General features: G+C 58.6%; 31 protein-coding genes (2 of these 31 running past the window's edge). 16 read left to right on the top strand and 15 right to left on the bottom strand.

The window, feature by feature from the left end; genetic code table 11:
- Positions 1-1,115, top strand: the 3' portion of a protein-coding gene (locus N3J91_04785; GenBank protein ID MCX8155755.1) for an O-antigen ligase family protein. Its footprint begins 757 nt before the window's first position; the window shows 1,115 of its 1,872 coding nt (coding positions 758-1,872); its start codon lies beyond the left edge, outside the window; it ends in the stop codon at positions 1,113-1,115.
- Between the two features lie 47 nt (positions 1,116-1,162).
- The gene (gene hrpB, locus N3J91_04790; protein ID MCX8155756.1) at positions 1,163-3,697 is read left to right on the top strand and encodes an ATP-dependent helicase HrpB; all 2,535 of its coding nucleotides are present in this window, start codon (positions 1,163-1,165) and stop codon (positions 3,695-3,697) included.
- A 4-nt stretch (positions 3,698-3,701) separates the two neighbouring features.
- Here the strand turns inward: hrpB and N3J91_04795 are convergent, their stop codons facing one another.
- Positions 3,702-4,667: an AEC family transporter gene (locus N3J91_04795; GenBank protein MCX8155757.1), complete on the bottom strand. Its 966-nt coding sequence runs from the start codon at positions 4,665-4,667 to the stop codon at positions 3,702-3,704.
- Positions 4,668-4,912: 245 nt separating this feature from the next.
- Between N3J91_04795 and N3J91_04800 the strand changes: the two genes are divergently transcribed.
- From N3J91_04800 to N3J91_04825, 6 genes are all read left to right on the top strand, one after another.
- Positions 4,913-5,758, top strand: a complete 846-nt coding sequence (locus N3J91_04800) for a mechanosensitive ion channel family protein (GenBank protein ID MCX8155758.1) — start codon at positions 4,913-4,915, stop codon at positions 5,756-5,758.
- Between the two features lie 78 nt (positions 5,759-5,836).
- Positions 5,837-6,448, top strand: a complete 612-nt coding sequence (locus N3J91_04805) for a sigma-70 family RNA polymerase sigma factor (GenBank protein MCX8155759.1) — start codon at positions 5,837-5,839, stop codon at positions 6,446-6,448.
- Between the two features lie 68 nt (positions 6,449-6,516).
- Complete coding sequence (locus N3J91_04810; GenBank protein MCX8155760.1) at positions 6,517-7,038, top strand: hypothetical protein; 522 nt, start codon at positions 6,517-6,519, stop codon at positions 7,036-7,038.
- Between the two features lie 3 nt (positions 7,039-7,041).
- The gene (locus tag N3J91_04815; GenBank protein MCX8155761.1) at positions 7,042-7,983 is read left to right on the top strand and encodes a DUF3106 domain-containing protein; all 942 of its coding nucleotides are present in this window, start codon (positions 7,042-7,044) and stop codon (positions 7,981-7,983) included.
- 211 nt (positions 7,984-8,194) lie between these two features.
- On the top strand, positions 8,195-9,139 hold the full coding sequence (locus N3J91_04820; GenBank protein MCX8155762.1) for a hypothetical protein: 945 nt from the start codon (positions 8,195-8,197) through the stop codon (positions 9,137-9,139).
- Between the two features lie 387 nt (positions 9,140-9,526).
- On the top strand, positions 9,527-17,158 hold the full coding sequence (locus N3J91_04825) for an FG-GAP-like repeat-containing protein (GenBank protein MCX8155763.1): 7,632 nt from the start codon (positions 9,527-9,529) through the stop codon (positions 17,156-17,158).
- 56 nt (positions 17,159-17,214) lie between these two features.
- On the opposite strand, the gene N3J91_04830 is transcribed toward N3J91_04825, so the two are convergent.
- The 10 genes from N3J91_04830 to N3J91_04875 form a co-directional block, all read right to left on the bottom strand.
- A complete protein-coding gene (locus N3J91_04830; protein ID MCX8155764.1) occupies positions 17,215-18,129 on the bottom strand; it encodes an FAD:protein FMN transferase in 915 nt (304 codons plus the stop codon).
- Positions 18,130-18,269: 140 nt separating this feature from the next.
- Positions 18,270-19,289 (bottom strand): PfkB family carbohydrate kinase, encoded by a 1,020-nt coding sequence (locus tag N3J91_04835; protein MCX8155765.1) that lies wholly within the window; start codon positions 19,287-19,289, stop codon positions 18,270-18,272.
- A gap of 151 nt (positions 19,290-19,440) precedes the next feature.
- Positions 19,441-20,562: a hypothetical protein gene (locus N3J91_04840; GenBank protein ID MCX8155766.1), complete on the bottom strand. Its 1,122-nt coding sequence runs from the start codon at positions 20,560-20,562 to the stop codon at positions 19,441-19,443.
- Positions 20,563-20,577: 15 nt separating this feature from the next.
- On the bottom strand, positions 20,578-21,432 hold the full coding sequence (locus N3J91_04845; protein ID MCX8155767.1) for a haloacid dehalogenase-like hydrolase: 855 nt from the start codon (positions 21,430-21,432) through the stop codon (positions 20,578-20,580).
- Entirely contained in the window at positions 21,432-22,712 is a 1,281-nt protein-coding gene (gene tyrS / locus N3J91_04850) for a tyrosine--tRNA ligase (GenBank protein MCX8155768.1), read from the bottom strand. The genes N3J91_04845 and tyrS overlap by 1 nt, the downstream gene beginning before the upstream one ends.
- Before the next feature lie 72 nt (positions 22,713-22,784).
- Positions 22,785-25,115: a PAS domain-containing protein gene (locus N3J91_04855; protein ID MCX8155769.1), complete on the bottom strand. Its 2,331-nt coding sequence runs from the start codon at positions 25,113-25,115 to the stop codon at positions 22,785-22,787.
- Complete coding sequence (locus tag N3J91_04860; protein MCX8155770.1) at positions 25,112-27,028, bottom strand: PAS domain S-box protein; 1,917 nt, start codon at positions 27,026-27,028, stop codon at positions 25,112-25,114. Before N3J91_04860 ends, N3J91_04855 begins: the two co-directional genes overlap by 4 nt.
- Positions 27,029-27,033: 5 nt before the next feature.
- Positions 27,034-28,296 (bottom strand): response regulator, encoded by a 1,263-nt coding sequence (locus N3J91_04865; GenBank protein ID MCX8155771.1) that lies wholly within the window; start codon positions 28,294-28,296, stop codon positions 27,034-27,036.
- Positions 28,293-30,260: an ATP-binding protein gene (locus N3J91_04870; protein MCX8155772.1), complete on the bottom strand. Its 1,968-nt coding sequence runs from the start codon at positions 30,258-30,260 to the stop codon at positions 28,293-28,295. The genes N3J91_04865 and N3J91_04870 overlap by 4 nt, the downstream gene beginning before the upstream one ends.
- 321 nt (positions 30,261-30,581) lie before the next feature.
- Positions 30,582-31,808, bottom strand: coding sequence for a response regulator (locus tag N3J91_04875; protein ID MCX8155773.1), 1,227 nt, complete (start codon positions 31,806-31,808; stop codon positions 30,582-30,584).
- 960 nt (positions 31,809-32,768) lie between these two features.
- Here N3J91_04875 and N3J91_04880 point away from each other — a divergent pair.
- Both N3J91_04880 and N3J91_04885 read left to right on the top strand, forming a co-directional pair.
- Positions 32,769-43,706: a lamin tail domain-containing protein gene (locus N3J91_04880; GenBank protein ID MCX8155774.1), complete on the top strand. Its 10,938-nt coding sequence runs from the start codon at positions 32,769-32,771 to the stop codon at positions 43,704-43,706.
- A 170-nt stretch (positions 43,707-43,876) separates the two neighbouring features.
- On the top strand, positions 43,877-46,174 hold the full coding sequence (locus tag N3J91_04885) for a hypothetical protein (GenBank protein MCX8155775.1): 2,298 nt from the start codon (positions 43,877-43,879) through the stop codon (positions 46,172-46,174).
- Between the two features lie 7 nt (positions 46,175-46,181).
- Here N3J91_04885 and N3J91_04890 read toward each other — a convergent pair whose 3' ends face one another.
- Both N3J91_04890 and N3J91_04895 read right to left on the bottom strand, forming a co-directional pair.
- A complete protein-coding gene (locus N3J91_04890; GenBank protein MCX8155776.1) occupies positions 46,182-47,315 on the bottom strand; it encodes an alpha/beta hydrolase-fold protein in 1,134 nt (377 codons plus the stop codon).
- 147 nt (positions 47,316-47,462) lie between these two features.
- A complete protein-coding gene (locus N3J91_04895; GenBank protein MCX8155777.1) occupies positions 47,463-49,001 on the bottom strand; it encodes a PQQ-binding-like beta-propeller repeat protein in 1,539 nt (512 codons plus the stop codon).
- Between the two features lie 110 nt (positions 49,002-49,111).
- Here N3J91_04895 and N3J91_04900 point away from each other — a divergent pair, with 110 nt between their 5' ends.
- From N3J91_04900 to N3J91_04920, 5 genes are read left to right on the top strand one after another with little or no spacing between them, the layout of a single operon-like run.
- A complete protein-coding gene (locus tag N3J91_04900) occupies positions 49,112-49,426 on the top strand; it encodes a DsrE family protein (GenBank protein MCX8155778.1) in 315 nt (104 codons plus the stop codon).
- Between the two features lie 4 nt (positions 49,427-49,430).
- Positions 49,431-49,781 carry a DsrE family protein gene (locus N3J91_04905; protein ID MCX8155779.1) on the top strand — a complete coding sequence of 117 codons (351 nt, stop codon included), beginning with the start codon at positions 49,431-49,433 and terminating at the stop codon, positions 49,779-49,781.
- A gap of 5 nt (positions 49,782-49,786) precedes the next feature.
- Positions 49,787-49,966, top strand: coding sequence for a hypothetical protein (locus N3J91_04910; protein ID MCX8155780.1), 180 nt, complete (start codon positions 49,787-49,789; stop codon positions 49,964-49,966).
- Positions 49,967-49,989: 23 nt separating this feature from the next.
- Positions 49,990-51,774 (top strand): hypothetical protein, encoded by a 1,785-nt coding sequence (locus tag N3J91_04915; protein ID MCX8155781.1) that lies wholly within the window; start codon positions 49,990-49,992, stop codon positions 51,772-51,774.
- A 2-nt stretch (positions 51,775-51,776) separates the two neighbouring features.
- Positions 51,777-52,586 carry an SDR family oxidoreductase gene (locus tag N3J91_04920; protein MCX8155782.1) on the top strand — a complete coding sequence of 270 codons (810 nt, stop codon included), beginning with the start codon at positions 51,777-51,779 and terminating at the stop codon, positions 52,584-52,586.
- On the opposite strand, the gene metH is transcribed toward N3J91_04920, so the two are convergent.
- Both metH and N3J91_04930 read right to left on the bottom strand, forming a co-directional pair.
- The gene (metH, locus tag N3J91_04925; GenBank protein MCX8155783.1) at positions 52,583-56,368 is read right to left on the bottom strand and encodes a methionine synthase; all 3,786 of its coding nucleotides are present in this window, start codon (positions 56,366-56,368) and stop codon (positions 52,583-52,585) included. The genes N3J91_04920 and metH overlap by 4 nt on opposite strands.
- A 144-nt stretch (positions 56,369-56,512) precedes the next feature.
- On the bottom strand, positions 56,513-56,911 hold the full coding sequence (locus N3J91_04930; protein ID MCX8155784.1) for a hypothetical protein: 399 nt from the start codon (positions 56,909-56,911) through the stop codon (positions 56,513-56,515).
- Positions 56,912-57,109: 198 nt separating this feature from the next.
- Between N3J91_04930 and N3J91_04935 the strand changes: the two genes are divergently transcribed.
- On the top strand, positions 57,110-57,671 hold the 5' portion of the coding sequence (locus N3J91_04935) for an aspartate-semialdehyde dehydrogenase (GenBank protein MCX8155785.1). Its footprint extends 446 nt past the window's final position; 562 of the gene's 1,008 nt are visible here — the first part of the coding sequence; its start codon is at positions 57,110-57,112; its stop codon lies off the right edge, out of view.

Consider the following 57,671-nt stretch of genomic DNA (forward strand, 5'->3'; position numbering starts at 1 on the left):
TTGTGGCCGGAATCTGGTTTTACGGTCAGGCCCAGGAAAAAATTAAGAAGCGGGTGGCTGCGGCGTTTGTTCGTGGTCATGACCGTGACCCAAGATGGCGCCTCTGGGAAGCCGGATTCCAGTTGTGGCAGGACAGCCCCTACTGGGGCCATGGCCCGGCCCATTTTGACCTGGTCTATCCCAAATACCGTCAACCGGTGAACCATACCCAGCTCCGGCCCAATTTTGCCCTCAACGAATATGTTAACACGCTGGTGGACTACGGGGCGGTTGGTTATGGCATTCTCACTCTGGCCGTGGCCTTTGGGCTGGGAGGGGGCTGGCGCGCGTGGCGCGCCTTGAGTCATTCCACCCACCAGGAAGAATTGCGGGGGGGCAAACGAGCCTTTCTCATGGGAGCTGGTATTGGCTGGATTGGATTATTGCTCGCCTGTGTTACTGATTTTCACTTTCACCTGCCGGCCATTGCTCTCACGGCTTTTGCCCTGTTGGCGCTTATGTGCGGACATTTGCGCTTCGCCACCGAACGCTATTGGATCACCTTAAGCCGGCCCACACTCGTGCTTTTCAGTCTGTTCGTCGTCATGGCGGGAGGTTTTCTCGGTGTTCGCGCCTGGCGCAGTGCCGAGCATGCCTATTGGCAACGGCGGGCAGACCAGGCGGAAACCGGCACAGAACAACTGGCTGCCTTGCATCGCGCCTGGGAAAGCCAGCCATCGAGCCATTGGGTGGCTCACCAAATTGGCGAATATCATCGCCGCAAGAGCTGGAAGCAGGAGGGCGACTACGTGAAGCAGGCGCGCATCGCGATGGAATGGTTTCAGCGAACCATAGAATTAAACCCGCTGGATTCCTATGCCTTGATTCGTTTGGGCATGTGCCATGATTGGCTGGGTGAACATGAAAAAGCCGAACCTTATTTTCTGCGAGCGGTGGAGCTGGATCCGAATAATTATTACACCCTGGCCAACATGGGATGGCACTATTTTCAACGCCGTCAATATCGCCGATCCAAGGTCTGGTTTGCGGCTTCCATCCGCCTGAACTGGTGGGACAACCCGACAGCTTATACCTACTATCGCGCGGCGGAGCGATACTGGGATGAGAAACCTTGATCGAGCGAATGTAAGGATCACCACGGCTGGCAGCGGTGTTTCTGCGCATGGCTGAACGTTTGCCCATCTACGACCTCGAGGCGGAGATTCTCCGCCGCCTGCGGGAGCATCACCGACTGATTGTGCAGGCCCCCACCGGCTCCGGCAAATCCACCCAGGTTCCCCAAATGTTGCTCCAACAAGGCTTGTTGGGCGATGGGCAAGCCGTCGTTTTGCAGCCCCGCCGGCTGGCGGCTCGATTGCTGGCGGCACGAGTGGCCGCTGAAATGGGGGTCCCCCTGGGCCGTGAGGTGGGGTACAGCATTCGTTTTGAAAATGTCACCTCGGCGGCCACCCGCATTCGTTACGTTACGGAAGGCATCCTTTTGCGGCAGATGGTGGAAGACCCTGAACTCAGAGGGATTAATGCCATTCTTTTTGATGAATTTCATGAACGCCATCTCTACGGCGACATCACTCTGGCCCGGGCACTCACCTTGCAGGAACAACTGCGGCCTGACTTGAAACTCCTGGTCATGTCGGCCACGTTGGACACACGCTTGTTGTACGACTACCTGCAGCCCTGTGCCGTGGTGACTTCGGCCGGAAGAATGTTTCCCGTAGATATCGAGTATTTGCCTGCCAGAAGCGGGGGCGGGCAAGCCGTATGGGATCTGGCGGCAGAAGCGCTGGCCAGAGCTTTGCGGCAGGGGGGGGAAGGGGACGTGCTGGTTTTCATGCCGGGCGCCTTCGAGATTCAACAAACCTTGGAAACTGTGCGCCAACTGCCGGAGGCGCGCGGCATGGTTTTGTTGCCGCTTCACGGAGAATTACCCCCCCACGCGCAGGACGCCGCTGTAGCCCGTTATGCGCAGCGCAAGATTGTCGTCGCCACCAATGTGGCGGAGACCTCGCTGACGATTGACGGGGTACGCCTGGTCATTGACAGCGGACTGGCGCGTATACCGCGCTACGATCCGAATCGCGGAATTAACACGCTCTTCATCGAGAAAATCAGCCGGGCTTCTGCCGAACAACGCGCAGGCCGGGCCGGGCGCACGGCCCCAGGCCGGTGCCTGCGCTTGTGGAGTGCCCAGGAACATTGGGAACGACCCGCCCAAGAAACCCCGGAAGTCAAGCGCCTGGAACTTTCCGAGGTGGTGCTTACCCTGAAAGCCGCCGGAGTGGAGGATTTGCAGTCCTTCAAATGGCTTGAGCCCCCTCCTGCTGAAGCGCTCGCACATGCAGTAGAACTGCTCACTGACCTGGGCGCGTTGGATACGACAGGCCGTTTGACAACGCTGGGGCGCAAAATGTTAGCCTTCCCTGTCCATCCCCGATACGCACGGCTGCTCCTGGCGGCGGCGGACTATCACTGCGTCCCCCAAGCTGCTTTAATGGCCGCACTCACCCAGGGTCGGGACTTGCTGGCCCGGCGGCTGGACCGCGTTTCCAGCCAGAATCGCGACGATCTGCTGGGTGAAAAGGCCGAGTCCGACTTTTTCCTGCTCATGCGGGCATGGAACTACGCCGTGCGAAACGACTTTCGCCCCGAGGCCTGTCATCGCGTCGGTGTAAACCCGCAGGCGGCCAGACAGGTGGGGCCGCTGCAGGAGCAGTTTCTGCGCATCGCCGCACGGGAGGGTTTGCCCGTGCAAGCGGAAAGGGTTTCCGACGAAGCCTTGTGCAAATGTTTGCTGGCAGCTTTTGCCGACCGCGTGGCCCGGCGGGTGGACATGGGCACGCTGCGGTGTGAACTGGTGCATGGGCGCAAGGGCATTCTGGCCCGGGATAGCGTGGTGCATCACAGCCCATTGTTGGTGGCGGCGGAAATCAGGGAGGTGGAGGCGGCGGACAAAACCATACAAACGCTGCTTTCCCTGGCCACGGCGATCAAACCAGAATGGCTCCAGGAACTTTTTCCCGGCGATATACAAGAAAAGCAGCGACTTTACTACGATCCTGCCGATCGGCGGGTGTATGCTGAAGCTTGTGTCATGTTTCGTGATTTACCGCTTGCAACCCGCAAAGTGGAACCTCCGCCGCCGGAGGCTGCGGCACCGCTTCTGGCGGCCGAGGTTGCCGCGGGGCGCCTGACATTAAAACAATGGGATCACGAGGTGGAACAGTGGATTCTCCGCCTCAACTTTCTCGCCCGCGTTTGTCCCGAACTGGGACTACCGCCGCTCGAGGAACAAGACCGACTCCACCTGATCGAACAGGTTTGTCACGGGGCTTTTACCTATAAAGACATCAAAGACCGGCCAGTAAAGCCTGTGGTGCAATCCTGGCTCTCGCCGGCGCAACAGGACCTTTTGAATCGTCACGCGCCCGAACGGGTGGACCTGGGCAACGGGCGACGTCCCAAAGTCGTATATGCCGAAAACCAGCCCCCCTACATCGCGGCCCGTATTCAAGAACTTTTTGGCTTGGACAAAACACCGCGCATTGCCCTGGGCAAAGTCACACTGACCGTACACATCCTCGCCCCCAACATGCGCCCCGTACAAATAACCCAGGATTTGGCCGGCTTTTGGCGGGAGCATTACCCGCGCATCAAACAGGAACTGCAACGCAAGTACCCCAAACACGAGTGGCGCTGAACGATCAGCTAAAAATCCAGAAGACCAGGGGCAGCACCAGAACCAGGTAGAGGACGGTGTTGGCCACAAATAACGCAGAGGCTTCTTCTGGTTTCAAGCGAAACATGTTGGCCACGGCCACTGAAGTAATGGCCGTCGGCACGAATCCCTGGACCACGTAAACCTTCCAGCGCAATCCCTCCAACGGCCACGGCAAAGCGTGGGTGGCCCACGCCAGCCCCATGGCTGTGAGCGCCCCCAACCCGAATCGCACCAGTGCCGTTCCCACAATCATCCGGCGCAACGGCGCCAGGCGGGACAACCGCAGCCGCAAACCGATGCCAAAAAATGCCAGTGGCGTGATGGTGTACACCAGGGCGTCCACAACATGCCAGCGCGAGATGAAGGCAGGCCGTTCCACCCCCCAAGAAGACAACGCAATGGCCAGCAACACGACCGGCAGTCCAAGGGAACGCCAGTCAAACAGGCTTTTGCGAAACAACTCCGTCAGCGAGCCTTGCGGATATTCTTCCGCATGATGGCGTGCCAGCGGATAGAGCACCAATACCGCCATGGCCATGAAAAGAAGAATATAGATATTGGACAGCCCCATGGCTTCTTCCCCGTAAAGCAGATACAACACAAACGCGCCACCCGTGAAGCCATTGTTGCCCACCCCGGCAATCAACGCAAACAGACCCCGCTCCGCCCGGTTTGCAGTAAACCACCGCGCAATTCCGAGACTGAGAAATGTCATTATCAGCATGTGCAAAACCGCCCACACTGGCAAAATGGCGTCCGCCGGCTTTAAGGTGGTACCCCAGACCGTCAGAAAACCCACACTGGAATATCCGAAAACCGCCACCCAGGTCATGATGCGTTCACTGGCGGTCTCGGCCAGCCAGCCGCGCCGGCGAATGAGATAACCCGCCACCGTGGACAACACGATGACACCCGCAGAAATGATGAATTTCTGAACCACCGGCGACATGCCCAAGTCCCTAATAACGGGCGCCCACACTAAAAGTTGTCGGTATCTGTGGCAAGCTGGAAGACCGGCCACTTGCTGCATAAAGTTGCTTAGAGGCGGCTTTTTGACAGGCCCCGCTACTCACCTTTACCCCCTTCCCAGATGACTGCCCTCCTGCCGCGGGCAATTTGTCATTGCCGAAGAGGCTGTCCCAAGGAATGCTGGTGTCGTAACCATGCGTTTAATCCCGCAAAATTAACCATCTTATGCCTGACAACACTCTTCATCAAACGGCCAGCGCTCTCATTACGGCGCAGGAAACCCTGGTTAAATTCTTCGTTGAATACGGATTCAAGCTGTTGGGGGCGCTGCTAATCCTCATTGCCGGCGTGGTGCTCGCGCGGTACATCGGCAAGTTTGTGCAGGAGCGGCTGGCCAAAATTGACATTGAGCCCCCTATTAAACTGCTGCTGGTGCGGGTGGCGCGTTTGCTGGTCATTGGCTTCACCCTGTTGATTGCCGTGCAGAATCTTGGAGTCAACATTATGCCGCTCATCGCCGGTATGGGGGTGGTGGGCGTAGGCATCGGGCTGGCCATGCAGGGCGTGCTCTCCAACGCCATGGCCGGTCTGACCATCATCTTCACCAAACCCTATCGCGTTGGCGACTACATCGCCATCCACGATGTCGAGGGCGAAGTGGTTGCCATCGAGTTGTTCACCACCACCCTGGCGCATCCCGACCTTTCCCGCATCCGTGTGCCCAACCGCAAAATCGTGGGCGAAATTCTGCACAATTTCGGCGCCCTGCGACAGTTGGACATGAATGTGGGCGTGGCCTACTCGACGGATTTGGACAAGGCCCTGACCATCATCCGCGAGGTGCTGGCCGCCGACCCCGTCGTGCTTAAAGAGCCGCAGCCCATCATTGGCGTGAACACCCTGGCTGATTCCTCGATTGTCATTGCCATCAAGCCCTGGACCAGTGTCAAAGCCTGGCCGGTAGCCCACGCCCGGATTTATCAAGAAATTGTGGACCGATTTCGTGCCCGAGGTGTAAGCATACCGTTCCCTCAACGCGAAGTCCGCATCCTCCATCCCACGGCAGCGTGACGGACAAATTCGGCGAAGCCGGGCAGGCCACGAGCAAAACTTGTCGGGCCGGCCTCGGTTTGGTTAGTCTGGACGGGCATGGCGGCCAATTCGGATCCCGATTCACTGCTGATGCTGCGCGTCCGCAAGGGCGACCGGCAGGCCTTTGCCGAATTGGTGGAAAAGTACAAACAACCGCTAGTCAACTATATTGCGAGGACCATCCAGGACCCCGTCGAGGCAGAGGACCTGGCCCAGACGGTTTTTGTGCAGGTGTACAAGGCCGCGCACCGATTCCGCGCCCAGGCACGCTTCGCGCCCTGGCTTTTCAGCATCGCGCGCAACGCCTGTCTGAATGAATTACGCCGTCGTTCGCGACACCCAACGGCTTCGTTGGAAGAGGTGCACGCCCCGGACGAAGAAGCGGCGCCTCGGCCCCTGCCAGATCAGCAAACACCCCCCCCGTCCCAGCAAGTCTTGCGCGCGGAACTGGAGACCAAAGTGGCGGAGGCCCTGCGGGATTTGCCGGAAAATCAGCGCACCGCCATTTTGTTGTACCAGCAGCAACAGATGTCCTACGAGGAAATCGCTCAGGTGATGGGGTGTTCCTTAGTGGCGGTCAAATCGTTGATTTTCCGGGGGCGGGAAGTGCTAAAGGCGCGGCTGAAGGCCTATCTGGCCTCCGGGGCGTGGGAACCCCGCGGGCGTTAGCAGAACACCTGTGTGGGCCGCACAACTTTTGGCCTCGGACGGTGTAATAACCCATGGGACGTGGAGCCATGAACGACGCTGAATTTGAACGTTGGCAGGAAGCGGCGCGCCGCGGTCAACTGACCGGGGACGAAATCGCGGCACTTGCCCGGCAGCACGGATGGACTCCGGAGCAATGTGCCGAACTGCTCCTTGAAGTGCAGTTGAGCCGGGCGCTGGCTGAGCTGCCTGCGCCAATGGTTTCCAGCAATTTTACCCATCGAGTTTTGGAGGCTGTGGAAGCCAAACCGGCCTCGTCCCACTTCATGTGGCGCGAATGGCTGGCCCGGTATTGGCCCCGGCTGGCCGTGCCGGCGACGGCGACGGCTCTGGCCATTTACCTGGGCATGGCGCACCATCAAAACACCGTTCGCCGGGCGCAAGTGGCCGCCTCAGTGCATGCCGTGGCCACGCTGGTTTCGGCTCCCGCCTCGGCCGCTGAACGCCTGGATTTGGACGTGTGGGATAATTTTGACGTTATTTTGCGCATGGGCACTGTGGCCGCAGACACTGAACTGTTGCGGTTGCTCGATCAGTCGCAATCCCGTTGAACCATGAAGCGCGTTGCCTGGTTAATGCTGGCGTTGACCGCGGTGGTCTGGGCGGCGGGCCCCCCCATGGCTCCCGAGGGAACGCAGCCCCCCTTGCCGCCGCTCGGGGCGCCTCCCATGCAAGTCTTCCGCGATTTGTTGAACACCAATGCCACCGGGCGGGAAGCCTTCTTAAGCCATCGCTCGGCGGAACAACGGCGCTTAATCGAACAAAAGCTCGCGGAGTATGAAGGGATGCCTCCCACCCAGCGGGAACTGCGGCTGACCCTCACAGATTTGCGGCATTATCTGATGATTTTTCTGCACCTGCCCGAACAGTGGCGTGGCTTTTATCTGGCCCAGTTACCCGAGGGTTATCGGCCACTGGTGATGGAACGGCTTAGAACTTGGGACCGTCTGGATGAAACTACCCGGCGCGAGTTGCTGCAAAACGAAGACTTGCTGGCCTACCTGGTCCGATTGGAAAGCGTGCCTCCCGTGCCGGAGGGGTTGTTCCTTCATCAACTGCCGGCCGAACGCCGACAAGCCATCGAGGCGGCCATGCAAATCTGGCGGCAAACCACGCCCCAACACCAACAGGCCATGCTTCAGCGCTTCAAACAATTCTTTCATCTTTCCGAGGCGGAGCAGCGCCAAGTCCTGAGCACTTTGCCGGCCGAGCAACGGCATACGCCGGAAAAATTGTTAGCCGCCTTATCCCGCCTGCCACCTGAGCAGCGTGAGAAATACACAGCGGCCTTAAACCGCTTTCTTAGCCTTGGGCCAGTGGAGCGGGAGCAGTTCTTGCGAAATGCCCTGACCTGGCAGAGCTTAAGCCCCGAGCAGCGCCAAATGGTTCGCGAAATGGTCAGCAAAGTGCCCCCGCTTCCACCTTTGCCCCCCGGACTCCTGCAAAGCACCGGGCCGAGCCTTGGGGGAAACCCGGCATCAGCGCCCCAGCGTTAACGTTAACAGCCCTTGATTGATTCCGGCGTTTGCCGTGTTCAGTTGCTGGAGGGGGTGGGTTTTTCGGGAAAAACAAGGCTCTAGCGGGTTGGGTCGCAATAAATAGCCCTTAAATGCCCCCAAAATGGCACAAAAAAATCAATAAAAAGCCATTGACTTTCAAGCACTTGTAGGCTATGTATAGGCTCAAATTGTGGCAGCACATACTCTTATGAACAAGTGGCCTAAGCTCTTCTTGGTGGGAGTTGGTGGCGCGGTGTTGTCGGTGGTGGGCTTTAATCTTCTCCCCGTACGCAACGATCATCTGCCATCGGGCACTCCATTGGCTGAGATCAGCCGTGTGGCAGCGACCGAAATACCGGCAGTGGCAGCAAGTTTGGTGCGCCAGGCGCCGGCAGAAAGCCGTACTGTGGTGGCCCGCCAAGTACTCGAAGCAGTGCAGGCTTTGGAGCGCCCCTGTGCGCTTCCCTATGTGGTGGCAGAGATGACCAAAGCTGAGCCTGCGGTGGCCCCGCAAGCCGTGGCCACCGCCGCCGAGTTGCAGCCAGCCGAATCACTGGCTGCCGTGCAGGCCGCTGTGGCTGCCGCGCCCCAATTAACGGGCGATATTCTGTTTGAATTTTCCCAAAAAATGCCGGGATTGTCTTTTGCCGCGGCCCAGGCTGCAGCCACCGTGGCGGCTGATCAGGCTCTGGTTGCGGTGCGGGCGGTGGGTCGAGCCCTGCCCGGCTTTGCCCCTCACGTGGAAAGGGCGGTGCAAAACCAGGCGTCCGCCGGCAAAATTGATGTCACCACGGTTTTGAAGCAGGCCCAGGAAATGGCTGCCGTGGCAGCCCAGGAAGAAAAACGAAAAGAGGCAGAACGTGCGGTAACCACGGCCATGGCCCAGCAACCTGTGGCCAGCCCGGTACGCACGTTACCCGATGGCAAAGTCGAACTGCAAAACCTGGGCAACTATGCTGCGAGTGAACTGGCGCGCGCAAATCAGTCCACCGCCAAACCCGCCCAGCCCTCGCTCGCCGTGGCCTCGGCCTCGGCAGCTTTCAAGGCGCCGGCCAAGGCGGTTTCTCCGGCAAGTTTGAAAGTGCCCAGTCCGGAGCAGGTGAAATCGCAGGTGGACGATTTGGTCAGGCCCAACAACTATAATCGGCCTTGAACAGGCTATGGTGGGCGATGGCCATCTCTCACCTGAAACAAGTTCATGGCGGGGCCGGCGCCGGTTTCCGTTTTTTTCCTGTTCTGGCCTCTGCCAAGCTGCGCTGCACGGGTACTGAGCATTTGCAACGGAGGGGCGCCGCGGACGGAAAACGATGCCGCAGCGGTCAGTGGCCGGGAAGCGCCCCTGGGAAGTGCGAAAGGCATCGTGCGCACCATGCAACGCCAAACACGCATACAGGTTATGAAATCGGCAGGCCGGCAAAGTGCCCACGGTTTTTCAACCGTTTTTCACCGTTTTGAGTCATTCAGGCTTATGAACCAATATGCTCGTTTGTGGGGGATGGGACTGGCTCTTGTCCTGGGAATTTTCCCAACCTCCGCCGTCGTGCCTGGGCCCGCACAAACAACGGTTAACAACACCACGCTGGTCATATCCGCCAACAGTCACGCCAGCGACACGGTCAGCGTCATCAACAACGGCCTGCTCAAAGGCAACGGCACTGTTGCCAATCTTTCTGTCAGCGCTACCGGACGGATCAATCCCGGCGCCAGTCCGGGGACGATTACGGTGGTGGGTGACGCCACTTGGGGGCCGGCTGGCATATACGAGTGGGAAATCAATGATGCGCTCGGCACGGCGGGGGCAGACCCCGGTTGGGATTTGCTGCAGGTGGGCAACAATCTTAACATCACTGCAACACCAGCCAACCGCTTTGTGGTCAAAATTATTACCCTGAATGGTGGCTCCCCTGGCGCCATGGCCAACTTCAACAAACTGCAACCCTACACTTGGAAGATTGCCAGCGCCACCAACATTGTGGGATTCGCGCTCAACAAATTCATCTTGGACGTCTCCGGTGTGGTCAATGATTTCTCGGGAGGCGAATTTGCGCTGGTCCAGTCCGGCAATGACATCCTGGTTTGCTATTTTCCGAACCCTGTCATTACCGTGGGGCCGGGGGGCGATTATGCCTCCATTCAAGCCGCGGTGAATGACGCCCTTCCCCAGTCGGTAATTCTCGTTTATGCCGACACCTACATAGAAAACGTAGCCATCAACAAGCCACTCACCCTGCTCGGCCCCAATTTTGGGAAGGCCGGCAGCAACCCGGGGCGGGGACCGGAAGCGGTGGTGATGTCCGCTGTAAATGACCCCGAGGATGCGGTCATCTTTGCCATTCTCGCCTCCAACGTGGTGGTGGACGGGTTTTACTTTGATGGGGACAATCCGATGTTGACCGGCGGTTACACCGTCGGGACGGCCGATGTCAATGCCGCCGTGGGCATTCAAAACAGCACAAGCATCCTCAATCCATTCACCCAGGTGGAGCATGTCACAGTGCAAAACAATGTGTTTAAGAACTTCAGCTATGGCGGCATTTACCTGGAGGTAAATTATCTCTCCAGCCGCTCCTGGAATTACATCCGACACAATTATTTTGAGCAGCAATGGGAGGGGCTGCAGCTCTATGCCATCCACGCGGTAATTGACAGCAACGTCATGACCAATGTGGGGCGGGGGTTGAGCGTGCATGCGGTGGCAGCGGCGGCGGCGACGGGATTTAATCCGGCCATCAACAACAACACCATCACCCTGGGAGGGGGCGGGGTGTGGAATCCCCTGGCCACCCGCAACGCGGGAATTTGGGTTAATTTCTTCCGGGGCGGGGCGCCGGCCTATGGGTTGACCAACAACGTCGTCCAGGCGCCGGTGGCGGTGTCCAATCCTTTATTTGGTTTCCTGGTGCAGGCGGTATTTGAGGGGCGGACGGTGACGCTAGCCAACAACCAGGTCCATGGTTTTGGTCATTTGGAGGCTGGCATGCACTTTTTGCACTGTGCCACGGACACGACCATTACGGTGCAAGGAGGAGAAATCAATAACGTTCAGATTGCGGGCATCCGGGGGGTGACCTACGATCCTGGTTCCAGCACGACTACCACCACCAATCCGGTGAAAGTAGCCGTTGCTGGGACGGTCATTCGCCATGTGCCCGGCGGGGCCGGCGTGTTATTCAGCAATCCCACCTTAGATACCAGCAAGGCCGCAGCCCTGACCTTGCAGAGCGGAGTGGTCATTACCAACGCTGGGACAGGCATTGCCTTGCGGGGGCAGGGGGCCTCGCTCAGTTTGCCCGGAGCACTGCCGGTGCGTTTGGATGCAGTGGGAACCTACATTGATTTGCAAAGCAATGGAGGGACGGTACCGGTTTCCAACGTGGATGCGACGCAGGTATTATTTGACGGGGTATTGGGGGTTGGGATGAGTGAGGCGCAGGGATTTGCGGTGGAGGACAAGGTGGGGCACAAGCTGGACGAGGCGGGGCGGGGATTGGTGGTATGGCGGGCGGGGCATTATTATGTGACGACCAACAGTGGGAGCATTGCGCGGGCGGTGGGGCCGGCGGTGGGAGGGGATGTGGTGCATGTGGCGGCGGGGGTGTATGCGGAGGCGGTGTACATCAATGAGGCGCTGGCGTTGGTGGGGCCGGGGGTGGTGAGCGGGGCGGTATTTACGTATGAGGGGCAGGCGTTGGTGGTGAGCAACAATTTCTTTGGGGGGAGTGTGTTGGTGGTGACCAATGGGGCGGTGGTGAGCGGGGTGGGGACGGTGGGGGGGTTGCGGGTCAAGCGTGGGGGCGAGGTGCGGCCGGGGGCGAGTCCTGGGGTGCTGACGGTGGCGGGGGATGTGGAGTGGGCGGAGGACGGGGTGTATGAGTGGGAGATAGCCGATGCGACGGGGGGTGAGGGGGTGGGATGGGATTTGTTGCAGGTGGGGAACGATTTGCAGGTGACGGCGACGTTGGCCGATCCGCTGGTGTTGAAGGTGGTGGGGACGCCGGTGAATTTCAATCCGGCCAATGCGTACACCTGGCGGGTGGCGCAGGTGGGGGGGAGTTTGATTGGGTTTAGCGGGGGGAAGGTGGTTTTGGATTTGAGTGGTTTTGGGCATGCGTACACGGGGACGTTTGTGGTGGTGTCGGTGGGGAACGATGTGGTGGTGAAGTATTTGCCGACGACGGGGGTGTTGACGGTGGATGCTGGGGGGGGCGGGGATTATTTTACGATTCAGGCGGCGGTGAATGCGGCGGCGCCGGGGAACACGATTATTGTGTATCCTGGGGTGTATGTGGAGAATGTGACGAACATCAACAAGGCGAATTTGAAGTTGGTGGGGCCCAATGACGGGGTGGAGGGTTTTGGGGTGCGTGGGCCGGAGGCGGAGGTGCGGCCGGCGGTGAACGATCCGGTGTTTAGCGGGTTGTTTGAGGTGATGGCCAGCGGGGTGGAGGTGCGGGGGTTCAAGTTTGAGGGGGACAATCCGTTGTTGAGCGGGGGTGAGGCGGTGGGCAGTGCGGATGCCAATGTGGCGGCGGGGGTGTACAACAGTGCCAATGTGGATCATGTGGTGGTGCGGGACAATGTGTTTCGGAATCTGGCGATGGCGGGGGTGTATTGGTACATTGACGACGGGTCGAATCGTTCGTGGAACTACATTGATCGGAACAAGTTTGAGCAGATGCGGGAGGGGGTGCAGGTGTATGGGATGCATGTGGGGGTGCGGCGGAATGTGATGGTGAATGTGGGGATGGGGGTGAGTGTGCATGGGGTGGCGGTGGCGTCGGACATGGGTTTTGTGTCGGAGGTGTCGCACAACGAGGTGGAGTTGGGGGCGGAGGATGTGTGGTATGTGGGGAACACGCGGACGGTGGGTTTGTGGGTGAACTATCGGCGGGGGGGTGCGCCGGAGCTGGTGGTGAGCAACAACGTGGTGCGGATGCCGGTGGGGGCGGTGGGTGAGTTGCAGGGGATTCAGTTGCAGACGGTGTTGGAGGGGCGGGTGGTGACGGTGGTGAGCAATGTGGTGGAGGGGATGGGTCATGGGGCTGTGGGGGTGTATGGGTTGAATTTGGCGCCGGGCACTGGGGTGGTGGTGCGTGGGGGGGTGGTGAGCGGGGTGAATGGGGCTGGGGTGCGGGTGGCGACGCATGATGGGGTGTGGGGGGATGCGGAGGTGCGGTTGGGGGTGGAGGGTTTGGCGGTGCGGGATGTGGTTGGGGGGCGTGGTTTGGAGGTTTTATCGTCGAATGTGGATCCGACCAAGGCGGCGAAGCTGGTGGTGCAGGGGGGTGTGGTGGTGAGCAATGCGGCGGTGGGGGTGTGGGTGAGCGGGGCGGGGGCGGAGGTGAGTTTTGCGGGGAGCAGTGCGGCCAATCTCCAGGCGGTGGGCAACTACATTGAACTGGCAAGCAACGGCTTCACCGTGCCCACGAATGATGTTCTCGCGGTGGAAGTCTTCTTTGATGGTGTTAAAGGGGATGCCATGACGCCGGCCCAGTTGTTCGCCACGGAAGACAAGATAACTCACAAGGTGGACGACGTGAATCGCGGGCTGGTGATTTGGAAGGATTTGCATACTTTTGTTACGCCGGCTGTCGGGAACATCCAGAATGGCGTGGACGCGGCGCCTTCGGAGCAGACACTGAACATCGCCGGGGGCACGTACAGTGGGAATGTGAATGTGGCGGATATTTTGGATGTTTCCATCGGCACGACCAATGCCACAGCCCAGGTAGTTCAGAACGGCGATCTGGCGTTAAATTCGTTCGCGCGATGGATGATTGAAATCAATGGCACCACCCCGGGTACTGATTTTGATCAGATCGTGGTTAATGGCGCCGTGGATTTGGGGGGGGCCGCTTTGTCGGCCAGGGTGACGGTTGCCATTCCTCCCGCCACGGAATTAATCATCATTGCTAATGACGGCACGGACGCGGTCACCGGTACCTTCTCCGGCCTACCCAACTTGGCGCCCATCACAATTGACGGGCAGGACTTTATTGTGCGCTACAATGGTGGTGACGGCAATGATGTGGTATTGCGGCGCGTTTTTCCCAATGTTGCCCCCACGTTGATTGACAAGGTTGTCGTGTTGAATCCGCAGGCGGAAGACAGCCCGATGCCGGTGGGCGCAGTGGGGACCCCCATAACGACGTTGGTTAGTTTTGTGGGTTCGGGTGGCATTGAAAACGTGACCGATCCTGATAGCGGGGCGGTCACCGGCATTGCGGTGATCGGAGCGGACACCATGCACGGCACATGGTATTTCACCATTGATGGAGGTGCCACATGGAATGCCCTGGGAGCTGTCAGTGGCACTTCAGCGCGCTTGTTGGCGGCCAATGCGGCAACCCGCCTGTATTTTGTGGGCAATCCGGATTGGAACGGCACACTCAGCAGCGCGTTGACTTTCCGCGCGTGGGATCAAACCTATGGGGTCAACGGGCAGGGGGGCGTGGACACATCCTACAACGGATTGGATTCGGCCTTTTCCAGCCAGACCGACACTGCCGCCCTGGTGGTGTGGGAGGTCAATGATCCACCGGTGGCGGGCACCGATACCGCCGGCCCGGTGCTTGAGGACACGCCGCTGGTGTTTCCGGCTGCGCCGTTAATCTCCAATGATCTGCCTGCTCCACCCAGCGTAACGAATGAAAGCGGGCAGAGCTTGACGGTGGTGGGCGTGTTGGCCACCACCCTTTACGGCGGAACAGCCAGTTATTTCAGCGGAAACATTACCTATAACCCGCCGCCTAACTTCAACGGGACGGATGTGCTCTACTACCAGGTGCAGGACAATGGCACGAGCAATGGCTCACCCGATCCTAAGACGGCCATTGGGATGGTGTTAATCACGGTGACTCCAGATCCGGTGGATGATTTGCGGCCGTATTTCTTCTACGCCGCCACGAACTTCCCGGCAGGGCTGGGCCCCCACAGCATCGCCGTGGGTGATTTTGATGGTGACTTCATTCTGGATCTGGCGGTGGCCAATTACAAGACCAACACCGTATCCATATTGCAGGGCAATGGAGCCGGCCATTTCAGTTTATTGAGCGTGGCCAGCGTGGGCACCAACCCCGCTGCGGTGGTGACGGCTGATTTCAACAACGATACCTTGCCCGATTTGGCGGTGGCCAATGATACCTCCAATAGCGTGACCGTTCTATTGAACCTGGGAGCGGCCAATTTTGCCGCAACGCATTATCCGGTGGGCTCCAATGCGTTTCATCTGGCTGTGGGCCTGTTCAACGGCGATGCATCACCAGACCTGGCGGTGGTGAGCTACCTGGAAAACAAGGTGCAAATTATGCTGAATAATGGGGATGGGACTTTCGCTGCGCCCACAAGTTATGCCGTGCAAGGCGGGCCGGTATATGTGGCGGCGGGTCTGCTGAACGGGGATACCTATGTGGATTTGGCGGTGGTCAATTATTTGAGCAATTCCGTTAGCATACTCACCGGCAACGGCATGGGGGGCTTCAGCTTGAGCACCAACATCACCGTGGGCACGAGTCCAACGGCTTTGGCCCTGGCAGACATTGATAATGATGGTGATTTAGACTTGGTGGTGGTCAACGAGGGGGATGATACCGTACGGACGTTGTTCAACAACGGTAGCGGTCATTTTGTAACGGGGGCAAATTATTTGGTGGGCGACATGCCTTCGGCCGTGGTGGTGGCAGACATGAACGCGGACAGCAAACGGGACGTTGTCGTCGCCAATGCCGGGAGCAATTCGGTTTGGGTGCTGGTGGGTAACGGGATGGGTGGCTTTACCAATTACTACATCGAGGCGGCCACGGCGTTTGGAGTGGGCGATGAACCAGTGGCCCTGGCGTTGGGATTGTTCAATAATGACATTGATCCCGATATTGCAGTTGCCAACTTCAGCAGTGACAATGTCAGCATCCTGCTCAATTCCACCCGGTTGAAAGCGTTCCCGCAGTCAGTAACGGTGCCGGAGGACCATCCGGGATACCCCATCACGCTCACGGGCTGGGGCAATCCCATCTCTTATGTGATTGTAGTGCCGCCGGTCAACGGCACGGTGGGCGGAGGGCCGCTGCCCAACCTGACTTACACGCCATTCCCGGCCTACAGCGGGCCGGATCAAATAGGTTTTGTGGTGACGGATGGTTATGGGCATACGTCAACAGTGGCGTACGTGACCATCAATGTGGCAGACGTGAATGACCCGCCAACCTTTGACATCACCACCAATTTGATTGTGGTGGCGGAAGACTCGCCGTTGCTCACCTTCTATGGTTTTGCGTACAATATCTCGGTGGGGCCACCGAATGAAGCCGGCCAGATTTATCGGTTCATCACCAGCAACAACAACAGTGGTTTGTTCATCAGCCAGCCCACCGTGCGTTCCAGCGGCAATCTTGATTTCCGGCCGGCGCCCAATGCACACGGCTCGGCACTGGTGACCGTCTGGATGCAAGACAATGGCGGCACCAACAATGGCGGGTGGGACATTTCTGTGCCCAAGCAATTCACCATCCAGGTCACCAATGTTAACGATCCGCCAGTGGTCTTCCCGGCTTCGGTGGTCAGCCAGCGGGTGCCAGAGGATACGATCGCGGTCTTCACTTTGGGCTTGTTTGATCTGGAGTCACCAGCCAACACGCTTACTTTGACCGTGACGTCCACGAATCACGCCCTGTTGCCACCGGTGCCGCCGCACGTGACCTATACCTTTGATCATACCGGCACCAACATGCTGATTTCGTGCCTGCCGGTGACCAACATGCACGGCAAGACGGTGCTGACCTTTACGATCAGCGATGGCACCAACAGCACCTCCCGCACCACCACCCTCCAGGTGGATCCGGTAAATGACCCGCCGAGCTTTACCATTATCAGTAATGTGATTAATTGGACGGGCACCGCCGGCACCTTCACCAGTACAAACTTTATCACTTCGTGGAGCGTGGGACCGCCCAATGAAAGCACGCAGACGCCGTATTGGTGGATTGTCAATACCAACACTGCGTTGTTCACATCGCAGCCGTTCATCAACAACACCACCAAGGCCTTCAGCTTCAAGCCGAAGACGGGAGTAACAGGAAGCGTCACGCTGGATCTGTATATGCGTGACAATGGCGGTGGCGCGGTGACCAATTATCAGTTTGGTCCGCTGCAATTGACCATCAATATCACGCCGTAATTGCGCCTGGGAGCTTTGCTCAACCGCCACCGGACAAAAGGTTCGGGTGGCGGTTTTTATTGTAAGAGGAAACGGCCGAAGCGACGTGAAACAATTTCGTCGAGCCGGTCGGCCAATTTTCGTTGATACAGCAAGGCAGCCCCTTGAGATTCCGCCAATTCCAGTCCCCTGAGCGGCCCCAAAACACTGATGGCCGTGGCGAGTGCATCAGCCACCATGCCTTGTGGATGAATGACGGTGACCTGGCTTTGATCGGTCAGCCCCAGGCCGGTGAACGGGTTGACAATGTGGGAATACCTGCGGCCCTCCAAGACCACCGCCTGTTGCGCATCCCCGGAAGTCGCGACGGAGTGATGTCTGAGCAACAGCCTCCTAGGGGAAGTGGTGGGAGGAGCGTCAGGGTGAAGCCCGATTTCCACCTGCCAGCCTTTTTGCGCGGGCGGAGCGTCTGCTACAGAGGTGTCACCGCTGGCTGCCACCAGTGCACGAGTAATGCCGTATCGTCGAAAAACCTTCAGTGCTTCATCGGCCGCAAACCCTTTGGCCAACCCGCCCAAGTCCAGTTTCATACGAGGGACCAGAAGCGTCGCGGTGCGTTTTGGGGGATCCAATCGTAATTTTTGATAACCCACCGCCTTTTGTGCTTCGGCCAGTTTTTCTGGTTCGGGCAGCCGATGAATTCGCCGGGCGCGCCGCCACAAACTAATGTAGGGGCCGGCGGTGATATCGAAAGCGCCGGCGCTGAGGCGGGCCATGCGCTGGGCCTCCCGGAGCACCTGCCATAATTCCGGACTTACTTTAACGGGGCGCCCAGAGCCGGCGGTGCGATTTAGCTGGGTCAGTTCGCTGTCCTCCTCGTAATCGCTGAGGAGTGTATTGAGATGGGCAATTCGCGCCATGACGGCTTGAGCGGCCTCCTCTCCATGGGCCTGGCTAGATGCATAGCAAAGGATCCGGAAAGGCACCCCCATTTGCGGCCTTTCAAACTCATAACGATGGAGGGCCCCAGCGGGGGAGCGGTGGGCGCAACCGCCGATGGCGAAGGGCAGACCCGCCAACAGAGAACTGCCGCAGATTAAAAAACAGCGGCGGTTGATGGCGCGCTCTGGATTCATTCTGATTTCAGCAAGGGCAGAATTTCCTGGGGGGTAGCAGTGCCAGTGACTCCCAGTTTATGAATGACGACGGAAGCCGCTGCGGCGGCAATTTCCAGAGCTTCGCGGAGGGTGGCCCCGGCAGCCATGGCACAGAGCAAATTGGCAGTCACCGCATCCCCGGCACCCACGATGTCTATGGGGCCGCGCGTGGGCAAGGCCGGTTGATGGCAAACCTGGCCGTCCGGCGTTGCGCCCAGTAGGCCGGCTTCGGCCAGCGTAACGAAAACGGGCTGGCTGGTTTCACGGGCGAAAGCCCGGGCCATCTCCGTGCACTCATCCAGAGAAATGGTCTTTGGCGCACCCACCAAGGCTAGGAATTCCTGGCGGTTCATTTTGAAAAAAACCTTGGGGTAGCCGCGCAGGCCTCGGCGGCTGTCGGCCATGATGGGCAATTCTGGATGCTGCCGCTGGAGCCGGGCAACGGCCTCCAACACGCGCGGCCCGATCACCCCGGTCTCGGCCTGATCCGTTTGTTCCAGGAGCACCATGCCCTCTACCTGCGGGCCGATTTCCAGGACGGCTGCCGCCAGTTTTTGTTGCAGCTCTTGCGGTGTGGCTGTCCAGTTTTTACTGTCCAACCGGTTCAGTTCGCGAGGCGGTTTGCCCGGTTCAATGACCAACGGCTTGCAATAGGTAAAAGTGCGCCGTAAGGGGGTCTCCATCAAATAATTCAAACGCACATGGGGAAGCTGGCTCAAGGCCCGGCGCAGTTCAAAGCCCTCGCCGTCCAGGCCGTGGAAACCGATGGGATAAACCTCTGCTCCCAGAGCACATAGGTTGTTTAGCACCGTGCCCGCACCGCCTGGTTCAGCGCGCACACGGGTGACATTGTACACAGACAGGCCGGTTTCGAGGGAGGTTTCCTGAAGAGAGGGATCTATTTCCAGGTAGCGATCCAAACAGAAATCCCCCACCACGGCGAAGCGAAGCTGCCGGTAGCGGGCCACCAAAGCCTGGAAGCGATCAGCATTCACAAACGAACGCCCTGCATAGTAGGGCTGTCACAAGCCCTTGCCAAGTCAAGGGATGCTGGCACGGTGGGAATCAGCCATGTCACGCGTTTTGTCTGCGCAGCCAGCGGCCATGAAGCATTGCCGGGGGCATTTGCGTTCCGCGGGCGTTCCCTCATTCATCCGCACCGCTTTCCTGATTTAGTGTCCAGAGCAGGTTGTGCAGGAAAAGAATATTGTCACATTGCACATACTGCATGGTGCCCCCCATGCGGGAGAAACTCTTCATAAAACGGAGGTAATAGGCCGGATGATCTTTGGGCGGTTCGCCCATGGACCAGTCCCAGCCGCCATTGTCCTGCAAATCCACGACAAAAATCCGGTGATCGCGAATGATGGGCAGGCCCTCCTGAAGCCGCAGGTTGTTCACACAGCTCAGGCTCTTTTCGAAAACCTGAGGGGCCATGACGGAGGAGCCGATGGACAGAACCACCCCTCCGGTAAGGTCGGCCACGGAACCCGAAAATATTTGAAAGTCAATCTGAGCAGCCCGGCCGATGGCTGCGCCATTGAACATGGGATGATTGGTGATGATGTCGTAACCAATCCCCGGGTGGACGGTGGCGGGAATGCCCAGCCGTCTGGCCTGGCCGAAAATGGAGTTGTGTTTCCAGGGGTGCCGCAGGGCATGCAGCCCGTCATGCAGACGATGTTGAAGCATGGCCTGGAGCAATTCGGCGCGGGCCGGTGTGGCGGGATGGTCCGGCTGGCGGGCTATGGCGGAAGCAAGCTCTGATACCGGTGGCAAGGAAACGCCGTCTTCCTGGATTAAACGACCCACGGCGGCCCCGAACCCCAAGTTGTCCAATCCCCCTGCGAGAAGGGCGAGGTGGAGGAACCGCCCGGTTTCCTGCCAGGCGCCGAAGCACCCGGCGGCCACGTTGGCGGCGACATTTTCAGTGGAATAACCATGACTGGCAAACTCCCAGTCGTGGATCACGGTGGCGCCGTTGGTGGCCACATGGGTGATCCAGTTCTGGTACATTAACGCATTCACGAGGAGGGCACCGCCATTTTTTACCAGATGGGCGCCACTCATTAACACGACCGCCGCCCGGCGCTGCCGGGCCGCCATGATGCTGTGAGCGCATTGATCAACGGCCTTGCGCACCTCGGGCGTGCAGGGCGGAGGCGGGGCATCTGGATTCACCAAGACATCACTCAGCCGGGCCAGGCTGTTGCGCAGATGCAGCGGATAAACTCGCAGTTTGTGCCAGTCTAACTTTTTTGGCGCCATAATATTTCCTTAAAATTAACGTGAGCCAAATAAGATTTCCAGCAACAAATCAGGTTCACGATAATCTGGAATAACAACGTCCGCCCCCACCCCCAGCAACCGCTGCCGTTTCCACTCATCCACCCGCCCCGAGCCGTTATGGGCTTCATCGCTGGCCACGGCTACGGCCAAACCGCCCACTTCATGGGTGTTTTGAATTTCCACGTAGCCATCCCCGAAAGAAAGCAGGTGTCGTCCGCTGATGCAGTTTTCTGCCAGAATCCGGTCAATGACCATTTTCTTGGAAAAATTCTGGTAATCATCCAGTGCCCCGTAAATGCGGCCTTCAAAATAGGAGTCAATTTTGAGCAGGCGAGCCTCGCGCCACACAAAAGGCTCGTCGGTGCCACTGGCCAGATACAATTTCAGGCCACGCTCACAAAGCTTTTCCAGCAGCGGCCGCGCTCCATGGACGAGCCAGTCATCCGGAAGAAATCGGCCGGAGGCCAGACCCTCAATGCGCTGCTGGATGCGAGCTTCGAGCCGCCGCAGGTACTCGTGTTTGTACCAAAGCGGATCACGGGGCTGGCCGCCACGTTCGCGCACCCGTTCGGCAAACTGAATCATCTGGTAAATGGTCTGTTTACCATTGAGGCGCATGATGTCGTCCAACAAAAGCTGGCGTACGGCGTCCTCGCTTTCCCCGCTTGGTCGGGGGAGCATTTCCATGAACATGGGCAGCATCACGGCAGGCCAGCCCTCACGAATGAGCGACAAAGTGCCGTCAAAATCGAAGAGCACATGCCGGATCTCCGGGCGCGGTGCAAAACCTTCGCGCAGTTCAATATGAGGGGCCGGGCCGCGCCGGGTGGCAGGCAGTGACTGGGTCATTATTGAAAGACGAGGATGACGTAATTTTTTTTGCCTTTGCGGAGCAGCAGGAATTGATCGAAGAGCAAATCACCGCCTGTCAAATGCCGGTGCACATCGGCAGTTCTTACGTTGTTGAGGTAAATGCCGCCGCTTTCGATGTCTTTGCGTGCCTGGCTTTTGGAGGAGCTCAGGCCGGAGGCAACAACGGCTTCCACCAACGGCCATCCCTGGCCCTGAAGCAGAGTGCACGGCACCTCGCGGGTGGGTGCTTCCCCCAGAATCTCCCGGAAGGTTGCAGCCGAAATGCCCGTCAGGTCTCCGCCGAACAACACCTCGCTGGCACGGACGGCTTCCTGGGCGGCGGACGCTCCGTGGATCAATTCCGTCATAGCCCAAGCCAAAGCCCGGTGGGCCTCCCGTGCGCCAGGGTTGGCCAGGTGCTTCTGCTCGAGCACTTCAATTTCTTCCCGGCGCAGAAAAGTAAAATACTTCAAGTAGCGAATAACGTCACGGTCATCCGTGCGAATCCAGAACTGGTAGAAACGATAGACGCTGGTCTTTTGGGGGTCCAAGTAGACGGCTCCGCTTAACGATTTTCCAAATTTTGAGCCATCGGCATTGGTGATGAGGGGAAGAGTGAGGCCAAAGAGGGTGACGCCCAGTTTTTTGCGGGCGAGGTCAATGCCGGCGGTGATATTGCCCCATTGGTCACTGCCGCCGATCTGCAGCTCGCAGTTTAATTCGCGGCGCAAGTGATAAAAATCGTACGCCTGCAGAAGCATGTAGCTGAACTCCGTATAGCTGATGCCGCTGTCGCGATCCTCCATGCGGGCGCGCACACTTTCCTTGGCAATCATGGCGTTGACAGAAAAGTGTTTGCCGACATCACGCAGGAAGTCCAAAAAAGTTATAGGCCCCATCCAGTCGGCATTATCCACCAGCCGCGCCGGGTTGCCGGCTACGCCGAAATCCAGCAAACGCTTGAGCTGCTCTTTGATGCAGGCGATGTTGTGAGCGATAGCTTCGCGCGACAAAAGCTGGCGTTCCTGGGTTTTGCCACTGGGATCGCCAATGCAGCCGGTGGCGCCACCAGCGAGAGCAATGGGGTGATGCCCTGCCAGTTGAAAGCGCCGCAGGGCCAGCAGGGGCACCAGATTGCCGACATGCAGGCTGTCCGCCGTCGGATCAAATCCGCAGTAAAGCGTGATTGGGCCACGGGCCAGGCGTTCCTGGAGGCCAGGCAGATCGGTACAATCGGCCATCAATCCGCGCCATTGCAAATCTTCCAAAATATTCATGGCGCCGGATTGTGCGGACAAAACACCCACGCCTGCAATCAGAAATCTGCCGGCTCGATCTGGCGGTTTTATTCAGGGTAGGGGGCCCTGCTCGGCGGGATGATTCAGCACGCGGCGGACATGGTTGGCCAGTTCGCGCACCGAGTAAGGCTTGGGGATAAATTCCGATATGCCCAGGTCATATAACCCCTGCGTAAGTTTTTCCTCGCCGTATCCGGTGCACACCAGAATGGGAAGGTTGGGGCGCAGGGCTTTCAACGCTTGAACCAGCGCGAGCCCGTCCATGTTGGGCATGATGAGATCGGTGATGACCAGATGCACAGGCTCCTGAATTTCCTGAAGCAGATCGAGCGCCTCGGCTCCGTCACGCGCCGTCAATACGCGATAATTGGAGCGCGTTAAAAAGGTGGTGGCCAGTTCACGGACGTTGGCCTCGTCATCCACGAAAAGGATCAGTTCACCCTTGCCCGGCGGTGGCAACGGCGGGGGCGGTGGCAACGGCGCATCCGCCTGCTGAGCAGCCGGGAAATAAATATCAAAACGGGTGCCGCGCCCCAGCTCGCTATGCACCATGATGAACCCCTGATGATTGCGCACGATGCCGAGAACGGTGGAGAGCCCCAGCCCCGTGCCCTTTCCGGGGGCCTTGGTGGTAAAGAAGGGATCAAATATGCGGCCAATTATCTCAGGCGGAATGCCGCTACCCGTATCCTCCACTGTCCATCGAATGTAACTGCCTGGCCGGGCTTCGGGATGGGCGGGCAACTGCTCGGCGGTCAATTCAACATTCATGGCTGAGAGCGTTAGCTGGCCGCCTTGAGGCATGGCATCGCGGGCGTTCACGCAAAGATTAATTAACACCTGATGGAGTTGCGTGGGATTGCCATGGATCAGATGCAAGTCGCGGGGGCTGGTAACCCGGGTGGTAATGGACTTGGGAAAAGTTTCGCGCAAAATGTTTTCCACTTCCTTGAAGAGATGGCGGGTTTGCACCGCCAATTTTTCCCCCTGAATTCCGCGGGTAAACGTGAGGATCTGATTGACAATGCCGGCACCCCGGCGGGCGCTGGATTCCATCACCTCCAACAAGCTGCGGCTTTCCCCCTCGGGCAAGGTGTCTTTGAGGATGCTGGTGCCCATGAGGATGGGGGAGAGGATGTTGTTGAGATCATGGGCGATGCCGCCGGCCAGTTGGCCAATGCCATCCAGGCGTTGCGCGCGTAAAAATTGGGCCTCGAGCTGTTTCTTTTCGGTGATGTCCGTGTCAATGACGAGGATGGCTTTGGGCTGCCCCATGGCATCGCGCACCAAAGACCAGCGGCTGGCCACCACGACTTCCCTACGGTCTTTGGTCAGGTGCCGCAGTTCCCCCTGCCATTGTCCCTGCCGCCACAGGTCTTCGAGGCGCTGATGAAACTCATCGGAGTGTGAAGCAAACAGTTCACTGGCGGAGTGCCCCGTGGCTTCCTGGGCGGTCCAACCGTAAATGCGCTCGGCGCCCTTGTTCCAATATTGGATGCGGCCCTGCAAATCACGCACCAGAATGGCCTCGTGCGCCAGGTCCAGCAGTTCGGCTTGTGCGCGAACGCGTTCTTCAGCCCGCTTTTGCTCCGTGACGTCCCATTGCAATCCCTGAATGCCAATTACCTCCCCGTGGGCGTCGCAAACCGGCGTTTTGATGCAATGATAGAACCTTTTCTGGCCCTCGGGCGTGGTTACCTCCTCAATGGACTCAATGGTGGTATGACGATGGATGACCACACGGTCCTCGGCAGCCTTCCGTGAGGCTTCAGACGGGGCGAACAAATCGGCGTCTGTTTTGCCCACTACTTCCTCCAGCGAACGGCCCAGATCATGACAAAAGCGCTGGTTGGCAAAAGTGAAGCGGCCCTGAACATCCTTGCGATACAGGTGGACCGGCAGATTGTCCACGAGGCTGTGATAAAGCGCCACAAAATTGCGGTGGCTTTCCTCGGCATTTTTGCGGGCGGTAACATCCAGATGGCTGACGAGAACGTATAAATGACCGTCGCTGTGGAAGGCTCGGGCGCACATCCACAACCAGCACGCGGTTTGTACACCCTGCCATAGCAGTTCAATGCGTCCTTCGGTGACCGGATTCTGCAGGACGGCAGCGATCTGGCGTTGCCAAAGGGAAGCGGCCGGGCCGGTGGCGCGGGTCAAAAGGGTAAAATAATCATCGGCTTCGCCATTAAGCGGTAAAGTCCATCCCAGTTTATTCAGCAGGCGATGCCAGGTTCGATTGGCGCGCATGATCCGGCCATCCGTGCCGATGACCACCACGGCGGTATCCAGAACTTCCAGCGCATCCTCGCAGAGCCTGTGGGACTCAACGGACGCATCCGTTGAATGAGTGCTGGTGAAGGAGGAGGACATGCTCATAGGCTTGGCGTCTGGCAAAAGGCTTCAGAAGCGGCGGGCGCCGCCGTCCACGCAGGGCAGCGCTGCAACGGCAGATACAAATAAAAAGTAGTGCCTCGCCCCGGCTCGGTCTCGACTTCGATAAAGCCACCCGCCTGGTGCATGATGTTTTGGACGATGGCCAGGTCCCACCTGGCGCCCTGCCCGGCGGTATGGGTGGTGTAAAATGGTTCAAAAATATGGGCCAGATGTTCCGGCGCCATACCGCAGCCGGTGTCGCGCACGGTACAACGCATCCAGCCATCGGCCGCACGAGCTGCGGCTTTTGAGGCCTGAGCGTCCGAGAGTGTAATGGGAGTATTGGTCAAGGTTAGAGTGCCCCCTTGGGGCATCGCCTTCAGGGCGTTCACACACAGAATTAGCAACAATTGGTGAGCGCGCACACGCTCCATTCGTACGGGCAGGGGCAAGGCGGCAGGCATTACACGACATTCTACCTGGCGACCGTGGATGCGCTGGAATATTTGGGCAGCTTCCTGCAGTATGACATTGAAGTCCACCGGCGCCTCGGGTTCGCACAGGGGCCGGCTCAAGGCTGAAAGTTGTTGCGCCAGGGTGAGGGCCTGTGCGACGGCTGCTTGCATCCGTTGAAAACGGGCTTGAGTCTCGGGTGCCGCTGCTTGAGGGAATGCCTCGAGTTCGCGGCTCATAGCTTGCAGAAATTCGTTGAAACCGTGAGCCACGCCGGCAGTCAGGGCCCGGGTCATCTCGACCTTTTCTGCTTGTGCGAATTGTTCCAGTAATTGATGCAGGCTGGTTTGATCCGTCACCAGGTACAGCAGCCCTTCCACCTGATCCTGCACCCGCCACGGACAAATGCGCACAAACCAGTGGCGCCCCTCGGCTCCCGCCCAACGGAACTGGCAGGAATTGCCGGTTTGCAAGACTTCCTGGAAACAACGCCGCAATTCCGCCTGACGCTGGGCATCGGTCACCGATTCCAACAGGGAATCACCCACCCGAGGGGGGCGCGACCAGCGCAGTCCGCCGTGATCGGGGGGCAGGCGCTTCCAACCCTCATTGAAATGGAGGAGGCGGAATTGGGTGTCGGTGGCGTAAAGAGCGGCATCGAGGCTGTTCAGAATGCTGCGGGTGAAGGCGGACTCACGCTGCAATTCCTGTTGCACCCGGCGCATCTGGGTGATGTCACGCTCGAAGCTGACACAGCCCAGGAAACCGCCTTTGCGGTCAAAAATGGGGGCGAGGCTGACCGAGGCGAGGTAAGTGCTGCCATCGTTGCGCACGTTGACAAATTCGCCCTGCCACTCCCTGCCTGCCCGCACCTGCTCGCGGCAGGCCTGCCACTGAGCTTCCTGGCCGGCGGCGCGTAAGAAATCAGCGGGGCGGCCCAAGGCTTCCTCAATGCTGTAACCCGTGTCGCGCAAAAAGGAGGGATTGACGAAGACGAGGCGAAATTCGACATCGGTGAGAAATACCACATCGGGGGTGGCATCCATGGCGGTGACCAGCCGTTGCACATGGCTTTCCATGCGCCAGCGGCGGGTGGCATCGCGGATGGTCACCAGGGAGAAGCCCTGGCCCAGAGGAGTGATTTGTAAATCAGCCAGGAGACTGATTTGTCCCTCCACCATCAGGGCCACGGCGGGCAGGGTAACCTGACTGCCAACGTGCTGCTGCAGCAGGGCGGCCACGCGGGCGGCGGCGGTGGAGGTTAACATCTGGTACAAGTTGGGCAGGGAGTCTTCCTTGCCACTCAAGCCGAGCATGCGAATGGCCGTGCGATTGGCCTCCTGAATGGTGCCATCGCTGGCGTACACCAGTTGCGCGTCCTCGGATTCGTTGAACAAACAGCGCCACCACCGTTCATACGGCGGCGGCTGACTGGTGCGCATGATGGATGACGGCGTTTTCATGAGCCTTAACAATACACCAGCAACGTTTGGTGAATGGGACTGACCCGGTGGTGGTTTTTCAGCTTGTCTATGGCCAGCTCCGTCAGGCGTTGCCCCTCCGGGATGAGCAACAGCCCATTGGCGGTGTAAATGCCGCGGGCCACCACCATGCCGGGCCGCAGCTCGGAGAGCAGCACCTCGCGCTCCTTGCGGGGCACCGTGGCCTTGGGCAGGCTGCGCAGGAAAACGCGCACGGCTTCAGGATCATACTGGGTGCCACTGCCGCGCTTGATGGCGTCCACCGCCTCCAGATCCCCGTGAATACACTCCGCGAAGCCCACGGCGACGGCCAGCAAACGCGCCAGCCAGGGGATGGCTTCGCCCGCCAGGCCGTCGGGATAGCCCTGACCGTCATAACGCTCGTGATGCGCCCGAATCAGCAACCCCACCTCCTGGAGACTGTGCACAAAACTGGCCAGCTCCTGGCCCAGGACCGGGTGCTGGTGAATCAGGGCGCGTTCCTCGGGAGTCAGGGTTTCGGGAGCTTCCTGCCAGCGTTTGATGATGCGGCGGGGGACGCCCACCAGCCCGATATCATGCAGCCAGGCGGCCACCTCGAGGGATTGTTTCTGCTCGGCCGGCAGTTGCAGGTTGGACGCCATGGCCGTGCATACCTGATAGGCCCGTCGTGCCTGGCTGCCCAGTGCCGGATAAAAGGTCTGCATGGTGTGCAGACACAGTTCGATCATCCGCTGCAGGTTTTGTTCCAGCGCGCGGTTCTGTTCCTCCACCCGTTGCACCTGTTCCTTCAAGGAAGCATTGAGCTGCCGCAGTTGCTCATTCATGGCCAGGGTGGTGGCCTGCAGCACGGCGTTGCGGCAAATCAGCTCGTACCGCTGAACGGCATTTTTAACCGTGGCCAGGAGCTCTTCGCGCAACCAGGGTTTGACGATGAAACGGTAGATTTCGCCTTTATTGATGGCATCAATCACCGTGTTCAGATCCAGGACGGCGGTGATGAGAATGCGCGTGGCGTCAGGCTGGATTTTCTTGACCTCGGCCAGCATTTCCAGCCCGGTCAGGCCGGGCATTTGTTGATCGGTAATAATGACGGAAAAGGGGGTGGACTTGAGGATTTCCAATGCCGTCATGGCATTGTTGGCGGTGACCACTTCATAGCCCTCCCGGCGCAAGGTTTCCTGAAGGGCCACCAGGACGATTTCCTCATCATCCACCACCAGCAGACGATGCAAAGCCGGCTCCGGGACATGGGGAGTGATCTCGCTCATAAGCGCCCCTCCGCTTGGGGATGCAGCAGGTTGTGCATCCGGTTCAACGTCGTGGCCGTCCTCAAATCCTCCGTGATGACCAGGTCGGCCCGGTTCAGGAAGGCGGTGTCCATTTCATCCAGATTCCGGCCCACCACATGGAGAATGGTTTTTTCATGCTGCCGGTTGGCCTGCATCCACGCCAACAGATCGCCCACCCAGCCCGATTCCTGGCCGCAAAGCAATACGACTCCGGCAAAGCGGGCCACCACGGAAGTTAACATTTCCCGTGCCTGCTCCGCCGAGGCGGCGGTCACCACGGAATAGCCGTTCTGGCGCAACAACTCGGCGGCAGCCTGAGTCTGGGCGGGCAGGTCGCCCACCACCAACAAACGCATGGGGGCCTTCTGGGCCTTCTGTCGTTCGGCCTCGGTGAAATCCGCCTCCGGAAGCCAGATGCGGAAGGTGCTGCCCTTGCCCTCCACAGACTCCACCGAGATGGCGCCGTGATGTCTTTCCACAAATAAACGCGCGTTATACAGGCCCAGCCCGGAACCTTTGTTGGCCGATTTGGTGGAGAAAAAGGGGTCGAAAATCAGCGGTAACACCGAGGATTTAATGCCGCAACCGGTATCGCTGACACTGAGGCAGACACAAGGGCCGCGAGGGATTGTGCCCACCGCAACCTCATGCGCCGGCATGGAGGCGTGGCGGCAGGTCTCAAGAGTGAGCGTGCCCCCCTGGGGCATGGCTTCCGCAGCGTTCAAGGCCAGATTGACCACCACCTGCCGAAATTCCACGGGATCCACGTAAATGGGCAGTTGGCCCTCTGACCACCTCGACTTGACCTGGACCCGACGCGAAACCACCTTGGCCAGCAAATCCTGCAGATCAGCCATCAGCGCATTGAGATCCTCGTAGCTGCGTTCACCAATCTTTCCATGCTGAAGGCGCATGATGCGCTGCACCAAGTGCGTGGCCTGCCGGGTGCTGTTTTGGATCAATTTGACGTACTCCCGGCAGGGATGCTGGTTCTCCTCCAACTGCACTCCCAAGGTTTCAGTCAGCGAATGGATGCCAGCCATCAAGTTGCTAAAATCATGGGCCAATCCCATCATCAGGACACTCAAGGCCTCTTTCCAGGAAGCCGTGGTGAGGCGATTCTCGGCGATGGTCTGCCGGGTGATGTCGAGCCACACGCCTTCATAACCCAGCACCAAGCCCTGCTCAGTCAAGACCGGCTGCCGATGCTCAAGAATGTAGAAGACCCGCCCGCTTTGCTGATGGCGGAGACGGAAGGTGGTAGTAACGGGTTGACCGGAAGCGGCCGCCTGGCGGATTTGCTGGCGCAGCTCCTCCACATCCGCCTCGTGAATGACCTGCCAGAAACGCCCCGGTTGAACGCGCCATTCAGCCAGAGGCACACCGGTCAGGATTTCCATCTGGGGGCTGATAAAGGAAAAGGAAAAATCAGCACGCTGACTGTAAATGATACCTGGCCAATGATGCATCAGATGATGCAAACGCGCCTCGGCCCTTGCCATGCGCATGAACATTTGGCGGCGGGCCTCCTCGGAGCGGAGCTGTTCATCCCAAGCGCCCTCGGCCAGTTCATTCAGCGGCGGAAGCGTGGAAGAGAGCCGGACGAAACACAACTCCTCATGCCGTGCAGATTCCAACACCAGCCAATGGGGGGGATGGTTTTTCCTGGCACAAAGCAGCAGCCGGTCAAAGGGCAGCCGGCGTTTTTCCCAGTCGCATAAAGGCGCCTCCCAATCCGGGAATAATTGAACGAGAACCGACCGCAGGGAATGGGGGCGGACCTTGTCCTGGGGCAGTCCCAGCCAGTTCATCAGCTCGGGACTGGCCGAAAGGATAAGGCCATCCGCATTGATTACGGCTGTCCCGTGCTCCAACCATCCCAACGGCAAATCCAAGCCCGCCTGCCGCGGGAGTATGTTCAAGTCTTTGGTCTCGGCGTTCATCGAAAGCCTTCCCGACTTTTCGACGGCGACCCCTTCCCCCCCAGCCGGCAAAGGACGGTGCCCTTTGCGAAGGCAGGGTGGCGACACGTCGCCACCTAGCTATCGGCGGATGGGACGGCCGTCTTAAGTCTTTTTTACGACCGAATCATGCCCCAACGGCTGTTTGGCTGCAACGTGTTAGTCGCCGGAAGAGCGGCATGAAAAGGGCGCCGCAGGCCCGGGGCAGGCGGGTTGAACAATCCAGACGATTGCCAGCACACCGGACCGCCCCAAGTTTCTTAAAGCGCTTCAGGAGGCTTGGTTGGACTAAACGTCCCGGGGTTAGTTGGGTGTCTGCCGATCCCGTTGGTGGAAAAGCGCCTGCCAGCGGGGCAGATGCTGCTCCAGTCCGCATTCGCGCAAATAGGCCTCATCCAGAGGCACTGAGAGTTGCAGGGAGTCATGGGCATGCGAGGCTCCGACAATAGCCTGGGCGACATGCAAGCCCGTCAAAGCATTCAGACCGCGGTTGGCCGAGCTTGAGGGCCGATATTGAAAACCGATGGCTTCCGTGATTTGGACCGGCAACCCCCACAAGCCCATCAAGTAGGCGCCAACCTCCGCATGGGTGATGCCCAGGGCTTTGTGTTCCACTTCGGGAAGCGGATGGCGAGATCGGACGGCCTCGCTCAACAGCCCGGCGTAGGTCTCTTTCAAGGTGGTGGCCAACACGAGACATCCCACGCCCCGGAGCAGGCCGGCGGTAAAGGCGGCCTCCTGTTCTGGCGTCTCCGCTGAATCCACCGCCAGAAGATTCCGCGCCAAGGTGCCTACCACCAGGCTTTCATAATAGAGCTTGTGGGCATCCAAGCCGGGGTAGTCTTTGACATCGAAACAGGAAAAAACCTTCATGGAAAGCGCCAGGGCGCGCACTGTGCCCACGCCAAGAAGCTGGACAGCCTCGGTAACGTCACGAACGGGCTGCGAAAAGCCAAAGAAGGCCGAGTTCACCAATTGCAGCAGGCGTGCCGTCATGCCGGCATCGCGGCAGACAAAAGAAGCAATTTGTTCGGGGGTGGAATACGGGGTTTGTAATTCATCAAGCACCCGGAAAAATAGATCAGGCAGGGAAGGCAGAGAACGGATTTTGCCGGCCATTTCCTTGATCCATGGCTCATGGATGTGTGCCTGCAGGTCAAAGATGCGGGCCAAGGTGTTTTGCAGAGTTTTGACATTGCACGGCTTGCTGAGCCATTGATGAACCGAGCCGATGCTTTGCAACACCCGCTCCTGCTCGGTGTAGCCGGTGAGCACCACCCGCGCAGTGGCCGGATGACGTTGCTGGACTTCTGCCAAGAATTGGGCGCCACTCATCTCTGGCATGCGCATGTCGGTGACGACGATGTCATAGGCTTGGTTTTGCATCATTTCCAGCGCCTTGGGGCCGCTCTCGGCGACTTCGACTTCCCATTGCGGGGAAGCGCGTCGGAGGGCGGTCTGGTACACATTGAGCACCATGCGCTCGTCGTCCACCAAGAGCACCCGTTTTTTCTGTGTTGGTTCAGACATAGTTAAACGGTTTGAGCGAGATTCTTGTTGAAGCCCGCCATGTTTTACATCGGCAGTGGGGTAAAAACCTTAAGAAGCTGCAGAAGTATTCTCGTAATACAAGCCATTAACTTGGCAATCATTATGCTGAATAAGGAGCGTCGTTGTGGCGTCACAGAGCAGACGACGCAAGCAGCTTTATAAAGTTGCAAGTGCTTGATTAGAATTAAATTACGTACCATGAAACGTGTTAAGATGTGGTGGAAGGGGTTGTTTTTGTTTCTGGGGATGGCGATTTGTGCGTCAAATTTACGCGCAGGAAGTGGACTTTTTTTTAACGGAACTGACACTTATGTAACCTTTGGTGTAGCCGTGCCTCCGCTGGGATTGTCCAATTTTACCTTGGAGGTGTGGTTCAAATGGGAGGGTGGGGGACAGGTGGCAAGCAGCGGTTCTGGGGGTGTTCAGGCTATTCCGTTGCTTGCCAAAGGTCGTGGAGAAGCCGACGGGGACAACCGCGATTGCAACTACTTTCTGGGCATCCATCCAGACCAACGCGTGTTGGCGGCTGACCTGGAGAATTTCGCCAACGGCGGGAATCACCCGGTTTTAGGGGTAACACCGATCACGACCGGAGTTTGGCATCATGCTGCGGTGACGTATGATGGATCGCAATGGGCGGTTTATCTCAACGGACGCCTGGAAAGAACCTTGTTGGTCGGGCAAACGCCGCGCTATGACAGCATTCAGCATGCCTCTCTAGGAAGCGCCTTGACCTCCCAAGGGGTACCCTCGGGTTTTTTTCAAGGGGTTTTGGACGAAGCCCGAATTTGGAACTATGCGCGTACGGGCAGCGTTATTTCCAATGAGATGACTCAAACCATTGCCTTGGCGCCGGGGTTGGTGGCGCGCTGGGCGTTGGATGAGGGGGCAGGGAACCTGGTGTTGGATTCGTCGGGCAACAATGTGACAGGCCAAATTATGGGTGCCGTCACATGGGTGGAGGGCTATCCTTTTGTGGAGACTGGCACAGCATGGGTGGCCTTTAACGACCATCTAGCAGGCCCTGGAACGCACACCAATACCACTGCCTGGAATGTGTTTAATGGTTTTAATAATTCCCCCACCAATCGCGGTAATTTACGCAATATAGAGACAGGTGCAGTGTTGCCGGTGGTTTTAACCATCACCAATCTCAATGCCAGTCCCGGCACAGCAGCGGGTGCCCCGGCCGTGGGCACGCCAGCCTACGAAGTTTTCAATAGTTTTGTGGATTTTGGAACCACTGATAATTATCATTCAATCCTTCTGGCGGGCAACTCGGTGGTGGCCCATGTCTTTACCGGCCTTAATCCGCAGCGGCGCTACAATTTTCACGGTACTGCCATCCGGGGCAACGCCAGCTATACTACCCGTTATTCACTGTTTGAACTGGATGGCGCCAATTCCTATACTGCAGCCCACACCTCCAATGCTCTAACCTCCGCTCATTTGCCGGGCCAGATTGCGGCCAACCAGGTGGCCATTAACACGGGGTTTAACACCTCGGGAGATATGTGTGTGTGGCTAAATATTGATCCGGGACCCGATGGCAGCATCACCATCTACTCCCGCAAATACACCGGCACGCTCCCGGGGGGGCAACAGGCGGACACCGCCAACAGTTCCTACGCGCTGGCGGCCATACGCCTGGAGGAAATTGCGGGCGGCCTTACCGTGGCCATTACCAATCCCTTGGATGGAGCGCAATTTGAAGCCCCCGTTCACCTGCGCATGGATGCCGCAGTGTCCGGCAGGGCCACCAACGTCGTGTTTTATGTGAACAACAGCCGGCTGGGGGCGGTGTCCGCCGCGCCTTATTCACAAATATGGAGCAATGCGCTGATTGGCACCCACCAATTGTTGGCGGTGGCCTTTGACACCCGCGGCAATGCCTACACTTCGGCAGCGGTAAGGGTGGTAGTGCGTCCTCAACCAACCAACGCTGTACCTCCCGCCATTGCACAAATCATCCCCTCGCCGGGCGCTTCTCTGGCCATGATTTCCAATGTCACCGTGACCTTTACTGAGCCGGTGATTGGGGTGGATGCCAATGATTTGTTTGCCAACCGAATGCCGGCGGTCCGGGTGGTTGGCGGCCCCACGCAATACACGTTCACCTTTGCGGACATGCCGCCCGGGCCGGTTAATCTTGAATGGGCGGTAAATCACGAAATACGCGACGTGGGGACGCCCACCTACTTTTTTGACGGCCAGCCCACGTGGTCTTACACCATCATGGACGTTACGCCGCCGGCCATTGTCAATCGCACGCCGGTCTCCGGGGCATGGGCCACCAATCTGATTTCCGCCACGGTCACCTTTAACGAGCCGGTATTGGGAGTGGATGCTGGCGACTTGTTGGTGAACGGCCAGGCCGCCTTCAGAGTGAGCGGCGGGAACACCAATTTCACATTTTGGTTCGAAATGCCTCCGGTATTAAGCGCGGTTCAATTTACCTGGGCCGCGGGCCACGGCATAACCGACATGGCGGGCAATCCACTGGCTGCCAGTTCTGTGAATGAACCATGGACGGTGGTTCACGGTTTGCCCGCGGTGGAATTGGTGGCTTCCAATGCGGTGTATCGGTTTTTCCGCGGATATGGAGAAGCATCCAACCCTGTCCAGGCATGGCGGGCACTGAACTTTGATGACAGTGCCTGGGAAAGCGGCCCGGCGCCGTTTTATTATGAAAACCAGCCCGGGAGCGCCACAGCATACACCGGCAATACAGCGCTGCTCGACATGTATGGAGGTTATACCTGTCTTTATATGCGGCGGATTTTTCAGGTGCCCAACCCTGCCGTGATTGCCATGGCCATGGCTCGCGGCCGGGCTGATGATGGCTATGTGCTGTATTTGAATGGGGTGGACATCGGCCGGCATAACATGCCGGCGGGCGACCTGGCCTTTAACACTCGCCCTGCAGGCGGGGCGGTGGCTGAGCCGCCCACCAACAATTTCTTTGTGATTTCCACCAATTTGCTGCAGGCCGGCTCGAATATCCTGGCCGTCCAGGCCTTCAACGATCAAGTGACCAGCAGCGATTTTCTTATTGATGTGGATGTGACAGCCTACCTCAATGACCCCGCCCTGCAACCCCCACGGATTCTGAACCTGACGCCGCCGCCGGGCGAAGTTTATGAACTGACCAACGTCTTGGTCCGTTTTTCGCGTCCCGTCACCGGTGTGATTGCGGGAGACTTGCTGATCAACAGCGTGCCTGCCAGCAGCGTGGTGGGCAGCAATGAATTGTATGAGTTTCGCTTTACCCGTCCTCCCTTCGGCACGGTGACTTTGAGCTGGCGCACGACGCATCAGATACGCGACCTGGCCAGCCCGCCCAATCCCATGATTCCCGCTAGGGCATATACTTATTCCCTGGTCAATCCTAATGCCCCCTTCATTGTGGGACAAACACCTCCTGCCGGAGCGGAGGTGGTTAATGAATTGACACAAGTGGAGGTTATTTTCAGCCGGGGCGTCACCGGGGTGGACGCCGGGGATTTGCTGGTCAACGGCGTGCCCGCCACCGGATTGAGCGGCGGTGGAGATCGTTATGTTTTTACCTTTTCTCAGCCCAGTTATGGCACGGTGAACCTGTCGTGGGCTGAAAATCATGGCATTAGATCGGCGAGCAATCCGGCCGATGCCTTTGATGGTCTGCGAGCAGGCAATCGCTGGCAATACACGCTGGTGGACCGCCTGCCGCCGGTGATTCGCGAACTGACTCCACCCGCCGGGGCGACAGTGTCCAATTTAACCGAAGTTACGGTTCGATTTAGCGAACCCGTGCAGGGGGTGGATGCTGCGGATTTACTCATCAACGGCATGCCGGCCGGCTCTGTAAATGGGGGCGGAGCAATTTATACCTTCTCCTTTCCGGCCCAGAACGGCACGCTGTTGCAATTCACCTGGCGGCAGGGACACGGCATCAGAGACCTGGCAATTACAGCCAATGCTTTTAATGCCACCGCACCGGGAGCAACGTGGACTTATTATTCCCTGGATAAAACCCCCCCCGTGGTAACGCAGGTAACGCCCTTCATGGGAGGCACCATCTGCGATTTAAGCACGATTGAGGTAACCTTCAGCGAGGCGGTGCAGGGGGTAACGGCGGATGATCTGTTGCTCAATGGCCAGCCGGCAGTGGCCGTGCGGGGAGCGGAGGCCGGACCATATCGCTTTACGTTTAATCCGCCAGCGGTGGGGCCGGTTTCGGTGAGTTGGAATCCGGCGCATGGCATTGCTGATTTGGCCAATCCACCCAATCCCTTCCTTGGCGAGGGATGGAGTTACCATTATCAACCGCAGGCTTCATTCGCCGGCCGGGTCGTTATTAATGAAATCATGTACCACCCCGCCTCGGAAAACTCCGCCGAGGAATTCATCGAAATCCACAACGTGACCAGCCAGGCCATCTCGTTGGCCGGATGGCGTTTTACGCGCGGCATTGATTTTGATTTTACCAGTCAAGTGCTGCCGGCGCGTGGTTTTTTGGTGGTGTCGGCCGACACCAACGCTTTCCTGGCCAAGTATCCGGGGGTGACCAATGTGGTGGGCAATTGGCGGGGACGCCTGAGTAATAATGGCGAGGAGATTCTCTTGCGAGATGCCTGTGGAAACGTGGTGGATTCAGTTACCTACAGTCCCGATGGCGAGTGGGGCATACGTCAGCGTGGCCCCAATGATCAAGGGTACTATGGATGGGAATGGTTCGCGGCGCATGATGGGTGGCGGCTTAATACGTACACAGGCCAGATCGAGGGCAATCGGTCGCTGGAGTTGGTGAATCCTGCGCTGCCACGAGAATTTGGGCAGAACTGGCAGGCCAGCCAGCCGCAAGGAGGAACGCCCGGCGCGGCCAACTCTGTTGCCAGGACCAACACCGCCCCGGTGATTACGGGGGTGCAACACGCTCCGGCAGTGCCCAAGCCGTCCGACAACGTGGTGGTCATGGCCCGGGTGGCTGACGAGCAACCGCAAAATATGCAGGTGATAGTGTTTTATCGCAACCATACCACCACCTCCCCCACCAATTGGAATACGGAGGTCATGTATGATGACGGGTTGCACCGGGATGGCGTTGCCGGCGATGGCTGGTTTGCAGCCATTCTTCCACCCCAAACCAATGGGACGATCATCGAGTATTACGTGCAGGCCACGGACAGTTTGAATCAGACGCGCACCTGGCCGGCGCCGGCCCGCCAGTTGACCGGCACTAATCCTGAATTTGCCCAGACCGCCAATGCCCTTTATCAGGTGGACGACAACTTGGCGCCCGCCGGGCTGGCGCAGGCGGACCAACCATTCTTCCGGCTTATTATGACGGGCAGCGAGCGGCAGCAATTCGCCGACTTAAGCGCCAACGCCTACAACAGTGACGCGGAGATGAATGCCACCCTGATTACTTGGGATGCAGGCGGGTGGGAATTGCGGCACAACGTGGGGGTGCGGATACGCGGAGCAGGATCACGCAGCCGCCAAGTAAAAAACTGGCGGGTCAATCTTCCCGCTGATCGGCGATGGAAAGGCCTGACGGAGATCAATTTGAATGCGCAGCACATCGATCTGCAACTGATCGGGGCCGTGCTTTCATCCCTGGTCGAACTGCCGGCCGCCCAAGGGTATCCGGTTCAGGTCCGGCTTAACGGGTTGAACCTCGCGCGCAGTGCAGCGCCTGACGCTTCCCGCGGGGATGGGTATGGGTCGTACTTGCTGCTCACGCCGCTCAATGGGGAATGGGCCGAGAACCTGCTGCCCCACAATAGTGGTGGCAATGTTTACCGTGGCTCACGTTATCCTTGGACGGCCAACCTGGATTACCGCGGCACCAATTATCAGACCTATATCAACCTGGGCTACTCCAAGGCCTCCAATCAGAGCGAAAATGACTGGAGTGACCTGTTTGCCTTGACGGCAGCATTGAATAACGCCACGCCCGACGATGCCCTCTATGCAGCGATCGTGCGAAGCAACGCCAATGTGGAGTTGTTCATGCGCTACTTCGCGTTGTGCAATTTTATCAACTACAATGAAAGTTCCATGTGCAACGGTGTGGGGGATGACTATGCGATGTACCGGGGGGTGGCGGATCCCCGGTTTATTTTGCTGCCGCATGATTATGACACCATTCTGGGGTTGGGGGACAACGACCGGATGCCGGATCCTTCAGTGAGCATTTGGCGCATGGTGGATGCGCCGCGCAGCACCGACCCCACCATGCGAGCCAATTACCTGCAGCGGTTCATGCGGCATCCGGAGTTTGCGGCGGTTTATCTTCGCGAGCAGCAACGTCTGCTGGATGGCGTCATGCGGCCCGATATTTTTAATGCGGTGGTCCGGCAGTGGCTGGGGGGTTGGGCGGATCCAGGGCGGATGGCGCAGATGACCAATTTTGTGGCCCAACGCCGCGCCATAGTGCAGAGCCAGATTCCCACCAACAACCTGGTCAACATAGGCCTGAGCAGCAACCAAGGCTATTATTACTCCTCCTCCGCCAATGTGAACTTAACCGGCCAGGCCAACGCGTTGAGGGTGACAACCGTGCGAGTCAACGGCACGGCGGCCAGTTACACCGTGTGGAATGGACAATGGCAGGGGACCGTCACGCTGCAACCAGGAATTAACCAGGTGGTGGTGCAGTGGCTGGACGCCAGCCAGCGTGAGGTGCAGCGCACCAACTTCATGGTTTGGTACGACAGCGGAACCACGCGGAATGTCGCGGGCACGCTGGCCGTCAACACGCTATGGAGCGCCGCGCAAGGCCCCTATCGAGTAACCTCTGATGTGACGGTACCCGAAGGCGTCACGCTGACCATCCAAGCCGGAACTACGGTTTATTTTGACAGCGGAGCGCGGCTGGTTGTGAACGGACGGTTACTGGCCGAGGGCACTGACACACAGCGCATCACCTTCACCCGTGTGCCCGGTTCCTCGGCCACCTGGGGTGGATTGCGTATCAATGGCAGCACTACTTCTCCAGAATGCCGGATTGCTTACGCGCATTTCGAGTTCAACGGCGCGGCGGCCATCACGGCCGACCGGGCTACAGTGTGGCTTGATCATTTAACCTTCGGCACCACCAATCAACGTTACCTCAACCTGGACAATGGGTGTTCATTTATTGTGAGTTATTGCGTTTTTCCTGCGCCTGCGGTGGATCTCGAGCCGGTGCATGGCACCGGCGGCATCAAACCGGGGGGCCGTGGCTTGTTTTATCGCAACTATTTTGGCGCCGTCACGGGCTACAATGACACGGTGGATTTCACCGGCGGCAAGCGTCCCGGCCCCATTCTGGAGTTTATTGAAAACGTTTTCATGGGTAGCGGGGATGACTTGTTGGACCTGGACGGGACAGATGCCCACGTGGAAGGCAACCTATTCCTGCATGGCCATCGGAATGGTTCGCCCGACACCGCAAGCGCGATTAGCGGCGGGCGGGATGGGGTGAATACTTCGGAAATTACCATTGTGCGCAATATATTCTATGATTGCGATCACGTGGCGCTGGCCAAAGAAGGAAATTATTACCGCATCATGCAAAATACGGTGGTGCGACAAACCCGCCAAGGAGGGGTGGACACGGCCTCTGGGGTGGTTTGCCTTGCCGATGCGGGTACGACCGAGGGTGCTGGGGTCTATTTGGAAGGCAATATCATCCATGATGCCGAGGCCCTGGCCCGGAATGTGACCTCAGCCGTGGTAATTTATACCAACAACCTGCTGCCCACGGCATGGACGGGGCAGGGGGGTGGCAACCTGGTGGCCGCTTCCGGATTGAAGCGCATCCCCAACCTTTCTGAAACCTACTTCCGCTCCTGGGAAGAGGCGCAGGTAATGTGGCAATGGTTCAGTCTGGCGGCGGATTCTCCAGCGCGTGGGCGTGGTACCTATGGAATTGACCTAGGCGCCAACATTCCCCCCGGGCCCGTTCTACAACCTGTGCCGGGCGAAATCAGCCTGCGCCAGTTCAACCTGGGGGTCGGCGGTGCCGGCTTAAATGCCTACCGGTTCCGTTTGGACGGCGAGGGCTTCAGCGCAGAAGCTTACCCCCTAAGCCAGCCGATTACGCTTAACAATCTGAATGACGGCATGCACACCCTGGAAGTCATGGCCCAGGACAGCGCAGGCATCTGGCGCTCGCAACAGATCGCTTCAGTGACATTCATGGTCAGTCCATCGGCCGTGCCCATTCAGATAAGCGAGGTGCTTGCAGCCAATCGCCAGGCATGGATATGGCACGGCAGCACACCAGATGTTATTGAACTGTACAATGCCGGTCCCGCCACCGTGGATTTGGGTGGTTTGCGCTTAACGGACGACCCGGCAAATCCTGGAAAGTTTACCTTCCCCCAAGGAACACTTCTCCCGCCGGGGAGTTATTTGCTGGTATACGCAGACGACCGTTTCAATCTGCCAGGATTACACACCGGGTTTGCGTTGGACCAAAATGGCGAGGGGGTTTACTTATTTGACTCCCTGTCCCGTGGGGGGCGCCTGCTCGATGCCGTGGAATTCGGATTTCAGCTTCCTGACCTGAGCATTGCGCGGCTCCCGGGCGGCCAATGGAATCTGGCGCAACCCACATTGGGCGGCCCCAATCGCGGTGTCCTTCTGGGGGCAGCCCAGGTTTTGCGTTTGAATGAATGGCTGGCCAGGCCATTAAACGGACCGGACTTCATCGAGATTTACAATCCTTCGACGATGCCGGTGGCCTTGGGCGGGTTGTATTTAACGGATAATTTGGTGGGCTGGCCGAATCGGCACCGGATTCGCCCGTTGAGCTTCATTGCGCCCTATGGTTATGCCGTGTATGAGGCGGATGGCGACGTTGCCGCCGGACCGTGGCATTTGAATTTCTCGTTGAGCAGCGAGCAAGGCATGGTGGCCCTGGTTAATGAACAGTTGCAGGTCATTGATGCTGTGGTTTATGGGCCGCAACCGGCGGGGCAGTCCCAGGGACGCTCGCCCAATGGCGCGCCCAATATCATACGCCTCGCGCAACCGACGCCAGGTTCAGGGAATCCTTTGGACGTGGCACCGCAATTTCAAACCATCACCCTGATTAATTTCACAAACGTCTGGCGTTATGAACAGTCCGGAACCAACCTGGGCACGGCCTGGCGGGAGGCGGCCTATGATGACAGTGCGTGGCCTGTCGGCCGCGCTTTGTTGGCCGGCGCCACCACCGGCACCTTGCCTGAATATGGCGGCGTGCCGGTGAACACACCGTTGACCATTGTGACAGATAAACGCACGTTCTATTTCCGCACCACTTTCCTCGTGCCCACCAACGTTTTGGTGACCAGCTTGCAGATTCGCCATGTGCTGGATGACGGCGCGGTTTTCTATGTGAACGGCCGGGAAACCATGCGCTATAATATGCCCACCGGGGAAGTCACTTATTTAACTTTCGCAGAAACCGCCATCAGCACCGCCGGCATGGTTGGTCCGTCCGAGTTTCCCATGATTGGCTTGCGACCGGGTATTAATGTGCTGGCGGTGGAGGTGCACCAGGCGTCGTCAACCAGTTCTGACCTGGTCATGGGGATGGAACTTGTGGCTGTATTGCAGACCAATACCAGCAGCGGCCCGTCGCTGGTGTTGAATGAGGTGATGGCGGACAACCTGAGTTACACCAACGCCGACGGCTCCATCACAGACTGGATTGAACTCCGCAACCTCTCCGCACAAACGCTGGACTTGTCTGGCCTGAGTCTGACGGACGACCCGGCCACCCCACAGCGCTGGGTCTTTCCGACGGGCGTCAGTTTGCCGCCGTTTAGTTATCTGGTGGTGCTTTGTGATAACAGCCGCCCGGCCTCCACCAATTTTGGCCCCCTGCTCAATACCGGCTTTGGGCTGTCCGCCGCGGGTGACGGAGTTTACTTGTATGATCGTCCTGAAAATGGGGGTGCCCTGTTGCAATCCGTGGTTTTCGGGTTGCAAGCAGCGGATTACGCCTTGGGGCGTGAACCGGACGGAGTAGGGGCATGGCGGCTTGTCTTGCCCACCCCCGGCAGAGCCAACCTTCCAGCCACGCTGGGAGCCCCGGCCATGCTGCGGATCAATGAGTGGATGCCGCGACCGGCTTCCGGGGATGATTGGTTTGAAATCTACAACCCGGGGGCTCAACCTGTGGAATTGAGCGGCATGTATCTCACGGACAATCTGGGCAACCCCACCAAACATCGCCTGCCGCCGCTGTCCTTTATCGGCGCGCAAGGTTCAGGTTATCGGGTGTTTTATGCGGATAATAACCTCGCGGCCGGCGCCAACCATGTGAATTTCCGGCTGGACAACACCCGCGAGGCCATTGGTCTGGCAGACACCAATGGCGTGTTGGTGGATGCCATATCCTACGAGTTTCCCGAGAACGGCGTGGCCGAAGGACGATTCCCCGACGGCAGCGCGCTGATGGTGCGTTTTCCGGATTCGGCGTCTCCGGGAGAGGCGAATTACCGGCGCCTGACCAATGTGGTCATCAGTGAGGTGCTGGCCAATTCCGGCGAGAATTTCGAAGATGCCATCGAGCTGCAAAATATTAGCTCCGAGCCGGTGGACATCAGCGGGTGGTGGCTGAGCGACAGCCGCAACAACCTGATGAAATTCCGCATACCAAATGAGACCATCCTGTCCCCCGGTGGATTCGTGGTGTTCTACGAGTATCAGTTTAATGCCAATCCGGATGACGAAAACAGCTTTGCCATTTCTTCCTGGGGGGAGGACATCTATCTGAGCGCCGCCAACAGCAATGGCCTGACCGGCTGGCGGACGTCGGTGGATTTCGGTCCGTCGGCGCCTAACACCACGCTCGCCCGTTATATTTTAAGCACCGGAGAAAAAGAATTTGTGGCCGCCGCGGCGCGCACTTTGGGCCGGGATAATCCGGTGTCGGTGGTGGATTTCCGGCAGGGGAGGGGCGCTTCCAATGCGCCACCGCAGGTGGGGCCGCTGGCCATCACGCAAATCATGTTCCAACCGCCCCTTCTGGGCACCAACGACAACACACGGGATGAGTATCTTGAGATTCGCAATCTTACCTCGCAACCGCAGCCGTTGTTTGATCCTCTGCGGCCGACCAATACCTGGCGCTTGCGCAATGGCGTGGACTTTGATTTCCCACCGGTCACCCTGCCGCCGCAGGGCGTTTTATTGGTGGTGGGATTTGACCCGGTCAACAATCCGCAAATGCTGGCTGAATTCCGCGCGGTGTACAATCTCCGGCCGGGCGTGGTCATTCTTGGTCCCTGGTCCGGCAAACTGGCCAATGATGGTGAAACCCTTGAATTGAAGCGCCCCGGGGAACCGGACACCAATGGCGTGCCCTATTATCTGGTGGAAAAGATTCGCTATTCCGACCGGGCGCCCTGGCCTTTGATACCCGGCGGCAGCGGGCTGGCTCTGCATCGCCTTAATCCTGCGGGTTACGGCAATGAGCCAACCAATTGGATGGCTGCGCCGCCAATGCCTGCCTATCAGCCCACCGGCGACGCCGATGGCGATGGCATACCAGACGAGTGGGAGCTGGCCAACGGTCTGAATCCCAATGATGCCGGCGATGCGATGGCAGATGGTGACGGGGATGGCATGAGCAATTTGCAGGAGTACCTTGCCGGGACCAATCCTCGCGATGCCTCCAGCGTATTTCGCTTCGATTGGGCGGCCAGGGATCAAACAAGCGGCGGATTGTGGTTGCAATTTATCGCCGTGGCCCAGCGAAGCTACACCATTCAATTCCGCAGTGCCTTGGGGCAGGGGACTTGGCAGAAATACATGGACATTGCACCTGCCCCCACCAATCGGGCCTTGCGCCTGCTGCTGCCCAACGGCGGCGGACAACAATATTATCGGTTGACCACGCCCATGCAGCCGTAATGCTGGGCCGGCACCCTGGTCAGAAGCTAGAAACTTGCCTTCTCATTGGAGTGCCAGGGTGGCGAAGGTTGTATTTTCTCCCTGAATGAGGTAAGTAATTGCTGATGCGCCCAACATTTTCATGCCTAGCAACTGGCAGTCTGCTTCTTTACCTGGTGCTGCTCCAGGGAGTGACAGCAGCACCAGGTCAAAGCAACACTCAGGCGCTGCTCAATGTTGCCGGCCAATCACCGCCCCTGACCGCGGAAGAGGCGGGAGTGGAGGAAATCATCTTTGTCAAACGAAAGCCCTACTCCTCGGACCACTACTACACCGACATCAACAATGGCACCCGGCCGGACCGGTTTGTACCGGAAAATGGCATTTACATTTTCAACCTGCGCACCCGGCAGGTGCGGCCGGTGGTGACAGCGGCACAAATGCCCGGCGGCCGGGGATTGGTGGGCAAGATCAGCTTGTCTTTTGATGCCCGAAAGGTGGTGTTTGATTTTCGCGAGCACCCTGACGCCGGCTTTCGCATTTGGGAGGTGGGCGTGGATGGAACGGGTTTGCGGCAGGTCTCTTTTCCTCCGCCGGATGAGTCAGAAAAAGTGGCGCGGTGGGCGCCCGGCTGGCACACGGACGATATACATCCGGCCTACCTGGCGGACGGACGCATCATTTTCTCCTCCACCAGAAATGAGCACACCGTTTTATGTGGCGGCAGTTCGCATCTGGTGGCGCCCGGTCTGCATCGCATGAATGCGGATGGCTCGGGTGTGGAGCAGCTTACCCGCAGTCCGGTCAGCGAATTTTGCCCCCTGCTTATGGCCGATGGTCGCGTCATGTACCATCGCTGGGAATATATAGACAAAGGGGCGCGCGTGGCCAAAACCATTTGGTCCATGAATCCTGATGGAGGTCGCTCGCAGGAATTGTTTGGTTTGGCGGAGGACACGACGACGGTGTACATGTATCCCCAACCCCTGCCGGGAGACGAGCACCGGTTGGTTTGCGTGGGAACGTGTCATTTTCCCCAAGGGGGCTGCGTTGGGGCCGTCCTGTTGGTGGACTACGGGCGGGGGGTGCGGGTGCGGGGCCCGGATCCGGATCAGCCGGATTACCGCCAGTGGGATGAGCGTTTTGCGGTGGTCAATCTGACGCCCCATGTATTCATTCAACGCCGCTCCGAGCCAGGATGGCATTTTCGGCTGGCGGATGGAAAGTTTGTGCACGATCGCAGCGGGCAAAGCGGCCACCTGTACACCCATCCTTATCCGTTAAATGCCCGACAGTTTTTGGTCTCGTTCAAGTACAATCCCGCCCATCACTACCAAAATGTGCCCAACGCCTACGCGATTTATGCGCTGGACACCGACGGCCGGCATCGCGAGGTGTACACGGACCCGCAGTTGTCCTGCTGGCACCCGTTGCCGTTGCGCCCACAACCGGTGCCGCCGGTGATCCACACTTGGCGCGACACCATCCTAGCCTCCCGGACACAGGCGGTTTGCCTGGTGGCGAATGTCTATCAAGGCATGGAAGGCGTGGCCCCCGGCACGGTCAAATGGCTGCGCATCAATGAAGCGTTGCCGCGGTATTGGAGCACCGGCCGGCGCTGGACGCCGTCACTCAGCAGTTCGGAATGGAAGGCCGCGTTGTGGCCGCGTGTGCAATGGGGGGTGGTGCCCGTGGAACGCGACGGTTCGGCCCACTTCGTGGTGCCCGCAAACCGCAGCATCTTCCTGCAGGCCTTGGACGCAGACTTTCGTGAGATTCAGCGCGAACGCACCTATGTGCATTATGCGCCAGGAGAAACACGCTCCTGCACGGGCTGCCACGGGCAGGGGCATCATACGCCGGTCACTTCCGCCCAAACTGTACCTTTGGCAGCCCTGCGGCCGCCCAGCCTGCCCCAACCGCAGCCCTGTGATTTGGTTGAAAATGGCGGTGATGGGAAGGCGGGGCAGGTCATTCATTATCCCGCGGATATTCAGCCCATCTGGGACAGGAAATGTGTATCCTGCCATGGTGCCCAATCCCCGGCGGGGGGGTTGCGGCTAACAGGCGAGCCAACATTGTTCTACAACACCTCCTACGAGGAACTGGCTCGCAAGGAACTAGCCGGTCCGTTGATTTCTGAATTCTTATCATTTAATAAAGGGGATCAGGGCAATTATAATGGAGCCTACCTCCCCCCGAAAAGCCTGGGCAGCCACGCCAGTGCGTTGGTGGCCCTGTTGACACAACCAAACCATCCCAAGAATGCCCGAGACGATCACTCCCAGATGTTAACCCCGATGGAGCTTATGGTGGTTTGCCGGTGGGTGGACAGTAATTACCAGTTTTATGGGACTTATTTTGGGCGGCATCATGTGCGCTGGCGTGAGGCAGACCCCGCCAAACCAGAATACGATCCGGCGGACTGGCGGCGCAAAGCCACATTTGAGGAGGCCATTAGCTTTCTGGCCCCGGCATGGCACCGTTAAATGTGAATTAACGAAAGAGCCGGGGGGCCAGCTCGGCAAGATAACTCCGCCACACTGGCCACGTGTGACCGCCCTCCGTCAATACCCACTCATGGCGTATGCCCAAAGACTGGAGGTTGGCCACGAAGTCCTGGTTCATTTTAATGAGGAAATCGCTGCGCCCGCAGGCAATCCATAAAAGTTTCAGCCGGCGATTGGTTAGTTCCGGTTTTTCCAGGGCGGATTTGATGGCTTCACGAGAGGGGGTGGCCGAGCTGAATCCGCCAACCCACCCAAAAATATCCGTGTGATTCAAACCGATGGTCAGGGCCTGCCCGCCCCCCATGCTGAGGCCCACCAGCGCACGGCTCGCCGCCTCCTTGCGGACGCGGTAATTCGATTCGATAAACGGCATGACCTCCTCCAGCAAATCACGCTCAAAAAGAGCCGTGTTATTGGTTAGTCCTCCCATCATAGACGTCGCGGCATGACCGTCCATCATCACGATGAGCATGGGCTTGGCACGTTTTTGGGCGATGAGGTTGTCCAGAATCCAATGGGCCTTGCCGTGCACGGTCCAAGTGGCGTGATTGTCCCCCATGCCATGCTGCAGGTAAAGGACGGGGTATTTGGAGCGGTTTTGCTCATAATCGGGCGGTGTGTACACCACCAGTTCGCGCAACCGGTCCAGTGGTTTGGACCAATAGGTATGATGCCGCACCGTGCCATGGGGCACCGGCTGGTAATCAAAGATTTGTGGGGGCTGCCCGGGAATGTGCAGGATGCTGGTGCGCGGCTCGCGCATGGGTTTGATGGCGGGATTGCCCGGATCGATCATACTCAAACCATCCACCGAGAAGCTGTACTCATAGATGCCCGGCTCCAGTGGCCCGACCGTCACGCTCCACACACCATTGGTGTTGCGTTGCAGAGAAGCCCGGCCATTGGCCCATTGACCATTCACCACCACTTCCGTGGCTCGGGGGGCTGCCAGCCGGAAGGTGACCGTGCGATCGGGTTGAATTTCAGGCGATCGCACCGCCATGGGAAACCGGCGCGGTGGCGGATTGGTGGGGGCCGGTTCGGCAGCCCAGAGCGCGTGCAAAGTCAAGCTCAGCAGGCCGATCGTCAACCAGGGGGGGGTAGCGAGGGTGGTTTTCATGGGGTTATCGCATTTTGGCAAAACAAGGACCATGGTTATTGAGTTCTCCTCAACATGACGCAGCAACTGGCAACTTGGTTACAACCCGGTGCCATTTCCTGTCAGACAACCGGCGGGACAGGAGGAAAAACCGTTGCCTGAGTGCCTTCAGGGAGCGGAGGCCTGAATCGCATACAGGTGCGTCTGGCTACCGATGTAAAGAACACCGTTGGCAACAATGGGAGTGGAGTAGATGGGAGCGTGCAGGTTGGTTTCGTGCAGAATTTTCTTCTCCCGCGTGGCCGACAAGATCACCAGGTCTCCATCCTCATCTCCCAGATAGACTTTGCCATCGGCCACCAAGGTGGACCCCCAGACATGGGCTTTCATGTCGTGCTTCCAGACCAGCTTGCCGGTGGCCGATTCCAGACAATAAAGAAAGCCGGAAAAATCGGCGATGAACAGCAGGCCGGTGTCGGGATCAAGGGAAGCCGTGGATAAACTGCGCTGAATCTCCTTGAAGTCCCAAACCAGCTTGCCGGTGCGGGCGTCCACACAGATAAGCCGGCCCACGCCTTCGCCATTCTCCGGGTCCTGGCCGGTGGCGACATACACCTTGCCATCGTGAAAGATGGGCGTGGCGCAGAATTCGCTGGGGCCTTCCGGATCAGGGTACTTGACCGGCTGGCCGTTGCGCTCTTTGTATTCCGGCGGATTGCCATCCACAGCCCACAACTTGCGCAGGCCAGATCCCTGGGCATCTTGAAGGGGGCGCGCATCAAAGCCATACAGGAAACCGTCGCCGGCGGCGAAGAAAACCTGCCATTGGCCTTGAACCAAGCCCGCAGAAGGCGAGCTCCATTGGCTGTGATAGAGACGATAGCCAATTTGCTCACGATCCTCGGCAACGAGGCGTCCGGTGCGTTTGTCCAGCACAATCAAGCTGGGGGACTTGGGGGAAACGACAAAAAGTTTGTTCCAGTCCTTGGCATTGGAAGTGCAGACATAGAGGTAATCCCCAAGCAGCAGGACGGAGCAGTTGGCGGCATTGTGGGGGAAAACCCCCAATTCGTCCCGCATGTCATAAATCCACACAATATCGGCGTCCTGGCCGCCCACCGGCGTGGGTGGGCGCATCGGGCCGGCGAAGTACTGTCCCTCGTTGGTAAAGGGGCCGGTGTTGCCGGCACGCAGTCCCTCGGTGGTAAGGCACATGACTTCACAACGGGTGGTGACGAGGTATATGCGGTTACTTTCGACGGTGGGCGAGGAGAGCAGGCCAAGGCCTTCCCAATCACTCACCTTGCCGGCTTCCAGCTTGGGAATGACCAGTTGCCAAAGAAACGCTCCGGTTTTTTCCTCCAAGGCAAGCAGGATGCTGCGGTCTCCTTGGTGCACGGGGTTGCGGGGGAATTCATTGTTGGTCCCTACAAACACCCTGCCGCCGGACACGACGGGATTGCCATAGGCCTGACTGCCCAGGCGGACCACCCAGCGCACGTTTTTGGTGGTGGCCATATCCACTTCCTCGGTGCCGGTTTTGTACTGGCCCGGTTCAAAGCTGGCGGGGAGGTTTTTAGCCGGAGAATACATATTGCGTCCGGGCAGGGGGCCACCCCAGGCCGGCCAGTCCTGGGCCAGCGGGCGGCTGGCCCCAGCCGCAAACAGGCACAAGGCCATCATGAGCCAGGCGTCACTGCGCATCATGCCGTTAAGGTAGCAACCTTCCACAGTTCGGCTCAATGATTATCCATTCCCGTCCCGGCAGTGCCGCGGCATTTGACAGGGAAGGCGGCGTCTTTTAGGTTTGCCGCACGATGTTGCGCGGCAAAAAGCTCGGTATTCTGATTTCGACACGTCCCGATCAGCCCGGTTTCCATCACGGCCTCGGTTTGGCTGAAGCGGCGCTGGCAGTGGGCGTGGATGTTTATATGTATTGCATTGATGATGCGGTGGTGGGTGTGGGGGATGCGCGGTTGCAGGAATTGAAGCAGCGTGGGCTCAAGCTCTATGCCTGCGCGTATGGGGCGCAACGACGCAACCTACCCATGAGCGATCTGGCCATTTTTGCTGGTTTAACCGTGGTCAGTGATTTGATGGCGGGGACGGATCGTTTTGTGAGTTTTAATTGAGGCCATGAAACCGAGCGTGCTTTTCATCATCAAAGGAGATCCGCGAACCAGTCATCGCCCCGCGGAAGCCATCCGCATTGCGGCGGGCGTGGGGACGTGGAAAAAAGTGGACATCACGGTCTATTTACATGGCCCTGCCGTTCTGGCGCTGGGCGAATTTGTCGATGAACTGGTGGACGAGGACAATTACACCCGGTATCTGCCCATTATCGGCGAGTTCGGCCGGCCGGTTTATGTGCAGGCGGGCGAGCCCTGCTTGAGCGAGATTGAACCGGCCACGTTGCCGTATGAGGCGATTGATGACCGGCGGCTGGCCGAATTGGCGGCCGCACATTCCAGCGTGGTTTATTTTTAATGGTTATGCGGAAAGTGCTGCATCTATTGACGCGTCCCGAGGAGACCTGGCCTGCCCGTTTTATCGAGCTGGAAAAGAGCCTCCCGAATACCGAACATGAGGTCATGGATCTGCGGTCGGGCACACCTGATTATCGCGCGGTGGTGGAGAGGATTTTTTCCTCGGATTCAGTGCAGGTGTGGTGAAGCCACGATCATCCTCCTCCATCATGCCTGAGGCATCCCCGTCCTTCATGAATTCCACCGCCGGCTGGGCCACGTCAGCCACCTCTGGAGGGCAGGGATCCCCTTTCTGGTGGTTGATGCGGGTGAATCTGCTCCAAGGATGGCGCCGACTGGCATCCATTGGCACACAATCCAAATTGCTCACCAGCCTGATATTCGCTTTTGTGGGCGGTTATTTGGGCCTGGCATACTGGCTTTTTTATCGCGGATTAAAATTCGCCGGACATTTCCCCGGCCTGGGGGCGCTCCTGGTGGAGCGCTTGTGGTACTTGTTATTTGCATTACTTTTCATTCTGCTGTTGTTCAGCAATCTGGTCATCAGTTACACCAACTTGTTCAAGAATCGGGAGACGGCTTTTCTGCTGACGTTACCGCTGACGCCACAACAGATTTTTCAATGGAAATTTGTGGAGTCCGTCACTCTGGCGTCCTGGGCCTTTGTGTTTCTTGTGGCGCCGTTGGTGGCGGCTTTTGGCATCACCCGCGGCGTGGAGTGGCATTTTTATCCGGTGGCGGCCCTGCTTATGGTGATGCTCATCATCCTGCCGGGGGTAGCGGGCGCCTGGCTGGCCATTGGGCTGGCTCAGTACCTGGAGCGCCGCACTTTTCAGATTCTGTTATTGGGAGGGGCGCTGGTTTTGTTGACGGCCGCCTATTTTTATTTGCAACCGCAGACGTTGCCGCAGGAGTCCACGGACACCCGGGTCTTGGTGGTCATGGACCGGATGTTGTCGCGCACCCGTTTTGCCGAGCTGTTTTTCCTGCCCAGCTACTGGATTGCCACCGGCGTGTTGAACTGGGCCGATGGAGCGCTTTCGTCCGCCCTGTTTTTCTCGCTGGTGTTGCTCAGTCACGTGCTCTTCTGGTCGCTGCTGACTTTTTCTTCGGTGGGCCAGCCTTTTTATAATGCCGCCAGCGCCGTGCAAAGCCGCGGCAGTGTATTTGGCCAGTGGGAATGGTTCAGGAATTGGTCGCGTCACAGGCGTCGTCTTCACTGGCAGACCGGCTTTTTGGAGCGTTTTTTTGGGGGATGGCGCTTTCTGCCATGCGATGTGCGGGCCATGGTGGTCAAGGATTTGCGGATGTTCTGGCGCGACACCACACAATGGGGCCAGACCATCATGCTCTTCGGGCTGCTGGGGGTCTATGTGTTGAACTTGCGACACTTCACCAATCAGCTCGGCAATCCGTTCTGGGTCCACCTCGTTTCCTATCTCAATCTTGGGGCCTGCGCGCTGAATCTGGCCACCCTGACCACCCGTTTTGTCTTTCCGCAATTTTCGCTGGAGGGCAAGCGCATGTGGATTGTGGGGATGGCGCCCATGGGTTTGCTCAAGGTATTGCAGGTCAAGTATTGGATGGCGAGCCTTGGCTCGTGGCTTTTAACGTTGGGGTTGATGGCGCTATCCTGCCACATGTTGAACCTGCCATGGGAGCGGACCATGCACTTTTATGCGGTGGTGACGGTCATGACCTTTGTACTCAACAGTCTGGCGGTGGGATTGGGCGCTTTGTTTCCGAATTTCAAGGAGGACCACCCGGGAAAAATCGTGAACGGTTTTGGGGGCACCTTGTGCCTGGTGCTGAGTTTTGTGTACATTCTGGTATCCGTGGTGCTGCTGGCGGCAGGCTCCCCTTGGGCGCCTGCGTCTTTGAGTGTGCCCTGGCTGCAGGGATGGAGCTGGGGAGCGTTTGTCATCCTCTCCATTTTTTTGGGCTGGTTGCCGTTGCGGCTGGCCCGGCGGCGTTTGGCCACTTTTGAGCTTTAATTATGAGCAACTTGCCACAAGGCGTGGTGTTGATCACCGGCGCTTCCAGCGGGATTGGCGCGGAGTATGCGCGGCAACTGGCCCGCCGAGGCCATGCGTTGGTATTGGTGGCACGCCGGCGCGAGCGCATGGAGACGCTGGCGCAGGAGCTGCGTCAAAAGCATGGGGTTGCCGTCGAATGCCTGACGGCTGACCTGGCGGAGGAGGCCGGCCAGCAAACCGTGGAAAAAAGACTATTATCCGAACCACCTGTGGGGTGGCTGATCAATAACGCGGGGTTTGGTTCGGGGGGGCTCTACCATGAAACTAAAGCGCCCAAGCAGATGGCCATGATTGAGGTGCACGTCAAGGCCCCAGCACGGCTCATCCGGGCGGTGTTGCCCGCGATGGTCCAGCGGCGGCAAGGTGTGATCATCAACGTGGCCTCCATTGCGGCCTTTGCGATGGTTCCCACCAGTGCCATGTATAGCTCCACCAAGTTGTGGATGGTGGGATTTACCAAGGCCCTGGCAGCAGAGCTGGAGGGCTCAGGGGTGCGTGTCCAGGCTTTGTGCCCGGGCTTCACCCATACCGAGTTTCATGACACGGAGGAATATCGCGACTTCAACCGCAAGGTGGTGCCGTCGTTCTGTTGGATGCACGCCGCGGAAGTGGTGGCACAATCTCTGCGCGCCTTGGAGCGAGGGTCCGGGGTTTTTATCCCCGGCTGGTTTAACCGGCTCATGGTGCTGGGCATGAAAATGCCCGGCGTGCAACTCTTGGGGAAATGGTATGCGCGGCGGCGATGGCAGCGTCCACCCGGTAGAACTTAGTGGGGCCGTCCGCAGGCGCAGCCGGCCGTGGAGGGGGTCGCAGGAGCCGGAGGATAATTGAGATAAGGTCCCAGCCATTTTTCCACCTCTTGCAGGGTCATGCCCTTACGAAGGTGGTAATCAAGCACCTGGTCGCGATCTAATTTGCCCACGCCAAAGTATTTGGCTTGCGGGTGGGCAAAGTAAAGTCCGCTGACACTGCTGGCCGGCCACATGGCGCCGCTTTCTGTCAGGCGAATGCCGGTGCGCTCTTCCACTTGCAGCAGCCGCCACAGCGTCCACTTTTCACTGTGATCCGGGCAGGCCGGGTAGCCTGCCGCTGGACGAATGCCGCGGTAACGCTCCCGAATCAAGTCTTCCTGGGAAAGCTGTTCGTGCCGGCCGTATCCCCAATCCCGCCGCGCCTTTTGATGCAGGTATTCGGCAAAGGCCTCAGCCAAACGATCCGACAGGGCTTCCAGCAAGATGGCACTGTAATCGTCATGCGCGGCCTTGAAGGCCTGGACTCGTTCATGGGTCTCATGGCCGGCGGTTACGGCAAAAGCGCCCAGGTAATCCCGCCTGCCGGTTTCCCGGGGGGCAAGGTAATCCGCCAGACAGTGATTAAACTGTCCATCAGGTTTTTCCATTTGCTGGCGCAGGAAACAAAAGCGGGCCACCTCGCGAGCCGGGTCCTCTGGTGAAAACACAATGACATCGTCCCCCGCACGGTTGGCCGGGAAAAAGCCATAGACCCCCCTCGGCTGCAGCCACTTTTCTTGAATGATTTTTTCCAACATGGCCTGCGCATCGGCGTAAAGCTCGCGCGCGCGCGGTCCCACGGTCGGATCATCCAAAATGGCCGGGAAACGGCCCCGCAGCTCCCAAGCGTGAAAGAAGGGCGACCAGTCAATATATGGCACCAAATCACTCACGCTGACGCTTAGATCACAAGGTGGCAGAGCCGATGCTGGGCCAAGGGTGCGCACTCCGAGGAACTCGGGAACGGGGATGTCCACCTGTTCCCAATCGAACACCGGCGCCCGGCGCCGGGCTTCGGCCAAGGGTAACAGATGGGCGCGATGACCGCCATACTCCTGCCGCAGGCGCTCGTAGTCGGCACGCAGGGCATGGAGAAATATTTCCCGCTGTTCCGGATTCAGCAGACTGCCCAACACCGGCACGGCGCGCGAAGCATCGAGGACATGCACTACGGCCCCGTGATACACCGGCGCAATCTTCACCGCCGTGTGGGCTTTGCTGGTGGTGGCGCCTCCAATCAGGAGCGGCAGTTGCATGCCGGTGCGTTCCATTTCTCGCGCCACATGCACCATTTCATCGAGAGACGGTGTGATGAGGCCGCTTAAACCAATTGCATCCACTTTCTCCCTGGCCGCCGTTTCGAGGATTTTCTCGCACGGGGTCATGACACCCAGGTCTATTACCTCGTAGTGATTGCACGCGAGAACTACGCCGACGATATTCTTGCCGATGTCATGGACATCCCCTTTGACGGTGGCCAGCAGCACTTTGCCCTGGGGGCGGCCCTCACCCGCGGCCTTCTCGGCCTCCATGAACGGTTGCAAGTAGGCGACCGCCTTTTTCATGACCCGGGCGCTTTTAACCACCTGGGGCAGAAACATGCGCCCACTGCCAAACAAATCGCCCACCACGTTCATGCCAGCCATCAGCGGGCCCTCAATGACAGCGAGCGGCCGGCCCAGTTTCTGGCGGGCCTCCTCCACATCTTTTTCGATGTAATCGGTGATCCCGTGAATCAGAGCGTGTTTCAGGCGCTCTTCCACGGGCGTCTGCCGCCAGGCCGCTTCAGCTTCCGCCGGGTTGTTATCCTTGGGCCGAAGCTGGGCGGCGTAGGCAATGAGCCGCTCCGTGGCATCCGGTCGGCGGTTGAGCAGGACATCCTCGACGCGTTCACGCAGTTCGGCCGGTATGTCTTCGTACACCGCCAACATGCCGGCATTCACGATGCCCATGTCCAGCCCGGCCCGAACCGCGTGATAGAGGAAAGCCGAGTGCATGGCTTCGCGGACCACATTCTGGCCGCGAAAACTGAAGGAGACGTTGCTGATGCCCCCGCTGGTTTTGGCCAGGGGCAGGTTTTGTTTGATCCAACGCACCGCCTCGATGAAGGCCACGCCATAATTGGCGTGTTCCTCCATGCCAGTGCCAACCGTCAGCACATTGGGGTCGAAAATGATGTCTTGCGGAGGGAAATGTGCCTGTTCCGTGAGCAGTCGGTAGGCGCGGGCGCAAACGCTGATTTTTCGTTCAAACGTGTCCGCCTGACCCTGTTCATCAAAGGCCATGACCACCACGGCCGCGCCATAGCGGCGGATGAGGCGGGCCTGCTCCAGGAATTTCTCCTCGCCTTCCTTGAGGCTGATGGAATTGACCACCCCTTTGCCCTGGAGGCATTTCAGGCCGGCCTCAATGACACTCCACTTCGAGCTATCAATCATGACCGGCACGCGCGCCACCTCCGGTTCGGCCGCCACCAGTTGCAGGAAATGGGTCATGGCCCGCTCGGCGTCCAGCAAACCCTCGTCCATGTTGACGTCAATGATTTGCGCACCATTTTCCACCTGCTGGCGGGCGATGTTGACCGCTTCTTCAAACTGGTTTTCACGAATGAGTTTGGCGAACTTGGGCGAGCCGGTGACATTGGTGCGCTCACCGATGTTGATGAAATTGCTTTCCGGACGGACGACCAGTTCATCCAGCCCGCTGAGATGGAGATAAGTGTCGGGAGCCGGGGGCCGGCGGGGTGGGAGGTCTTGCACCGCCCGGGCGATGGCCCGGATGTGGTCCGGGGTGGTGCCGCAACAGCCGCCGACCAGATTCAGCCATCCATTGCGCGCCCACTCAGCCAGTTGAGGAGCCAGTGTTTCCGGCGTTTCCGGAAAGCCGGTGGGGAGCAGGGGGTTGGGCAGGCCGGCATTGGGATAGGCGCTGAGAAAAACCGGGGCCATTTGCGCCAGCTCCTCAATCAACGGCCGCATCTCCCGCGGCCCCAAGGCACAATTCATGCCCACGCTGAGAAGCGGCACGTGGGAAATGGAAGTCCAGAAGGCGCCGACCGTCTGGCCGGTGACACCGCGATTGCTGCCAGCCTGAATAAAAGTGACCGACGCCATCAGCGGCAGACGGAGGCCGCGCTCATCAAACAATTTTTGCAGGGCGAAGAAGGCGGCTTTGGCATTGAGCGTGTCAAAGATGGTCTCCACCAGAAAAACATCCACCCCCCCATCAAGCAGGCCCCGAGCCTGTTCGTAATAGGCCGCCACCAGTTCATCGTAGGAAACGGCACGGGAAGCGGCGTTGTGCACATCGGTGCCAAGCGATGCCGTGCGCGTGGTGGGGCCGAGCGCGCCGGCCACCCAGCAGGGACGGTCAGGGTGTCGCTGCATGAAGGCATCGGCGGCGCGTCGGGCACAAAGAGCGCCGGCCAAATTGATGTCGTAAGCGTAGGCTTCCATGCCGTAATCAGCCAGGGAGATGGCCTGGGCATTGAAGGTGTTGGTCTCAATGAGATCGGCACCGGCTTCCAGATAAGCGGTATGGATGGATTCCACGATAGCCGGGGCGGTTAGATTCAGCAGGTCATTCAACCCCTTCAAGGGCCGCGGCCACGTGGCAAAACGGGAGCCACGATAGACGGCCTCGTCCAGCTTGCGCATCTGGATCATGGTGCCCATGGCGCCGTCAATGATGACAATGCGCCGCTGGAGCAGGCGGGCCAGCTCCTGTCCTCGCGTGGTGGTGCCGGCAAAAGCAAGGCTCATATACGGCTGATATTAGCACAAGTCCCCATAATGTAAATATCAATTTATCCTGATATGATGATATGTTGGTCTCTGATCATGGAAAATAAAAAACGCCCCGCCGAATCCCGACGGGGCGGAGCAGGGTGCTAGCACCCTGGGAAGTTAGCGGGCCTGCTGGCGGGCGGCCTTCTTTTCCGCCTGGGCCTCATTCCGGGCTTTTTCCCACTTGGCGTATTGCTCCGGCGTCAAAATCTCCTTCAGTTTGTCAGCCAGACCTTGCTGCGCTTCACGCAGTTTGGCCGCCTTGTCGAGCTTGCTGAGCGAAGCATCCTGCCGGATCTGCTTCAATTTCTCCTTTTGTTCCTGCAGGAGCGTCTTGACCTTGGCCTTTTGGTCGGCGGTCAGATCCAGCTCTACCCCCAATTCCTTGAGTTTCTGGGCGGCTTTGGGTTTTGCAGCCGGTTCCGCTGGCGTGTCTGCGGCCAGCACTGGCGAAGCGGCCAACAGCCCCAAGGCCAGACTGGCACCCCAACACCAAATCAACGATTTATGCTTCATCATATCACGTTATTCCTCACACTTTTCATGGTCAGTCACTGGTTGACCATCAGCCAGTGCCCCATTCATTCCAATTGACGCGGGCGGCGGGCGAAGTGTTACCATTTTTTGCCTCCGGATGGTCGCCCCGATTTTCCTGATTTCTGCTATTTACAGATTGACAGTTTATTTTATAGTCGCCGCTCGTTTATTGTGATGATTATGCGCAATTCTCTGCATGTTGCCGTAGTCGGCGCGACGGGAGCCGTCGGCGTCGAGATGGTCAAGACTTTGGAACGCCGCCAATTCCCGGTGGCCAGACTGACCTTGCTGGCCTCGGCCCGCTCGGTGGGCAAAACGCTGAAGTATCGCGGTGAAGATATGCCGGTGACGGAATTGAAAAAGGACTCCTTCAAAGGGGTGGACATTGCCTTGTTCAGCGCCGGCAGCAGCATTTCCAAGGAGTATGCGCCCCTGGCTGCCGCGGCTGGCTGCGTGGTGGTGGACAATTCAAGCTGCTTTCGCATGGATGACCAGGTGCCGCTGGTGGTGCCGGAGATCAATGCCGCCGATGTCAAACTGCACAAGGGCATCATTGCCAATCCCAACTGCACCACCGCCATCACGCTTATGGCCCTGTACCCGCTGCACGCGGCATTTGGCTGCACACGCATTTTTGCCTCCAGCTATCAGGCCGTGTCCGGCACCGGGGCCAAGGCCATCGAAGAACTGCGGCGCCAGGTGAATCAGATCGTGAAGGGCGATCCCGTCACCAAAGAAGTGT

The organism is Verrucomicrobiia bacterium (assembly GCA_026414565.1).
Classification (GTDB): domain Bacteria; phylum Verrucomicrobiota; class Verrucomicrobiia; order Limisphaerales; family Fontisphaeraceae; genus Fontisphaera.

What these genes read in the sequence shown, in the direction of transcription:
- N3J91_04905 (MCX8155779.1), top strand. Translation starts at nt 49,431, where the DNA reads ATGAAACCGAGCGTGCTTTTCATCATCAAAGGAGATCCGCGAACCAGT.
- N3J91_04855 (MCX8155769.1), bottom strand. Translation starts at nt 25,115, where the DNA reads ATGAGCATGTCCTCCTCCTTCACCAGCACTCATTCAACGGATGCGTCC.
- N3J91_04915 (MCX8155781.1), top strand. Translation starts at nt 49,990, where the DNA reads ATGCCTGAGGCATCCCCGTCCTTCATGAATTCCACCGCCGGCTGGGCC.
- N3J91_04895 (MCX8155777.1), bottom strand. Translation starts at nt 49,001, where the DNA reads ATGATGCGCAGTGACGCCTGGCTCATGATGGCCTTGTGCCTGTTTGCG.
- N3J91_04820 (MCX8155762.1), top strand. Translation starts at nt 8,195, where the DNA reads ATGAACAAGTGGCCTAAGCTCTTCTTGGTGGGAGTTGGTGGCGCGGTG.
- N3J91_04890 (MCX8155776.1), bottom strand. Translation starts at nt 47,315, where the DNA reads ATGAAAACCACCCTCGCTACCCCCCCCTGGTTGACGATCGGCCTGCTG.
- tyrS (MCX8155768.1), bottom strand. Translation starts at nt 22,712, where the DNA reads ATGAATATTTTGGAAGATTTGCAATGGCGCGGATTGATGGCCGATTGT.
- N3J91_04920 (MCX8155782.1), top strand. Translation starts at nt 51,777, where the DNA reads ATGAGCAACTTGCCACAAGGCGTGGTGTTGATCACCGGCGCTTCCAGC.
- metH (MCX8155783.1), bottom strand. Translation starts at nt 56,368, where the DNA reads ATGAGCCTTGCTTTTGCCGGCACCACCACGCGAGGACAGGAGCTGGCC.
- N3J91_04840 (MCX8155766.1), bottom strand. Translation starts at nt 20,562, where the DNA reads ATGGCGCCAAAAAAGTTAGACTGGCACAAACTGCGAGTTTATCCGCTG.
- N3J91_04880 (MCX8155774.1), top strand. Translation starts at nt 32,769, where the DNA reads ATGGGTGCCGTCACATGGGTGGAGGGCTATCCTTTTGTGGAGACTGGC.
- N3J91_04830 (MCX8155764.1), bottom strand. Translation starts at nt 18,129, where the DNA reads ATGGGGGTGCCTTTCCGGATCCTTTGCTATGCATCTAGCCAGGCCCAT.
- N3J91_04795 (MCX8155757.1), bottom strand. Translation starts at nt 4,667, where the DNA reads ATGTCGCCGGTGGTTCAGAAATTCATCATTTCTGCGGGTGTCATCGTG.
- N3J91_04875 (MCX8155773.1), bottom strand. Translation starts at nt 31,808, where the DNA reads ATGTCTGAACCAACACAGAAAAAACGGGTGCTCTTGGTGGACGACGAG.
- N3J91_04930 (MCX8155784.1), bottom strand. Translation starts at nt 56,911, where the DNA reads ATGATGAAGCATAAATCGTTGATTTGGTGTTGGGGTGCCAGTCTGGCC.
- N3J91_04870 (MCX8155772.1), bottom strand. Translation starts at nt 30,260, where the DNA reads ATGAACGCCGAGACCAAAGACTTGAACATACTCCCGCGGCAGGCGGGC.
- N3J91_04900 (MCX8155778.1), top strand. Translation starts at nt 49,112, where the DNA reads ATGTTGCGCGGCAAAAAGCTCGGTATTCTGATTTCGACACGTCCCGAT.
- N3J91_04910 (MCX8155780.1), top strand. Translation starts at nt 49,787, where the DNA reads ATGCGGAAAGTGCTGCATCTATTGACGCGTCCCGAGGAGACCTGGCCT.
- N3J91_04860 (MCX8155770.1), bottom strand. Translation starts at nt 27,028, where the DNA reads ATGAAAACGCCGTCATCCATCATGCGCACCAGTCAGCCGCCGCCGTAT.
- N3J91_04845 (MCX8155767.1), bottom strand. Translation starts at nt 21,432, where the DNA reads ATGACCCAGTCACTGCCTGCCACCCGGCGCGGCCCGGCCCCTCATATT.
- N3J91_04810 (MCX8155760.1), top strand. Translation starts at nt 6,517, where the DNA reads ATGAACGACGCTGAATTTGAACGTTGGCAGGAAGCGGCGCGCCGCGGT.
- N3J91_04800 (MCX8155758.1), top strand. Translation starts at nt 4,913, where the DNA reads ATGCCTGACAACACTCTTCATCAAACGGCCAGCGCTCTCATTACGGCG.
- N3J91_04805 (MCX8155759.1), top strand. Translation starts at nt 5,837, where the DNA reads ATGGCGGCCAATTCGGATCCCGATTCACTGCTGATGCTGCGCGTCCGC.
- N3J91_04815 (MCX8155761.1), top strand. Translation starts at nt 7,042, where the DNA reads ATGAAGCGCGTTGCCTGGTTAATGCTGGCGTTGACCGCGGTGGTCTGG.
- N3J91_04865 (MCX8155771.1), bottom strand. Translation starts at nt 28,296, where the DNA reads ATGAGCGAGATCACTCCCCATGTCCCGGAGCCGGCTTTGCATCGTCTG.
- hrpB (MCX8155756.1), top strand. Translation starts at nt 1,163, where the DNA reads ATGGCTGAACGTTTGCCCATCTACGACCTCGAGGCGGAGATTCTCCGC.